A 54,092-nucleotide genomic window follows, 5' to 3' on the forward strand; every position below is an offset into this window, starting at 1 on the left:
CGCGTCTTCCCGCAGGAATTCGCGCACTTCGAAGCCTCGCCCGACATGCATCCTTTACCGGCCATTAACCCTAACAGGACGATAACGGCGTCGATCCTCCATCCGTGTAACGCGGCGAGTCGAAGGGTAACGACCGGTGACGAGAAGACGCTCCATTCTGCTTTCCAGCATCTTTCTTGCCGTGTCGGTGGCAAACGGATGCTCCAGCTATCGTCCCGCACCCGCAGCATTCCATGAGGTGCTCAACCAGCCGTACAGACTCGGCGCCGGCGACCGCATCCGCGTCACGGTCTTCGAGCAGGACGGCCTGACCAACACCTACAGCGTCGACCAGTCCGGCTACATCTCCTTCCCGCTGGTCGGAGCCATTCCGGCCCGCGGGCACACCGCGCAGCAACTCGAAAGCGAAATCGCCGCGAAGCTTCGGCAAGGCTATCTGCGGGACCCGGACGTATCGGTCGAGATCGACCGGTACCGACCCATCTTCGTCATGGGCGAAGTCGGCGCGGCCGGCCAGTATTCCTATGTGCCGGGCCTGACCGTGCAGAAGGCGATAGCGATCGCCGGCGGCTACTCGCCGCGCGCCAACCAGGAAAGCGTGGATATCACCCGCGACATCAACGGCAAGGTCATGACGGGGCGCGTGGTGACGTCCGACCCGCTGATGCCGGGCGACACCGTCTACGTTCGCGAACGCCTGTTCTGACCGCCACGTGGCCGGCAAGCTCCGAATCGTCCACTGTTTCCGGTCGCCCGTCGGCGGGATTTTCCGCCATGTGCGCGATCTGACCGACGCACAGGTGGCGGCCGGCCATTCGGTCGGCATCGTGTGCGACTCCACGACAGGCGGAGAATACGAGGAGCGACTGTTCGACCAGATGCAGGGCAAGCTCGCGCTCGGCGTGCAGCGTACGCCCATGCAGCGCCACATCGGCCCCGGCGACCTCGCCTCGGCCTGGCGCAGCTACAGGATCATCAAGGAATTGCAGCCGGACGTCATCCATGGCCACGGCGCCAAGGGAGGCGCCTATGCGCGCCTGTTCGGCTCACTGTTGCGGGTTTCAAGGTCTCGCGTGGCCCGCCTTTATTCGCCGCATGGCGGCAGCCTGCACTATGACGAGAACACGCTGACCGGAAAGCTGTTCTTCGCGCTGGAGCGCAACATGGCGCGCTTCACCGACTGCCTGCTGTTCGTGTCCGACTATGAGCGCAGGACGTATCGCAGGAAGGTGGGAGAGCCGCCGATCCCCAACGTCCTTGTCTATAACGGGCTGCGGGCAGCGGAATTCGAGCCGGTGCCTGAAGCAGCCGACGCAGCCGATCTCCTCTACATCGGCATGATGCGCGACCTGAAGGGACCGGATCTGTTCATCGACGCCTTCGCCAGGGCCGAGACGGCGCTCGGCCAGCGACTGAGCGCGGTCATGGTCGGAGCCGGCGAGGACCTGCCGCGCTACGAGGCCGAAGTGGAACGCCTCGGCCTTGCCGACAGAATCCGCTTCCTGCCGCCGATGCCAGCGCGCGCGGCCTTCGCCCTCGCCCGGCTGGTGGTGGTGCCCTCGCGCGCCGAGGCGATGCCCTATATCGTGCTGGAAACGCTCGCCGCCGGCAAACCGATGATCGCCACGGCCGTTGGTGGGATCCCCGAAATCTTCGGTTCCGGATCGCCTGCGCTCGTGAACGCCGACGCCGACGCGATCGCCGGCAAGATGCGGGAAGCCCTTTCCGACCTGGCAGCCTACAAAAACTTGATGCCCGACATGACCACCCTCAAGGCACGCTTCGGGGCGGACGTGATGGCGGCGGAAATCGAGCAGGCGTATTTCGCTGCCTGCCGAAAATAGCACCCTGCGCGGGTCAGGCCGTTCCAAAGCGACAAGCCTTTTCAAGTCTTTCTTAGCTCTCTTCTGATAGGCGTCGGCGGTATTCGCGGACAGGTCATGAACGAGATCGACCCAGCTCATCGCTTTTCCGCGGCTGTGCGCAAGCTGCAGCCGACGGAAGAGGACGCCAAGCCGAGCGGCATCAACGATGTCGCGCGTCAGGTCGCCGCGCAATACCGTCGCGACACCATGTCCCCGGTCATGGTCAGCGGCACGGTACGACTGCTGGAATTCGCGCTGCTGTTCCTGTCGGGCATCGCCGTCTATTGCTGGTTCCTCGGCTTCTTCGACATTCTGGCATGGGAGTACCCCGCCGCGATGGCAGGCGCTTCGCTGCTGGCGGTGATCCTGCTCGACATCTTCGACCAGTATCAGATCGCCGCCCTGATGCGCCCGATGCGGAATGTCGGCCGCATCCTTCTCATCTGGTCGGGCACCTTCGCGCTGATGGCGCTGACGGCCTTCTTCCTGAAGATGTCGGCGACCTATTCCCGCGTTCTGTTCGCGACGTGGTTCGTTGCCGGTTTCGTGTTGATCGTCGGCTTCCGGCTCATCCTGTCCACGCTTTTGCGTCGCTGGGCGCGCGACGGACGCATGGAACGGCGCGCGGTGATCGTGGGCGGCGGCAAGGCGGCCGAAGCGCTGATCCGCTCGGTCGAGAAACAACCCTACAACGACATCCGCATCTGCGGCATCTTCGACGACCGCGACGACAGCCGCTCCCCGCCGATCGTGGCGGGCTATCCCAAGCTTGGCACCGTGTCGGAACTGATCACGTTCGCACGCATCGCGCGCATCGACATGCTGATCGTGTCGCTGCCCATCACGGCGGAGCAGCGTGTGCTGCAACTCCTGAAGAAGCTGTGGGTGCTGCCGGTGGACATCCGTCTGTCGGCCCACTCCAACGCTTTGCAGTTTCGCCCCCGTTCCTATTCCTACATCGGCTCGGTGCCGATGCTCGACATCTTCGACAAGCCCATCAACGACTGGGATTCGGTCGCCAAGCGCGCCTTCGACATCGTCTTCTCGCTGGTCGGCATCATCTTGTTCTCGCCGGTGATGATCGCGACCGCCATCGCCATCAAGCTCGATTCGAAGGGACCGGTGCTGTTCAAGCAGAAGCGGCACGGCTTCAATAACGAGGAGATCGAGGTCTACAAGTTCCGCTCCATGTATACGGACCAGTCCGACCCTACGGCCAAACGGACCGTCACCAAGAACGATCCCCGTGTGACCCGCGTCGGCCGCATCATCCGCAAGACCTCGATCGACGAGCTTCCGCAGTTCTTCAACGCGCTGTTCGGCTCGCTCTCGCTCGTCGGCCCCCGTCCGCACGCGGTGGCGGCACAGTCGCACAACCTTCTCTACAACGAAGTGGTGGACGGCTATTTCGCGCGCCACAAGGTCAAGCCCGGCGTGACCGGCTGGGCGCAAATCAACGGCTGGCGCGGCGAGATGGACACCAACGAGAAGATCCGCATGCGCACCGAATACGACCTCTACTACATAGAGAACTGGTCGATGCTGTTCGATCTCAAGATCCTGCTGCTGACGCCCGTTCGCCTGCTCGATACGGAAAACGCCTATTGAGCGCCGTCACGCATGACCTGCCGCCGGCCGCCGTCAACGCCAAGCTGATCGGCCTGATCACCTCAGGCGCCGTCTTCCTCGGCATCTTCCTGTCGGGCTTCGTCATCGACGAGCCCGCGCCTTACGACCTCTACATGACCGGGCTTATCGCGGTCTGGGCGCTGTTCGGCCTCAGAATCTCGCGGGCAGTCTCGCCGCTTCTGGTGCTGCTGGTGCTGTTCAACATCGGCGGGCTGATCGCGATGACGCAGATGGAAGACCTGATGGACACGCCGCTCTATCTGTCCGTGTCCCTTTTCCTTGCCTTCACCGCCGTCTTCTTCGCCGCCGTGGTGGAAGCGAAGCCGGATATCTATCGCCTGATCTTCATGGCCTATGTGGCCTCGGCGGTGCTGACGTCGGTCGCCGGCATCGCCGGCTATTTCCATCTGTTTCCCGGCGCGGCGATCTTCACCAAATACGAGCGCGCCGCCGGCGTGTTCCAGGATCCGAACGTGTTCGGCCCGTTCCTGGCGCTGCCCGGCATCTACCTGCTCTACCTGCTGCTTACCGGCCCGGTGTCGCGTATGCCGCTGATCGCCATGCCGCTGCTCATCATCGTCGGCGGCATCTTCCTGTCCTTCTCGCGCGGCGCCTGGGGCCTGTTTGCCGTGGCCGCGATCCTGCTGACGGGCGCGCTTTTCCTGCAGAGCCGCAGCGGCATGTTCCGCCTGCGCATCGTCGTCATGACGATCGCCGCGCTCGTGCTGCTGATAGCGGCCATGCTGGTGATCCTGCAGATACCGGGCGTCGCCGATATGTTCACCAACCGCGCCAAGCTGGCGCAGGACTACGATTCGGCACGCCTCGGCCGCTTTGCCCGCTACGGCATAGGCTTCGCGCTGGCGCTGGAGAAGCCGCTCGGCATCGGGCCGCTGGTGTTCGGCCAGATCTACGGCGAAGACACGCATGACATCTGGCTGAAGGCGCTGATGGATTATGGCTGGCTCGGCTTCGTCAGCTACCTGACGCTGACCGTCTGGACGGTCGCGGCCGGCTTTCGCCTGCTGCTGCGCGACCGGCCGTGGCAACCCTATGTGCTGTGCGCCTATGTCGTCTATCTCGGCCATATCGGCCTAGGGACCGTGATCGACACCGACCATTGGCGCCATATGTACCTGCTGTTCGGCCTGATATGGAGCGGCATCGCGCTCGAATACCGCTACCAGCGCGGCCGCCTGCGATTGCCGGTTGCAGGCGCGACGGCGCGATAGCCTATTTCGCGCCGCCCGCCGATGCTCCGGCCGGACGCAGCATGCCCTCGAGCGCAGCCCTGAGAAGCACTTCGAGCTTCTCGTAAGAAATGCCGAGTGCCGGCAGGTCGTTGAGCGCCATGCCGTGGATGATCGCCATCAGTGCCGGCACGACGGTGTCGAGGTCGACGACGGGATCGATCTCGCCGCGCGCCTTGGCCTTGCCGAGATAGTTCCCGAACATCGCCTGCACTTGATCCATATTGGCGCGACACATCGATTCGACGGCGCAGTTGCGCATGGCCTCGGCGCAGATCTGCGCGAACAGCGGCGCGGCGTTCGTCTCGTGCACGAAACGGATATGCGTCATGGCGCCGGCCACCATGCCCTCGATCACGTCGGGATTGCTGAGCACCGCCTGGAAGACGCGCGCGTCCTCGCGCCTGTCGGCGGCGCAGATGGCCTCGATGATGGCTTCCTTGGAGGGAAAGTAGCGGTACAGGGCGCCGGGGCTCATGTCCGCCTGCGCGCAGATCTCCTGCATGGACGCGCCCTGGAAGCCGGAACGGACGAAACAGGCCTTCGCGGCCTCCAGAACGCGCTGGGTCTGCTGGTCCCTGCGCTCAGCGCGCGTCATCGCGGGACAGGCATCGGCCTCGGGATCGATGAGAGCGGAGATATTGCCAAACCGGCTTTGCATTGCTATCCAACTAATGAGAACGTTCATTCTCGAATTATGCGAGTGATCATTCGCGGTCAAGCCGGTGCGACGAAATGATTCGCCGGCCGAACTAAGGGATCGGCGTGTTGCCGGGGGCATGCACGCCGACGAGATGGCTATCCATGAACATGACTTCAATCTCCTCCGCAAACGCTGCCGACAAGTCCGCCAACGACTGCGAGGCGCCCTACGTCACCTTTCTCGAGGCGATGCGGCCGCTGACGGGCAAGTGGAAGATCGAGATCCTCTGGGTGCTGGCGCAACGCACACGCCGGTTCGGCGAGTTGCGCCGCTCTCTGCCCGGCATCACCCAGCACATGCTGTCGCTGCGGCTGCGCGAGCTGGAGGCGGACGGGCTGGTGACACGCACCGTCTATGCCGAGAACGTGCCGCGGGTCGAATACGAGATCAGCGAAGCCGTTCACGGGCTGAAGCCGGTGTTCCAGGCGGTGATCGGCTGGTCGGAGCAGTACGGACCGCTGGCGCGGCGGCGTGGTTCCCCGGACCAGGAAGCCGACGGCGAGACCGGAATCGCGGCCTGAAGGGTCGCTAGCGGCAACGGACCGGAAGTCAGCCGACAGTTCCGGCATCTTCACCATCGAGGCGGAACAAGCAGGCGGACCTGCGTCAGCGGCGCGGTCTCACCCGAACTTGCCTGTCTTCGGGAAACCCTTCGGCACCATCCGGCCGGCTGCGGCGCGCGCACCGATCCATTCGGCAAGCTCTGCCTGGCTGCGGTTAAAGGTCCTGTCGGCCGAATCCTGCCACGACAGGCCCTCGGCCATCGTGAACGTCTTCAGGTCCAGCACGCCACCGTCCTTGTATTTCTGGAGGCGAACGCCCTTGCCACGCGTCATCTCGGGGATTTCGGCGAGCGGGAAGACCAGCATCTTGCGGTTCTCGCCGACGATCGCCGCGTGATCGCCGCTCACCGGAATGCAGGTCTTGGCCTCGTCCGGCGCCTTCACGTTCATAACCTGCTTGCCCTTGCGGGTATTGGCCACGACCTCGCTTTCCGGCACCACGAAGCCGTTGCCCTGATGAGAGACGACGAGCAGCCTGCGGTCTGCGGCGTGCACGAAGGCGGTAACGATGTCCTGGTCGTTCTCCATGTCGACGATGATGCGGATCGGCTCGCCGTGGCCGCGCCCGCCGGGCAGCCTGTCGGCGCCGATTGTGTAGAACTTGCCGCCGGTGGTGAAGACGAGGATCTTGTCCGTGGTCTGCGCGGGAAAGGCCAGCTTGAGCGCGTCGCCCTCCTTGAAGGTCAGCGTCGAATAGTCGGACAGATGGCCTTTCATCGCCCTCAGCCAGCCTTTTTCCGACACGATCACCGTCACCGGCTCGCGCTCGATCATGGCATGGTGAATGTCGGTCAGGTCGTGTTCGGGCGCCTCGGCGAACCGGGTGCGGCGCTTGCCGACCTCGGTGTCCGGTCCGAATCTTTTGCGAAGCTCGGCGATCTCCCACTTGATGGTGGACCACTGCTTGGTCTCGGAACCAAGCAGCGCCTCGATCTGCTTCTTTTCCTCGGTGAGGGCGTCGAATTCCTTGCGGATTTCGAATTCCTCGAGCTTGCGCAGGTTGCGCAGGCGCATGTTCAGGATGGATTCGGCCTGCAGGTCGGTGAGGTCCCAGCGGGCCATCATCACCTGCTTGGGCTCGTCCTCTTCGCGGATGATACGGATCACCTCGTCAATGTTGAGGTAGGCGATCAGGTAGCCGCCGAGGATTTCCAGCCGGCGTTCGATCTCGGCCAGCCGGTGCTTCGAGCGGCGGACCAGCACGTCGCGGCGATGGTCGAGCCATTCCTTCAATACGTCCCGCAACGACAGCACGTTCGGCACCTTGCCGCGCGAGAGCACGTTCATGTTGAGCGGGAAACGGCTTTCGAGCTCGGTGAGCTTGAAGAGCGATTCCATCAGGATGCCGGGATCGACGGTGCGGCTCTTCGGCACCAGCACGACGCGGATGTCTTCGGCGCTCTCGTCGCGGATATCCTCTAGCAGCGGCAACCTGCGCGCCAGGAGTAGTTCGGCGGTCTTCTCGATCAGCCGCGATTTCTGCACGCCATAAGGGATTTCGGTGACGACGAGCACCCAGGTTCCCCTGCCCTGGTCCTCCTGATGCCACTTCGCGCGTACGCGAAAACCGCCGCGGCCGGTCTCGTAGGCGTCGAGGATGGACGCACGGCTATCGACGATGATGCCGCCGGTCGGGAAATCCGGACCCTGGACCAGCCCGTCCTCGTCGCTGCGGGACATCAGGTCGGCGGTCGCAGCCTGCGGACGATCGATCAGCAGCAGCGCGGCGGTCAGCAGTTCGGCGGCGTTGTGCGGCGGGATGGAGGTTGCCATGCCGACCGCGATGCCGGACGAGCCGTTGGCGAGCAGGTTCGGGAACGCGCCCGGCAGCACCGACGGCTCCTCGTCCTCCTCGTTGTAGGTCGGGCGGAAATCCACCGCGTCTTCGGTGATGCCGGCGAGCAGTTCCACCGCCACGTCGGTCATGCGCGCCTCGGTGTAGCGCATGGCGGCGGCGTTATCGCCGTCGATGTTGCCGAAATTGCCCTGCCCGTCGACCAGCGGGTAGCGCATCGAAAAGTCCTGCGCGAGGCGCACCAGTGCGTCGTAGATCGACTGGTCGCCGTGCGGGTGGAACTTGCCCATCACCTCGCCGACGATGCGCGCGCATTTGGCGAATCCCTGGTCGGGATTGAGGCGCAGCAGGCGCATGGCGTGCATGATGCGGCGATGCACGGGCTTCAGCCCGTCGCGCACGTCCGGCAGGGCGCGGTGCATGATGGTCGACAGCGCGTAGGCGAGATAGCGCTCTTCGAGCGCCTTCTTCAGATCGACCGGCTCGATGTTGTCGTCGCCGCCATTGTCAGGCGGCAAAAGGCTTTTTCCCATGGCTTGGCACTACCGAATCCGCTGATTCGCGGCAAGCGCCGAGCGTTCTTTTCACATGGAAGCGATGGCCGTGGCCGATCTCCTGCGCGCCGGCATGAAGCCGTTACAGGACAGCGCTAGAGGGGATTTCCGGAAGACTGAAAACGCGCCGGCGTTTCGAACGACACATGACCCGCTTTCCCGATCAGGCGAACATATTTGCCTTTTGGCGAAAATTTCGATCAATGTGCCCGCGGCACGCCTTTTTGCGGTCCGGTTTGTCGCGGACACGTGAACGGCACGGGGTATCACAGCAGTTTTTAAGCCTTATCAGGAGCATGCGATGACCACTCACCGCTCAACCTTCCACAAGCTTGCCGTTTCCGCGTTTCTCTTGACCGCATCGCTCGGCTCCGCCTGGGCGCAGGATACGAGCGCCGTCGCCAACCGGATGAAGGCCCTGCTCGCCAACCAGGGCATGGAGCTTGCCTGGACCGGCATCTCCGGCGACGCATCGAGCATGGTGCTCGAAGGCGTGTCGGTGAAGGCGGCCGGGGAGAAGGACGGGCTGCCGGTCGGCAACGTGACCCTGGAGGGCGTCGAGGAAGCCGATGGCGGCTACACGATCGATACCGTTTCGACCCAGCCCTTCTCGCACGCAGAGGACGGCGTAACCCTCGAAGCCAGCCCCTTCGTCATGCATGATCTGACGCTGCCGGCCGAAAACAGCAGCGATCCGATGGCGTCGCTGATGCTCTACAAGTCCGCCGAACTGGACAGCCTGACGGTCAAGGCAGGCGGCAAGGACGCCTTCACAATGAACGATTTCGCCGTCGAGATCACGCCGCCCGCCGATGGCAAGGCGATGGAATTCAGCGGCGGCGTGGACAAGTTCACCGGCGATCTCAGCCTCGTGGACGATCCCAAGTCGAAAGCCGTCATCGAAGCCCTGGGGTATCAGACCGTCTCCGGAAACATGGAGATAGCAGGGTCCTGGCAGCCCGCCGACGGCAAGATGGAGCTTTCGAAATACGACGTGACGGTCGACAATGCCGGTACCTTCGGCATGACCTTCGATATCAGCGGCTACACGCTCGATTTCGTGAAATCCGTGCAGGACCTGCAGAAGAAGATGACGGCTCAGCCGGAAGGCGCCGACAAATCGGCCCAAGGCATGGCCATGCTCGGCCTGATGCAGCAGTTGAGCTTCAATGGCGCCTCGATCCGCTTCGACGACGATTCCCTGACGAACAAGATCCTGGACTATGTCGCCAAGCAGCAGGGCATGTCGGCCAAGGACATTGCCAACCAGGCCAAGGCGATCGTGCCGTTCGGCATGGCGCAGCTCAACAACCCCGATCTGACCGCCCAGGCCAGCGCGGCGGTCAACACCTATCTCGACAATCCGAAGAGCATCGAAATTCGGGCTGAGCCGTCCTCGCCGGTTCCTTTCGCCACGATCATGGCCGGCGCCATGTCGAACCCGGCGAACCTGACCAAGACGCTCGGCGTATCGGTCAAGGCCAACGAAGACTGAGGATCGACCAGGATCGAGGCGCAGAAAAAAGCAGCCGCGCTTACCAGGAGCGCGGCTGCCTTTGCAGCGGAACTACGAGCGGATAACTTCAGGCCGTCATGGGCTGGTGGCGAACCATGTGGGTATCTATCAACTGGCGCGGAGGGAAGAGCTCGATGACGCCGACCGCCTCGCCGTCCTCAAATGTCAGCCGCGCCTCGTGCTTGCGCGCCAGTGCCTTCATCGCCCTGTTGTCGGGATGTGTGGTGACCAGAAGCCGCGCATAGCCGAACCCCTTCGCCTGCTCGACAAGACGGTCGAACAGCCTGCCGCCGATGCCGCGATGCTGCAGCGGCCGCTCGACGCTGAAGGCGATCTCGGCGCTCGGTTCCGTCTGGTCGGCGCGCTCATGAAGCTCGGCCGCGCCAAGCACCCGCTCGCCCTCGACATAGCCGATGACAGTGGCCCCTTGCGCGAACGAGCGCTCGACATAACCGGCGATGAAGATATCGTCGACATAGCCGTTGAAGCGGTCGCGCCTGCTCTCGGAGTCAAGCCGAAGCAGGTGGTCACGAAAGCGGGGCATGTCCGACGGCCTGAGCTGGCGGATCATGCCGAAACTGGAAATTTCAGGGCTCATGTCGCACTCCTCGCGGGGTCCTCCCCGAGTCTGCGCTCGACACGACGTATATTGTGCGATGCAGCATCGATTGCAACATGCGATTTCGGCATGAAAGCAATGCGAAATCGAAACGAATGCACGGTCCGCGCCGGAAAAGTTGAAGCGGGAATTCATATTTCAGGCAATCCAGTCTGGAATTGTTCCAGACTATGGGCCATATTCATGAGATTCAGAGAGAGGTGAGGCACTCATGCGGCTCACGCGTCAAACCAACTACGCCATGCGCATCCTCATGTATTGCGCGGCGAACCAGGACCGGCTGAGCCGCATCCCCGAGATCGCGGCCGCCTACTCGGTATCCGAACTGTTTCTGTTCAAGATTCTCCAGCCGCTGGTCGAAAACGGCCTGGTCGAGACCGTGCGTGGCCGCAATGGCGGCGTGAAACTCGGCAAGCCGGCGCAAGAGATCAGCCTGTTCGACGTGGTGCGCGTCACCGAGGAAAGCTTCGCCATGGCGGAGTGCTTCGAGAGCGATACCGAATGCCCGCTGGTCGATAGCTGCGCGCTCAATTCAGCCCTGCGCGAAGCGCTCAACGCCTTCTTCGAGGTACTCGGCCGCCACACCATCGCCGATCTGGTGGCCGAGCGCCCGGACATGCGCGGCCTGCTCGGCATCGATCAGTTGACCGCCCGCCAGCCCGCCGCCTGAAACGGCGGGCACAAGCTATTTCTCCGAATTCTTCTCAGGAAAGCGCCGACTGCGGCAGCACGAACGGCATCGGACCCAGCGGGACGGCGCCGACTTTCAGACGGCAGCCGAACACCTTTTCCAGCATCGAATCGTTGATGACGTCCTGCGGCAAGCCTGCGGCAGCCAGCCCACCGGCATGCAGCATATAGATCCGCTCAGCGTAGAGCGCCGCAAGGTTGAGGTCGTGCAGAATGGCCACCACCCCGCCGCCGCGCCTGGCGAAGTCGCGCGCAATGTCCATGATGCCGAGTTGATGCCTGATATCGAGGCTGGAGACGGGCTCGTCGAGGAGCAGGTAGCGTGGTCGCCCCTCCAGCACCGGCGCCCACACCTGGCACAATACTCGCGCGAGCTGAACGCGCTGCTGCTCGCCGCCTGACAGTTCCTGGTAGAAGCGCGCGCCGAATCCGTCGAGATCGACCTTCGACAGCGCCCGCTCCGGCAGGCGTCCCTCCTCGCCGGCCAACGCGCCCGAACGGCCTCCCAGGAGACCGAGCCTGACCACTTCGCGCACGGTGAAGGGAAAGCTCAATGTCGTCGCCTGCGGCAGCACTGCCCGCGCGGTCGCCGCTTCCACCGGCTTCATATCGGCGAGGGAGCGGCCGTTGAAGGCGATGCGGCCGGAAAAGCCGAGATCGCCCGACAGCGCCTTCAGCAAGGTGCTCTTGCCCGAACCGTTCGGCCCGACGATGGCCACGACCTCGCCCGGCCGCGCTTCGAAGTCGACTCCTGAGATGATCCGCTTTGCGCCGATGGAAACGGCAACGTCGCGCGCCTCGATCATGATCACCTCACAGATCGAGCACGCCGCGCCGGCGCAGCAGGATCCACAGGAAGAACGGACCGCCGACCGCCGCGGTCACGATTCCGATGGGCAGTTCGGCCGGAGCGACGATCGTGCGGCTGATCGCATCGGCGACGAGCAGCGCCGACGCGCCCAGCAATGCCGAGGCCGGCAACAGGTAGCGGTTGTCGGGGCCGATGAGCAGCCTGAGCAGATGCGGCACCACGATGCCGATGAAGCCGATGCCGCCGCTGACGGCCACGGACGCACCGACGGCGGCCGAGACAGCGACGATCGAGACGTATTTCAGGCGCTGGACCGGCACGCCGAGATGGCCGGCGGTCGGCTCGCCGAGCGCCAGCGCGTTCAGGCCCCGCGCAAGGAACGGCGTCGCGGCCAGCGCAACGACCATGATCGGCGCGGCCGCGCCGATCTTCTGCCAGGTCGCGCCGGCCAGCGAGCCCAGGCCCCAGAACGTCAGGTCGCGCAGTTGCCGATCGTCGGCTAGGTAGATCAGCACGCCGGAAAAAGCGCCCGTCATGGCCGCGAGCGCGATGCCGGCCAGCAGCATGGTGGCGATAGAGGTCTGGCCGCGCCGCGTGGCGACGCGATACAGGATAAAGGTCGTGACCAGCCCGCCGAAGAAGGCCGCCAGCGGCAGCGCGTAGATGCCCAGCGGCGCAAGCACAGGCCCGAGCACCGTTGCGCCGAGAACGATCACGACGATCGCGCCGAGCCCCGCGCCGGCGGAGACGCCGATCAGGCCCGGATCCGCGAGCGGGTTGCGGAACAACCCCTGCATGACGGCTCCCGAGACCGCCAGCGAGGCGCCGACCAGCGTGCCGAGCAGGATTCGCGGCAGGCGGATATCCTGGATGATGATGCGGTCGCGCGCACTCACCGCATCAGCGAAACCGCCCGTCAGCCAGTGGTAGATAAGGTCGAGCGCGGAGGCGTTCGAGGCGCCCGTCCCGAGTCCGGCCAGCATGGTCGCGGCAAGCAGCAGGCCAAGCAGCACGATGGCAAACCGCGCCCGCGCGGAGCGGTCGCCGGCGGCGGCATCGGAATCGGTCGGCGACATGGCGACGGGCTGTACGGCCATTTTCAAGGCTCGATTCAGTCGGCGGCCTTGTCGCCATAGAGCGCCTTCGACAGGTCGCTTATGGCGTCGGCGGTGCGCGGCCCGTAGCCAAGCAGATAACCGCCGTCCATGCGGATCACCCTGCGGGCCTGTCCGGCCGGCGTCTGGCTGATGGCGGCATTTCCGAACAGATCGTCGTCCGACACGCCGGGACCGGCATGGTCCATCATCAGGATGACATCGGGCGCGGCGGTGACGATCGCCTCGTCCGAAAGCTGCTTGTATCCGGAAAACCCTTCGATCGCGTTGGCCGCGCCGGCCAGCGTGACGATACCGTCGGCCCCGGTATGCGCGCCCGCCGCCATGATCTTGCCGCCCTGCATCGACAGTATGAACAGAACCCGTTTCTTCCTGTCGATGCCTGCCGTGCGCGCCTCGGCTGCCTTCAGCTTGGCTTGCGTCTCGGCGGCGAGCGCAGCGGCCTTGTCTTCGACGCCCAGCGCCTTGCCGACCACGCGTATCCTTTCGAGAATGCCCTCGTTGTCGTAGGTCTCCGGCACCTCGACATAGGGAACGCTCGCCTTTTTCAGCACGTCCACCGCTTCCTTCGGGCCGCTGCCCTGCAAGGCGATGATGCCGGTGGGATCGACCGACAGGACGCCCTCCGGCGAAAGCGCGCGCATATAGCCCACGTCCGGCAGCGCCTTGGCGGCTTCCGGATAGGTGCCGGTCGAATCGCGCGCGACCAAATGCTTTTGTTCACCCAACGCAAAGACAATCTCGGTCACGGCGCCGCCGATGGCGACGACCCGCGACGTGTCGGGAAGAACCGTCGCATCCTCCGCGACGGCGGGCCGCGCGACCGCGGCCAGCGCCAACCCGAACGCGGCCAGTCGCGCCGTTTTCAGCCATGCAGACATGTCTTACCTCTTCAGGCGGCCGTCGAGGCCGGAAGCCGCGGCATGTTTTCGGCCAGGAAGCGCCAGTCGGCGCGCTCCACCTCGCCTTCGTGGCGCTGACCGAAGAACTGGATGATGAGGTTTCCGTCCGCCCCGTAAGCTTCGAGCGACGTGACGTGACCGTCCCTGGTGGGCTTGCGCACCGCCCAGACCTCGCGGATGTGGTCCATCCTCAGATGCAGGTGGAAGGTCTCGTCGAGCACGTTGAGCCACGGCCCCATCGGCTTGATCGACTGCACCGGCCCCGAATGGATCTGCACGCAGCCGCGGCTGCCGACGAAGCACATGATCGGGAGGCCGTCACGGGCGACGTGGTTGAACATCGCGGCGACGGCGTCGGTGTCGAGCTGCCAGGCATAGTCCTGGCCGACCATCCGCATCGCCTGCTGGCGGTCCAACTTCAGCGTGCGCAACATGCCGAAGAACTGGTGGACGTCGGTCAGCTTGCTCCAGCGGTCGCGCAGATCGTCGGCGCTGACTGAAGGAGCCGCTTCCGGCGCCCCTGCCGCATCGTCTTCGGCGAGAGCGACGGACGGTTGCTGGTCGACGGCTTCCAGCGAGGCCACGAGCTTCTGGTAGGCGTAGAGATTGGACGTGGGGCGCAGATGCACCTTGTGCACGGCCTCGCCTCTCGCATCGAAGAATTGCAGGCTGCGGCGGATTTCGTCGCCATCGCGCTTTTCGACGGCGAAGCCGTGCGCCCATGCCTTCGGGAAGATGCGCAGGTCGATCTGCTCGCCTAGCACGAGCGCATTGTTGTCGCCGGTGACGACCTTGTCGTAGATGCCGATCTTCTCATGAACCGCGCTTTCGTTGCGGGTCAGCGCCATCACCTCGCCGACCGCCTCGAGCCCGGTCAGGAGATCGTTGACCCGCGGCTCCACGCGCCGGACGCCTTCGCCGCAATGCGCGGCCACCAGGTCCGCCTCGGTGATGCCGAGACTGGCGGCCAGGTCGCGCTCGCGCATCTTCGGATTGTCGATGCGCGCACGCCTGATTTCGTGCGGCGTGGGTTTCACCCGCTGGTCCATATGCCCTCTCCCGGACGCGATTACTTGTTGAGGATGAGCTTGCCCTGGCGGGTGATCTTGAGCCGGTAGAGCGCACCATGATGCTCGATGCCGATCTCATGCTCGCCCTGGAACAGGGAATTGGAGGAAAGCGTGCGCACCGAAAGCGGGATGCGCTCCACCCTGACGGGCGAAGAATCCACGCTGCGGGTACGGTAGCGGAAGCTGTCAGGGTTGTACGTGTTCATGAGGTTCACTCCTGCTCTTTCGCCGCTCAAATCGAGAGGCTGGTGAAGTCCCGATTCATTCTTGACTCGAAATATCATGTTTATTAGTCAGTGCAATACCGGACTAAATGAGTCAACATTTAAGATGCCGGATCGAGACAAAAATGCGAGCGAGCCCCGCGCCAGCCAGCATGCAACCTGATGCTGGAGTTGGACCATGGGCTTGGTGGGGCGAAATGTGGCTGTTCTCGTGAGTGGAGCGGCCCTGGCGGCACTTCTGGCGAGCGGAGCGGCCTACGCGCAGGAAACGCAAACGCAAGACACAAAAAAGCAGGATGAAACGCTTCTTCAGCGCATCCTCATAGGTATTGCCAAAGGAACGGCACCCGAAGACGTGCCTGCCGCCGTCAGCACGGTAAGTGGTCAGGAACTCGACACATTTGGGCGCGGCAAGATCGATGACGTCCTTCGCTCGACTCCTGGAACGTTCACCAGTACCAATCCTCAGCAGCCGGGCGTCGCCGTCAATATCCGTGGCTTCGAGGGATCGGGCCGCGTCAACTCGATGATCGACGGCGTACGGCAGAACTTCCGTTTCACTGGTCACGAGGCCGCCGGATTCACCTATGTCGACCCGAATTTTCTTGCGGGCATCGACATCGCGCGGGGCGCGGTTTCGACCACAGGCGGCGGTGGCCTGGCCGGATCAGTTAATTTCCGGACCATTGGGGTCGACGATGTCATCCGCGAAGGACAGAAATTCGGCCTTTTGGGCAGGATGACCGCCGGAACCAACGGATACGGCTTCGGCGGCATGGTCGCGGGCGGCATGAAGGAAGGCGCCGTAGGGGTCGTCGGCGGACTCGGCTGGCGCAATTCCAGCGACTACAAGAACGGCGATGGCGACGTTGTCACCGGCACAGGACAGGAGTTGCAATCAGGCTTGGCGAAGATCGACTTCGGCCTCGGCGAAGACCAGCAGCTTTCGCTCGGCGGCCTCATCTACCACAACGACTTCTTTGCGAACTCCTATTACCAGACCCTCGAGAACCGTACGTTCACAGCCAATTATCATTATGATCCGTCGAACAACGACCTCGTCGACCTCAAGATCAACGGCTACTACAACAACCTCGATATGGAATACGATACCAACGCTTCAGGCGGCGGATCGTCGGCGGGACGCACAATCAACGACACTGGCCTTGGCTTCGACGTGTCCAACACCTCGGTTTTCAACTGGGGCGATGTCGCCGTGCAGTCGGTCAACGGCGTCGAGTATTTTCATGATGACGTCACCTCCAGGAACAGCGGCGTCAATCCGGCGAAAGGGAAAAGCTTTACGGGCGGTGTATTCACCGAAAACACGTTCACCTACGGTCAATTCGATCTGATCGGCGCGTTGCGTTATGATTTTTATGGTCTCAATGGCCATGCTGATGCCGGCGACGACTCCATAGGCGAATACACCGTCGATCAGTCCAAGGGGTATCTCGATCCCAAGATCACGCTGGCCTACAACCCGGTTCAGTGGCTGCAGCCCTATGTCACCTACTCGCGCTCTATGCGCGCACCGACCATTCAAGAAACGATGGTCGGCGGCGATCATCCGGGAAGTACCTCGGTCTCGTTCGAGCCCAATCCTACACTGGCCCCCGAAAAGCAGCAGGGATGGGAAGTCGGCCTCAACGTCAAGCAGAAGGACGTCTTCACCGGTGGCGACTCCCTGAAGGCGAAGATCGATTATTACGACATGGCAGTCGAGGACTACATAGCCGCTCGCTACAACCTCGCAGTCGGATCATTCGGGCGCTTTCAGTTCATGAATTTGCCCGGAACCACCCATCAGAGAGGCGTGGAGCTCTCAGCCGACTACGACATGGGCTATGTTTTCGGCGGGGTGGCATATACGCATACCAATACCGACCTGCCGAGTGAGCAGCCCGGCTTGGGTGCGCTGAGCTATTTGCCGGACGATATCCTGACGGTCACGCTTGGAGCTAGGTTCCTCGAGGAAAAGCTGACGGTCGGCACGCGCATCAACTACGTGTCGAATGGCTGGACCAATGTCGGCAACGAGCCCGATTCGACATCGACGCCCATCAATGTCGAGACAGACGGCTACACGCTGGTGGACCTGTTTGCGAACTACAAGGTCAACGACAACATCGACATCGCCTTCCGCGTGACCAATCTCTTCGACAAGCAGTACACCCCCGCCCTTACCACATACGGGTCCGGGCAGGGCCGGACTTTCTATGCTTCGACCCAATTCCAGTTCTGAGAACGCAGCGGCAACGGAGAACGACGGCGAGCATATGAGGACGTCAATGAAGCAATCTCCATCCTTTATCGGACGAACTCGTCTCCTCGTCGTTGCGACAACCCTATCGCTCAGCCTGTACAGTGCCGCAGCACAGTCTCAAGAGGCTTCCGGGAGCGCACCGTCGCTCACCCTCGAACTGAACGGCACCCAGCCGTCCGAAAAAGGCTGCCGCCTGACCTTCGTGGTGGCCAACGATCTCGGCGCTGACCTCACAAGGGCGGCGTTCGAGATCGCCTTGTTCAACGACCAGGGCGTGGTCGAACGCCTGATGGTTCTGGATTTTCGGGACCTTCCCGAAGGCAAGACCAAGGTCAGCCGCTTCGACCTCGCCGGGGCCGACTGCGCGAAGACGAGCCGCGTCCTCGTCAACAGCGTCACGGAATGCAGCGGCAAGGGCGTGCAGCCCGACGCCTGCATGAAGGGGCTCAAAACGTCGAGCAAGGCCGCAATCACGTTCGGCCTTTGAGCAGATAGCCGATCGAACCCGTTCCAGCCGCGATGCCGGCAGGCGTCCTGCGCCCACCGCCGAAAACCACGATCCACAGCAAGCAACTCAAAGAGAGAAAGGGCAAGCAATGTATATAGCGATGAACCGTTTCAAGGTGCAGGACGGCTCGGAGGAGGCCTTCGAGGCCGTATGGAAGAACCGCAACTCCTCGCTTGCTGAGATGGCCGGCTTCCGCGAATTCCATCTCCTGCGCGGACCGAGGAACGAAACCGAAGGCTACACGCTGTTTGCCTCCCACACTGTCTGGGCCAGCGAGGCCGATTTCACCGCGTGGACCAGGTCGGAGAACTTCCGCAACGCCCACAAAGGCGCCGGCACCGGCAAGGTCCATTATCTCGGCCATCCGCAATTCGAAGGATTCAGCGTCGTCGAAGGGGCCTGATATCGATGCCGGCGGCGCGCCGGCACGGACTGATTCGCCGCAATTTCGCCTCGTATGGCGGCTGACCGACAATCCCGATCGCTATTTAAACCTCCGTATCATGCATGAGAAAATGCTTGACTGCCTGAAGAGGAGCAAGCCGCACAGGGTGATCGGAATTGACTCAATAGACTGAAATAGCAACGTTTTTCGACATGAAAGGGCCGCGGCGAGTGCTTCGCCGCGGCCCTTTTCTGTTGCCGTATGGCCACGGCCGCCTCGCTAGTCCGCCGCCTGATGAGAAAGGAATGGACAATGATCAATTGCTGTTACCAACTGTAACAAAACTAAAAAAGGTTTGGCGGGATAGTGATCGAGGCCGATCAGCCGAAACTTTCAATGCTGGGCAGATGGTATCGCGGCAAGATCGGGGATCGTTCTCTGACGCCGGTTTCCTCGATGCGGACCTTCTGGGGGCTGATGCGGGCCTATTGGGTGTCCGACCACTGGCGGGAGGCCTGGGCACTGACGCTGGTGATCGCCTTCCTTACCGCGCTGTCCAGCAAGGCGGGTGTCTGGTTCGCGGAAGCGTCCGGCGAACTGGTCAATTCGATTGCCTTCTTCCATGACGCGGCCAACACCAATCCCCTCGCCTCGCTGCTCACCCATGCCGGCATCCTGGTGGCGCTGGTGGTCGTCAAGGACGCCGGCATAACCGGCAGCCGCATGTTCGTCTCCGCCACGCTGCACCGCAAATGGCGCGCCTGGCTGGATAGCCGTTTCAACGCCGCCCTTCTGGATTCCAACCATACGCATTTCCACGCCCAGCATTCGGCCGAGGGCACGGCGCCCGATAATATCGACCAGCGCGTGCAGGAATCTATCAAGGACATGACTGGTGGCGCCATCGGCCTCGCCATGGGTGTGATGGCGGTAACCTCCTCGCTGTTCTTCGTCGGCCAGAAGCTGCTTTCGTCCTCCACCGAGGTCGCCGGCCTCGAATTCCTGGGTTCTTACGGCAGCGCTGTGCTCGCCTTCGTGGCGGTCGCGGTCTACGTGCCGTTCAACACCTGGATCGCGGTCAGGCTCGGCGGCCTGCTGGAACGGCTTTCGGTCATGATGCAGCGCGCCGAGGGCAGCTATCGCGGCGAACTGACCACGCTGTTGCGGCGCTCCTTCCACGTCGCAGCCTCGCGTGGCGAGACGGTGCAGAGATCCATGCACGAGCGCCTTTATGTCGACATCGACAGCACCTGGGCGCGCTACAATATCGTCCACACCAGCTATGCCGCGTTTGAGTTGGTCTACAACTTCATCGGCGCGCGCGTTGTCGCCTATGGTCCGGGCCTGATCCCCTACATTCACAGCAAGATCGACCTCAAGGGCTACATCACCGGCGCGGAACTGGTGAACTCGCTCATCAGCCAGTGCTCCTGGTTCATCCATGTGATGCCTGCCATCGCCACGCTGCGCGCCAACAGCCGCCGCGTGATGGACGTCGCGGCCGCCATCGAGAACGTCCAGCGGCCGGCGGAATTCTACCGCCAGAGCGGACGCTCCGATTTCCGCTACGTTCGCCAGAACCCGGTGTTCGGCCTGACCGTCAGCAATCTCGACCTGGCGCATCACGGCCACGACAGCGCCCCCTTCCTGTCGATCGACAGGCTGCAGTTCCGGCGCGGCGAGTGGACCTATCTGCGCGGCGAGTCCGGCTGCGGCAAAAGCTCCTTCATCAAGGCGCTCAACGGCTTGTGGCCTTATGGACAAGGCACCGTCGTGTTCCCCGAAGGCGTCAAGACCTTCTATGCCGCACAGGACGTGCGCCTGCCGCCCGTCTCGCTCAAAGAACTGGTCTGCCTGCCGGACCGGGGAGAAGAGCATTCGGACACCGTAGCGGCCGCGGCCCTCTACAAGGCCGGGCTCGGCGATTTCATCGGCCATCTCGGCGAGAACAGCCGCGAGGGCAAGGGCTGGGATCAGGAGCTTTCCGGCGGCCAGAAGCAGAAGCTCATCGTTGCGCGCATCCTGATCCAGCAGCCGGGCCTGCTGTTCCTCGACGAGGCGACGGCCGCGCTCGATCCCGAGGGCAAGACCGCCTTCCACCAGGCGATCAAGGACAATTGCGCGAACGTCACGGTCGTCAGCGTCATGCACGAGGCCGTGCCGCCGCGCTCGGCGAGCGGAGAGAATTTCTACGACAGCGTGCTGACTTTCGCCGACGGCGTCGCCACCAAGCAGCCGATCGCCCCGCTGCCGGCGGAACTCACGAAAATCCTCGCCGGTTCCCCGCCCATGGAAGAAGGCTGGCTGCGCCTCCCTCGCCGGCGTCTGAAGCAGAAATAGACTTCCGCTCTCGACTGTCTGCGACATGCTGCATCGGCGCGGAGTCTCTTCGGGCTTCGGATTCGATCACACTCCCGCGACGCCTGCGCCTTCCCTGGCCAAAGCGATTGACTTCACATCGCGCCATCCTATGTTGCGCCGGCTCGCCAACCATCCAACCGCGAGCGGAAAGGTCATCAGCGCCATGCCTGGCGACAGTCACAGTCGAACGCAAAAGCCGTCTGCCTGACGTGACCTGAAGGGCTCACGCAGGCCGACGGCCAAGGAGTGAGCCATGAACGAAACCACACCCGTCGCGGCCGGCGATGCCCTTGTCCGCGTCCTCGCAACCGATCACGTCGCAGACAGCGTCGAGGCCCTGAACAGGGAGCCCCGGCTGGTCGCCGTGGACCTGCTGGCCGAACTGCCGTTCCAGCGGACCGTCGATATCTTCGACCAGCCCGAACTGGAAGACGGCCCCGAGCTCATCGCGGCCATGCCCCGCGACAAGGCCGGGCGCATCCTTGCGGCCATGTCGGTCGACCGGGCTGCCGATCTCCTGCGCGACCTGACCGAGCCGGCGCGCTCCGAATTGCTGGGCCTGCTGACGCATGGCCTGCGAGCCATCCTGCTCGGCATCCTCGGCTATCCCGAAGACAGCGCCGTCGCGATCATGACCACGGAATTCGTGAGCGTCCCGGGCGATTGGACGGTCGGGCGCACGCTGGAGCATATCCGCAAGGTCGAGCGCTCCCGCGAGACGGTTTATGCGATCTACATCGTCGATCCGGACACGCGCGCGCTGCTGCGTTCGACCAGCCTTCGCCGCCTGATCGCAGGTGCGCCGGACGATCCCGTCATGACGGTCGCGCCGACCCACGCGCCGGTGACGGCCTCGCCGCTCGACAATCGCGAGCAGGTCGCCCGTCTCATCAGGAAATACGACCTGCTCGCCGTGCCTGTGGTTAAGGATGGAGCCGTGCTCGGCATCGTCACGGTGGACGACATCCTCGACACGATGATCGAGGAAACGACGGAAGACGTCCATCGCTTCGGCGGCCTTGAGGCGCTGGACGAGCCCTATATGAAGATCGGCTTCCTCGACATGGTGCGCAAGCGCGGCGGCTGGCTGTGCGTGCTTTTCCTGTCGGAGATGCTGACGGCGAACGCCATGCAGAGCTACGAGGCCGAATTGCAGAAGGCGATCGTGCTCACGCTGTTCATCCCGCTCATCATGAGCTCGGGCGGTAATTCCGGCTCGCAGGCGACGTCTCTGGTGATCCGCGCTCTGGCGCTCGACGAGATCGCGCTCCGCGACTGGTGGCGCGTCGCGCTGCGCGAACTGCCGATGGGCATCGTGCTCGGCGCAATCCTCGGGCTCGTCGGCATGGCGCGCATCGCGCTGTGGCAGCATATCGGCCTGTTCGACTACGGCCCGCACTGGCTGCTGCTTGCCACCACGGTCGGCCTCGCGCTCGTGGGCATCGTGACTTTCGGCTCGCTGGCGGGTTCGATGCTGCCCTTCGCGCTCAAGCGCGCCGGCTTCGACCCTGCAAGCGCTTCCGCACCGTTCGTGGCGACGCTGGTCGACGTCAGCGGTCTCGTCATCTACTTCTCGGTGGCGCTGCTGGTGCTGCGCGGCACGCTGCTTTGACCGCCGTTCAGGACGGCGCTCGCGTCAATCGATGCGAGCACCGTCCTTTACCTGGTAGGAGGGCTTGTACATGGTCACGAGCTCTTCCGAGGCGGTGGGATGCACGGCCATGGTGCGGTCGAAATCGTCCTTGGTCAGTCCGGCCTTGATCGGAATGCCGAGAAGCTGCGCCATCTCGCCTGCATCCGGCCCCAGAACATGTGCGCCGATCACCTTTCGGCTGGCGCCGTCCACGACCAGTTTCATCAGCATCTTCTCGTCGCGTCCCGAAAGCGTGTGGCGCATCGGCCTGAACAGGGCCCGGTAAACCTCCAACTCGGCGAAGCGTTTGGACGCTTCGTCTTCGGAAAGGCCGACCGTGCCGATCTCGGGTTGCGAGAACACGGCCGTGGGAATGGTGTCATGGTCCGGTTTGGTCGGGTTGTCCTTGAACGCGGTCTCGACGAAGCACATGGCCTCGTGGATGGCGACCGGCGTGAGTTGCACCCTGTTGGTGACGTCGCCGACCGCCCAGATGTTGTCGACATTGGTGCGCGAATAGTCGTCGACAACGACGGCCCCGATCTTGTCCAGATCCACGCCCGCCGCATCGAGCCCCAAGCCCTCGGTATTGGGCGTGCGTCCGATCGCCAGCATGACCTGGTCCGCCGTCAGGATTTCTCCACCGCTGACCAGCGCATCGAGCCCCCCTTCGGGGCGACGGCGCACCCATTCCAGAACCGAATGGCACAGGATGCGGATACCCTTCTTCTCCATCGTCTCATGCAGCGTCCGGCGCAGGTCCATGTCAAAGCGGCCAAGGATCTCGGAACCGCGATAGACCAGCGTCGTCTCGACGCCGAGCCCATGGAAGATGTTGGCGAACTCGACCGCAATGTAGCCTCCGCCTTCGATGACGATGGTCTTGGGCAGTTCGGCAAGGTGGAATGCCTCGTTCGACGTGATGCAATGCTCGTGACCAGGCAGCGCCGGGTGCGCCGCAGGCCGGCCTCCCGTCGCAACCAGGATCTGGTCGGCCGTGACGGTGCGGTCTTCGCTTTCGAGACGGATCGTGTGGCGATCGACCAAAGTGGCCCGGCTCTGGAAGGTTTCGCCGCCGGCGCCGTGGACATTCTTCTTGTAGATGGCTTCCAGCCGCGCGATCTCACGGTCCTTGTTGGCGATCAGCGTTTTCCAGTCGAATCTCGCGTCGGGAACGGTCCAGCCGTAACCGGCCGCGTCTTCGAAATGTTCGGGAAACTGCGAAGCGTAGACGAACAGTTTCTTGGGCACGCAACCGCGAATGACGCAGGTGCCGCCGAAGCGGTATTCCTCGGCTATGGCGACTTTCTTACCCAATGCGGCGGCCACGCGCGCCGCCCTCACACCGCCCGACCCGCCGCCGATGACGAAAAGATCGTAGTCATAGCCTGCCATATCGGGACTCCTGTCTTGCGGTAGCGCTTCCACAACTAGGCGGCGGAGGAGCAAAAGAAAAGCCCGGCTGTCCGGCCGGGCTTCCGTATCGCGCCTGGATTGTATCGCAACTTTTCAGATGCGTTCTGCGCGCCTCGCGCACCTGCTTTTCCGCATGTCCTTGTCCTGAAACCGGTGCCTGCTTTTCAGGAGATCTGCTTCAAGGCGCGAAAACGCTCACGCCCAAGTCAGTTCTTAGGCGCGCTGTCGGCCGGTGCCGCACCATCCGCCGGCGCTGCCGGAGCCGCGTCGTTCGCCGGCGCCTTTGCCCCGTTTGCGGCAGCCAGGGCCTCGCCGACCTGCTGTCCGAGATCGCGGGCAATGCCGTTCTGCCAGATCTCGGCCGCCTTCAGCACATCCCGCATCGCGATCGGGCCGGTGCTCAGCAACTTCTTGCCGGCTTCCGAGGAATAGAAGGCGGCGATATCGGTAAGCTCCTTTTCGGAGAACGACTTGGCGTAGGCCATCGCGGCTTCCTTCTCCAGGTCGGCACGCCGCGATGCGAGCGCAAGCGCCTTTTCCGACACGGTCTTGGAAATCAACTGTTCCTGGTCCGGGTTCTTCTGGATGAGCTGCTCCTGAAGGGCCGCCGCCGCGCGCGGCAGGATGCTGTCGAAGGAGTCCGTGGCATGCAGCGCCTCGACTGCCGTATGCGCAGCCTTGAGATGGGATTCGGAAACATCCTGCGAAAAGGCCGGGGAAGACAGCGCAACGAGCGCGGTTGCGGCAGCGACTGCGGAGAAACGGCGAAGCCTGGCGGACAACATCATGATCGATAGAACTCCCTGCTTATCGGGCGGGTTTGATTGTTTCGACACCATCGCCACCGGCGATGATGGCCATTGAAGCCAGGCCGATGAAAAGACCGTGCTCGACCACGCCCGGAATGGCGTGAAGAACATTGGATAGCGCTCTTGGATCGGGAATGCGGCCAAAAGATGCGTCGAGGATGAAATGCCCTCCATCGGTCACGAAAGGCACGCCAGCGGTCATTCGCAGGTCGAGCGGCCCCGAAAGCCCGATCTTGGCCGAGGCAGCGCGAATCGCGATCTCCGTCGCCCGTAGGCCGAAGCGGTTGACCTCGATGGGCAGCGGGAACCGGCCGAGCGCATCGACCAGCTTGGAGCGGTCGGCAATGACGATCATGCGGGCGGAGGCGGACGCGACGATCTTTTCCCGCAGCAGCGCGCCACCGCCGCCTTTTATCAGCGACAGTGCCGGGTCGATCTCGTCCGCGCCGTCGATCGTGAGGTCGAGTTCCGGGGTCTCGTCCAGCGTCGAAAGAGGCACGCCAAGCTCGGTGCAAAGAGCAGCGGTGCGCTCGGAGGTCGGCACGCCGGTCACCTTGAGGCCCGTCGCTACCTTCTGGGCGAGAAGGCGGACGAATTCCTCAGCCGTGCTGCCGGTGCCGATGCCCAGACGGTCGCCGTTGGCGACATGATCGAGGGCAACCCGCGCCGCCTCGATCTTCAGCTGCCTGGCATCCATGAAAAGAACCCGCCTGTCATCATATCCGGCCCGGTCCCTACCATTTTTGACAGCGCGGTCAAAGGGCTTGAACCGCAACGGCTTGCCGGAAAGCGGCGCACCGGCTATCGCCTGCGGACAAGCAAGGAAAGGACCGTCCATGAAGCGCCCCATTATCGTGTTCGATCTGGACGGTACGCTGATCGATACGGCGCCCGATCTGCTGGACAGCCTGAACCACTCCCTGGCCGCCGGCGCGCTGGCCGCGGTTGACGCGGTCGGCTTCCGGCGCTTCGTCGGCCAGGGCGCCCGGGTCATGATCGAGCGTGCCTACGCGGCCGCGCGGCGGGAACTGCCTGCCGAGGAGCATGACCGGCTGTTCGCGCTTTTCCTCGATCATTATGACGCCGGCATTCCCGGCAAATCCCGCCCCTACCCCGGCGTGCTCGAGGCAATTGCCCGGTTCGAGGACGCCGGCTTTGCCCTGGCGGTCTGCACGAACAAATATCAGGCGAGCTCGCTGGCACTGATCGAGGCGCTCGGGCTGACCAAGCACTTCACGGCCATAGCCGGCCAGGACGTCTTCCCCTTCCGCAAGCCCGACCCACGCCACCTTCTCAAGACGATCGAACTGGCCGGCGGCGATCCAGGGCGCGCTCTCATGGTGGGCGATTCGCAGACCGACATCGATACCGCCAAGGCGGCCGGCATTCCCGTCGTGGCCGTCGATTTCGGCTACACGGACCGGCATGTGCGCGAGTTCGAACCATCGGCGATCATCTCGCATTTCGATGAGCTGACGCTGGAACTTGCAAGACGGCTGATGGATGCGGCCGGATAGAATCGGAAGGCGGATGGTGGGCGATGTAGGGATTGAACCTACGACCCCACCCGTGTGAAGGGTGTGCTCTCCCGCTGAGCTAATCGCCCGCCTGCGGCCGAAAGGCCGTGCGCGCCGCGATATAAGGGAGCGGCGGCGCGCAAGTCAACCGGCTTGTCGCCGGTCTTTCGCCTCCCAGTCAAAACCAGTGCGGGATCGGTCCGGCGCCTGCCGGCAGAACCGCCTCAGCTTGCCGGCGTACGGACTTCCTCGGTTGCCGCGATGGCCTCTTTCAGGCGATCGTCGCGGCTGTAGATGTCGTTGAAGTAGTGAACCGTGCCGGACGTGTCCGGCCATGCCGTGAAATAGGCGACATAGACGGGGATATTGCCCGCCACCTTCTCGGTGGAATGACCGCCCTTGAGCTTTTGGGCGATATCGTCCACCGAAACGCCGAGCACGGCGGCCGCCATGCCGCGCGGGTCCTGCAAGCGCACGCAGCCATGGCTGAGCGCGCGGACATCGCGCTTGAAGAACGACTTCTGCGGCGTGTCGTGCATGTAGATGGCGAACTTGTTGGGGAACAGGATTTTCAGTTCGCCCAGCGCGTTGGCCTCGCCCGGCTGCTGGCGCACGTTGTAGGGTACCTTGCCGCCATAAGCGCCCCAGTTGATCGAGGAGGAAGGAATGCGCCGGCCCTTTGCGTCCGTCACCTCATAGCCGGCGCGATCGAGATAGCCCGGATCTGAGCGCAGCTTCGGCAGCATCTCGTTGACGATGATCGACTGCGGCACCCCCCAATAGGGATGGAAATCGACGGTCTCGATATGATCGTAGAAGAAGGCGGTCTGGTTCGTGGTCCTGCCGATGACCGCTCGGGTCTTCAACTTTTCCTGGCCGTCCTGGATGAAGCTGGCGGTGAAGGCGGGCTGGTTGATGAAGACGTGCGGATTGCCGAGATCGGACGGCAGCCAGCGCAGTTCCTCAAGCGCATATTCCACCTTGGCGATACGATCGGCCTTGGACGTGCCGGCGAGCGCGGCGACCGTGCGCGGACCGATCACGCCGTCGCCCTTTTCGCCGGCCTTCTTCTGCGCCGCTTCGATGACAGGAACCAGTTCGGGCACGTATGTTTCGCTGTTCACCAGCCTTGCGAGAATCTCGCCGTAGTCGGCGCCCATCTCGTCGTCGAGGCCACGGGCGATGATGGTCAGAAGCTTGGGCAGTTCCGGGCTTGTTTCACCCGGCTTGAGCAACAGCTTGGGATCGACGACGATTTCGTTCTCGGCGCTGGCCCTGAGCGCCTCGAGCTCGAGGCGCAGCGCCTTGTATTCCGGATTCTGCGGGTGGCGCGCTTCCAGATAGGCGCGTACGTCCTGTGCCTGTGCAAGCGCGCCCAGCGCCGCCTTCATATCGAGGGGTTTTGCCGGAAAATCGTAGTAGCCGGTCGAAATGCGGTTGGGATCGATCCGCCCGTCGTGGGCATCGTGGATGTAGCGCAGCACCCGTGCGGAAAGCGCCATCTCGAAACGGATAAGCTCCCTCGTCCTCGCATCCGGATCGACTGCAGCAGATGCCTGCGCCGGCAGATCGACCTGATAGTCCGCCGGATCGAGGCCATAGCTGGCCGCCTCGCCCAGAACGCGGATCGCCTGCCTGGCGCGATCATTGAGTTCGTCGGCGCTGATCCAGATGAATGAAGGGTTTTCGGAATAATAGGCGACCAGCGCCTTGCCGATATTGGATTCGGCGAGCAGCCGATAATCGTCCAGTCCCGCGATCGCCTGGCCGAATCCCGCCTGCGGCGCCGATATGTCATAGGAGGCGTTCTGCGCCGTCGCGCCTGTCGTGGACGGCACCGTCAGCGCCGAGAAATCCACGGGCACCAGCCGGTCGGCCTTGTAGGTATTGTAGGTCGGCGACGCGATCCTCTGAACGGGGACGACCTTCCTCTGCTTGGGCGGCGGCGGGAACTCGCCTTTCAACGGCGCCTGCCGCCGGGCATGGCCGCCGAACAGCATGTCGAAAAGGCCGTCCGCGCTTGCCTGCGGAACGGCAAGCCCGAGTGTCATCACCGCCGTCATTGCCAGCAGAGCATGTTTCGCCATGAGAGATTTCATCGATCACCCGCTCCGGCATGGCCGGAGTCCCGTTCCGCCACTGGCATACGATCCCGCCGCCCCGATGGCAGATGGACGACGCGACTATATCGATTCATACCGATTTGGTTAAGCTTCGATGAAGTTTGCAACCGGTCTGTGCCGCCGAGACTCACGACATCGTGACGCCCGAGCAACACGGCTCTCGCGACAGAACGGCAGATGCCTCCACGGCCAAGCCGCCGTCATAGGTGAGAAAAAGCAATAAAAAAAGGCGCCTCGCGGCGCCCTTTTTTCCAACTATCCGACAACCCTCAGGCTGCTTCGGCCTCGTCACCTTCAGCCTCGAGACGGGCACGGTCGGCGGCGCCCTTCGCGGAGGTGTCGCGATCGACGAACTCGATCACTGCGAGCGGCGCGTTGTCGCCGTGACGGAAACCCGCCTTCATGATGCGCAGGTAGCCGCCGTTGCGCTCGGCATAGCGCGGAGCGATCGTCTCGAAGAGACGCTTGACGACATTCTCGTTGCCGATCTGGGCGATCACCTGGCGGCGCGCATGCAGGTCGCCACGCTTGCCGAGCGTCACCAGCTTCTCGACGATCGGACGCAGGTCCTTCGCCTTCGGCAGCGTGGTGAGGATCTGCTCGTGCTCGATCAGAGACACGGCGAGGTTGGCGAACATCGACTTGCGATGGCTTGCACTGCGAGAGAAGCGGCGGCCTCTAAAACCGTGGCGCATGGCTCTTTTCCTTTTTCAGTTGTTCACGAGGCCACGGCCCCGGATGGTTTTCCGCATGACCGTCGGTCTGGACGGCTTGCGCCGCCAGACCTTGGAATTCATGCTCAATACTGGTCTTCGTAACGCTTCGCGAGGTCTTCGATGTTCTCCGGCGGCCAGTCCGGCACTTCCATGCCGAGATGCAGGCCCATGGCGGCGAGCACTTCCTTGATCTCGTTCAGCGACTTGCGGCCGAAGTTCGGGGTGCGCAGCATCTCCGCCTCGGTCTTCTGGATCAGGTCGCCGATATAGACGATGTTGTCGTTCTTCAGGCAGTTGGCCGAACGGACCGACAGTTCCAGTTCGTCGACCTTCTTGAGCAGCGCCGGGTTGAAGGCCAGTTCGGTGGCCTGCTCTTCGGCCTGGGCCTTCTGCGGCTCCTCGAAATTGACGAAGAGTCCGAGCTGGTCCTGCAGGATGCGAGCGGCGAAGGCCACCGCGTCCTCGCCCGTCACCGAGCCGTCCGTCTCGATGGTCATGGTCAGCTTGTCGTAGTCGAGAACCTGGCCCTCACGGGTGTTTTCGACCTTGTAGGACACCTTCTTGACCGGCGAGTAGAGCGAATCGACCGGGATCAGGCCGATCGGCGCGTCCTCGGCACGATTGCGCTCGGCCGGGACATAACCCTTGCCGGTGTCGACGGTGAACTCCATGCGGATCTCAGCACCTTCGTCCAGCGTGCAGATGACATGGTCGGGATTGAGGATCTCGACATCACCCACGGTCTGGATGTCGCCGGCGGTGACGGCGCCCGGACCCTGCTTGCGCACAACCATGCGCTTGGGGCCGTCGCCTTCCATCTTGATGGCGATTTCCTTGATGTTGAGGACGATGTCGGTGACGTCCTCACGCACGCCGGCGATCGAGGAGAACTCGTGCAGAACGCCGTCGATCTGCACCGCGGTGACGGCGGCGCCGCGCAGCGAAGACAGCAGGACGCGGCGCAGCGCGTTGCCGAGCGTGAGACCGAAGCCACGCTCCAGCGGCTCCGCGACCAGCGTGGTCAGCGTCTTGCCCTTCGACGAGAACTCGATCTTGTTCGGCTTGATCAGTTCCTGCCAGTTTTTCTGGATCATGCAAATCTTCCTTCCGTTTCCCCGCCACCATCCAATCGTGGCGGGCGACCTGGAAAACCACCGAAGCGCCTGCGATGTGCGGGCGCTTCGATGGGGTTCAGTAGTGCTTTAGACGCGGCGCTTCTTGCGCGGGCGGCAGCCATTGTGCGGGATCGGCGTCACGTCACGGATCGAGGTGATCATGAAGCCCGCCGCCTGCAGGGCGCGAAGCGCCGACTCGCGGCCGGAACCGGGGCCGCATACCTCGACCTCGAGGGTACGCATGCCGTGCTCCTGCGCCTTCTTGGCGGCGTCCTCGGCGGCCATCTGGGCGGCGAACGGGGTCGACTTGCGCGACCCCTTGAAGCCCTGGGCGCCGGCCGACGACCAGGCAATGGCGTTGCCCTGCGCGTCGGTGATGGTGATCATCGTGTTGTTGAAAGTCGAATTGACGTGGGCGGTGCCCGACGAGATATTCTTGCGTTCGCGGCGGCGAACACGTGTGGCTTCCTTGGCCATGTCTTTCCTTTCAGTCGATCTCTACGCCGCCGTAATTCCAGCGGCTACACCTTGGGGAGGCAGTCGGGAGTAGGCAGTCGGCAATCGGAAAACCCGACTGCCCATTGCCGATTGGCGACTGCCGCCAATTACTTCTTCTTGCCGGCGATCGCCTTGGCCGGCCCCTTGCGGGTGCGGGCGTTGGTGTGGGTGCGCTGGCCGCGAACCGGCAGCGAGCGGCGGTGACGCAGGCCGCGATAGCAGCCCAGATCCATCAGCCGCTTGATGTTCATCGAAACTTCGCGACGCAGGTCGCCTTCGACCTGATAGTCGCGGTCGATGGTTTCGCGGATCGCCAGAACCTCGGCGTCGGTGAGCTGGTTGACGCGACGGTCGACGGGGATGCCGACCTTGTCGACGATCTCCTGGGCAAACTTCTTGCCGATGCCGTGAATGTACTGGAGCGCGATGACAACGCGCTTATTGGTCGGAATATTGACGCCGGCTATACGAGCCATTTTCTCTCTTCTCCATATGGGCCGTCCAACCTTGCAAAACAAGGGAAGACCGGCGCTCTTCACTATCCCGCGTCCGGTGGAGGCCGGCCCTTGCGGGTGTTCCTTATTCAAAGCGACCTGCTCGTCCTCGCGGACAAGCAAGCACCATGCCTGATAGGGAGACGGGCCGCCATACGCCAAGGCGGCCGGTTCGTCAAGTGCGGGCGGCGACTTTTCGTTCGGAACCTGAAAGCAGGTCCTCGATCTGCCGGGTCACACCGTCGATGTCGTCCATGCCGTCGACGCCCTTGAGCATACCCTTGGCGTAATAGTAACCGATCAGCGGCGCGGTCTTTTTGTAATATTCGCGCAACCGCTCCTCGAACACGGTCGGGTTGTCGTCCTTGCGTACAGGCTGGCCGGCGGCCGCCGCTTCCTCGGCACGCTTGACGATACGCCCGACCAGCGCCCTGTCGTCCACCACCAGCTCGATCACCGCATCCAGCCCGAGGTCGCGTTCAGCAAGCATGGACTCGACCGCATCCGCCTGCGCCAGCGTGCGCGGATATCCGTCGAGGATGAAACCGCCCGCGCAGTCCGCCTGGTCGATGCGCTCGGCGACAATGGCGTTGACGATGGCGTCCGACACAAGTTCGCCGGCATCCATCACCGCCTTGGCCTTGAGGCCGACAGGCGTTTCCGCCTTGACCGCGGCGCGCAGCATGTCTCCCGTGGAGAGCTGCGGGATGCCATATTTCTCGACGAGGCGCTGCGCCTGCGTTCCTTTGCCCGCCCCCGGCGGACCAAGCAATATCAGTCTCATCTACCCCTCTTCCCCCCGCGCAGCTTCGACTTCTTGATCAGGCCTTCATATTGATGCGCGATCAAGTGGCCCTGGATCTGGGCGACGGTATCGAGGGTTACACTGACAACGATCAGAAGCGAAGTACCACCAAGGTAGAACGGTACGCCAGTGGCCGAGATCAGGAACTCCGGCAGCAGGCAGACGGCGACGAGATAGATGGCGCCGACCAGGGTGATACGCGTCAGGACATAGTCGATGTATTCGGCGGTCCGCTCGCCGGGTCGATAACCGGGAATGAAGCCGGAATGCTTCTTGAGCTGGTCGGCCGTCTCCTTCGGATTGAAGACGATGGCGGTGTAGAAGAACGTGAAGAACACGATCATCGCGCCATAGAAGATCATATAGAGCGGCTGGCCGTGCCCGAGCGACGCCAGGATGGCGCTTGCCCAGCCCGGCATGTTCGTCGTGTTGGAGAAGCCGGCCACGGTCGCCGGCAGGAGCAGAAGCGACGACGCGAAGATCGGCGGAATGACGCCGGAGGTGTTGAGCTTCAGCGGCAGGTGCGAGGTATCGCCCTGGAACATGCGGTTGCCGACCTGACGCTTGGGATACTGGATCAGCAGGCGGCGCTGCGCGCGCTCGAAGAACACGATCAACGCGATCACCACGATGGCGAGCACGATGATGGCGAGGATGATTCCCGTCGACAGCGCGCCGGTGCGACCCAGCTCAAGCGTGCCGGAAATGGCGCGCGGCAGGCCGGCGACGATGCCGGCGAAGATGATCAGCGAAATGCCGTTACCGATGCCGCGGGCGGTGATCTGCTCGCCCAGCCACATCAGGAACATGGTGCCGCCGACCAGCGACACGACCGTCGACAGTTGGAAGAAAATGCCGGGGTTGGTGACGATGCCGTTGCCGTTCTCCAGCCCGATCGAGATACCGTAGGCCTGCACCAGCGCCAGCAGCACCGTGCCGTAGCGGGTATACTGGTTGATGATCTTGCGGCCCTGTTCGCCCTCCTTCTTCAGCGATTCCAGCGAGGGGATCACCGACGTCATCAACTGCATGATGATGGAAGCGGAGATGTAGGGCATGATGCCCAGCGCGAAGATCGCCATGCGCTGGACAGCACCGCCGGCGAACATATTGAACATGCCCAGCACACCCCGCGACTGCGAGTTGAAGGCATGGGCAAACGCCTGCGGGTCGATGCCTGGCAGCGGGATATAGGTGCCCAGCCGGTAGACGAGCAAGGCGCCGACCGTGAACCAGATGCGCTTCTTGAGGTCTTCCGCCTTGGCGAAGGCCGCGAAATTGAGATTGGAGGCTAGTTGTTCAGCAGCCGAAGCCATGCCTGATTTCTCCGCAGGGTCGCGCTCGGGGAGCCTTCGGGACAGGCAACGCGCGAGACCGAAATAAGCTTGGAGTCCCAAATATGCAAGCGGCCGCAATGACGCGGCCGCTCAGTCACAGGAAGGTGTGAGCGCTAGCGCCCTGCCCTGTCTCTATTCAGCGGCGGCCTTCTCGGGCAGCTTCACCGAGCCGCCGGCCTTCTCGATCTTCTCGATCGCGGCCTTGGAGGCGCCGGCGACGTCGAAGGCGATCTTCGCCTTGAGGTCGCCGTCGGAGAGCACACGCACGCCGTCCTTGGCGCGGCGGATCACACCGGCCTTGAGAAGCGTCTCGGCGTTCACCGTTTCCTTGGCGTCGAGCTTCTTGGCGTCGATCGCAGCCTGAACGCGAGCCAGCGACACCGTCACGAACTCCTTCGCGAAGATGTTCTTGAAGCCGCGCTTCGGCAGGCGACGGTAGAGCGGCATCTGACCGCCCTCGAAGCCGTTGATGGCCACGCCCGACCGGGATTTCTGGCCCTTGACGCCGCGACCGCCGGTCTTGCCGGAACCCGAGCCGATACCGCGGCCGAGACGCTTGCGGGCCTTGGTGGCGCCGTCCTTGTCACTCAGTTCGTTGAGTTTCATCGATCTTCTCCTGCGCTCGCTCAGGCCTCGTCCACGACGCGGACGAGATGCTGGACGGTGGCGATCATGCCACGCACCGAAGGAGTATCCTCCAGCGTGCGCTTGCGGTGCATCTTGTTGAGCCCGAGGCCGATCAGCGTCGCGCGCTGTTCCTTCGGCCGGCGGATCGGCGAACCGATCTGCTCGACGGTGATGGTCTTGGCAGCTTTCTTGGCCATTGTCGTGGTCCCTTCTGCCCGCTTATTCCTCGGCCGTCACGGCCGAGCCGCGACGCGCCTGGAGGGTCGAATACTTGATGCCGCGCGCGGCAGCCACATCCTTCGGATGCATCTGGCGCTTCAGCGCGTCGAAGGTGGCGCGAACCATGTTGTAGGGGTTCGACGAGCCCATCGACTTGGCGACGACGTCGTGCATGCCGAGCGTCTCGAAGACGGCGCGCATCGGACCGCCGGCGATGATGCCGGTACCGGCCTTGGCGGTGCGCAGAAGCACGCGCCCGGCACCGTGACGGCCCTCGACGTCATGGTGCAGCGTACGGCCGGAGCGCAGCGGCACGAAGATCATGTCGCGCTTGGCGGACTCGGTCGCCTTGCGGATCGCCTCAGGCACTTCGCGCGCCTTGCCGTGGCCGAAGCCGACGCGGCCCTTCTGGTCGCCGACGACGACCAGCGCGGCGAAGCCGAAGCGACGGCCGCCCTTCACCACCTTGGCGACGCGGTTGATGTGTACGAGCTTGTCGACGATGCCGTCATCGCGCTCTTCGCGATCGCGGCCACGGCCGCCATCCCTACGTTCCTGTGCCATATCCTGTCCTTATTCTTTTCCGGAAGCACGGGTTGCTGAAATGCCGACGCCCCTTGTCGGGGTCGCCGGCGGCGAAATCGGGTCTCCTGTGAACGATCCAGGCAAAAAAGTCAGCAACTTTTTTGCCGCGGTTCGCCCATTGGCGACTTTAGAAGTTCAGGCCGCCCTCGCGCGCGGCATCGGCCAGCGCCTTGACGCGGCCATGATAGATATATGGGCCACGGTCGAACACGACGTCCTTGACACCGGCTTTGACGGCGCGCTCGGCAACCAGCTTGCCGACGGCAGCGGCGGCGGCAATGTCGGCGCCGGTCTTCTTGCCGGCCTTGAAATCCTTCTCCAGCGTCGAGGCCGCCGCGATCGTGTGACCCTTGGCGTCGTCGATCACCTGCACGTAGATATTCTTCGAGGTGCGGTGAACCGAAAGCCGCGGACGGCCGTTGGCGACGGCCTTGATCTGACGGCGAATGCGCGACGAACGGCGCTGAACGGCTTGCTTGTCTGCCATGGTCTTCTTCCTGCCTTCATAAACCGGGGATTGCCCTGTGCGGTAGCCTGGCTCCCGCGGCGATGCCCCGTGGCGTTGAGTTGTAGGGCAATATGTTGCCCAAACTTATTGCCTTAATGCCCTACTGCCTTATTGCCCTAAATTACTTCTTCTTGCCTTCCTTGCGCACGATACGCTCGCCGGCATAGCGCACGCCCTTGCCCTTGTAGGGCTCGGGGCCGCGGAATTCGCGGATCTCGGCGGCCACCTGGCCGACCTGCTGCTTGTCGATGCCGGAGACGCTGATCTCGGTCGGCTTCGCCACGGCAATGGTGATGCCGGCCGGGGCCTTGTAGACCACGTCGTGCGAGAAGCCGAGCGCGAGCTGCAGGTCCTTGCCCTGCATGGCAGCGCGATAGCCGACGCCGGTGATCTCGAGCTTCTTCTCGAAGCCGTCCTTCACGCCCGTCAGGATATTGACGATCTGGGTGCGCGACATGCCCCACTTGGAGCGGGCCGCCTTGGACTGATCGCGCGGCGCGACGGCGATTTCGCCATCGTCCAGCTTGACCAGAACCTCGTCGTTGACGACGAACTTCAGTTCGCCCTTCGGTCCCTTGGCGGTCACCGTCTGGCCATCGACCGTGGCGGTCACGCCCTGGGGCACCGGTACGGGTTTCTTTCCAATACGAGACATTGTCGTCTCCTCACTCTTTCAGTTCGGAAATCTGCCGGACCTTAGAAAATCTGGCAGAGGACTTCGCCACCCACGTTCTGCTCGCGCGCTTCGTGATCGGCCATCACGCCCTTCGGCGTCGAAAGGATGGCGATACCGAGGCCGTTGGCCACGTTGGGAATGGACTTCGCCGAAACATAGACGCGGCGGCCAGGCTTCGACACGCGGGAAATCTCGCGCACCACCGGGTTACCGTCGAAATACTTCAGCTCGATCGAAAGCTCGGACTTGCCGTTGTCGAAATCGGTCTGGCTGTAATCGCGGATATAGCCTTCCGACTTCAGAACTTCGAGCACGCGGGCACGCAGACGCGAGGCCGGGGTCGAAACGGTCGACTTCTTGCGGCCATAGGCGTTGCGGATGCGGGTCAGCATATCGCCGAGAGGATCGCTCAGTGACATCTCATGTCCTCCTTACCAGCTCGACTTGACCAGGCCGGGGATCTGGCCGGTGTTGCCCAGTTCACGCAGCGCGATACGCGACAGCCCGAGCTTGCGGTAGAACGCGCGCGGACGACCGGTGACCTCGCAACGGTTGCGGATGCGGTTCTTGGCCGAATTGCGCGGCAGAGCCGAAAGCTTGAGCTGAGCGCGGAAACGCTCGTCCATCGGCTTGGACTGGTCCATGACGATGGCTTTGAGCGCGGCGCGCTTGGCGGCGTACTGGTCGACGAGCTTGCGCCGCCGGTTGTTCTTCTCGACTGAGCTGGTCTTTGCCATATCAGGTTTTTCCTTTGTTCGCTGCCGTTACTGCCGGAAGGGGAAGTTGAAGGCCTTGAGCAGCGCTCTCGCCTCGTCATCCGTCTTGGCAGTCGTACAAACGACGATGTCCATGCCCCAGATCTGATCGACCTTGTCGTAGTTGATCTCCGGGAACACGATGTGTTCCTTGATGCCCATGGCATAGTTGCCACGGCCATCGAAGCTCTTCGGGTTCAGGCCGCGGAAGTCGCGAACGCGCGGCAGCGCGATGTTGACCAGGCGGTCGAGGAACTCGTACATGCGCTCCTGGCGCAGCGTCACCTTGGTGCCGATCGGCATGCCTTCGCGCACCTTGAAGGTGGCGATCGACTTGCGCGCGCGGGTGACGACGGCCTTCTGGCCGGCGATCAGCGCCAGATCCTCGGCGGCGACCGAAGGCTTCTTGGAATCGCCCGTGGCCTCGCCGACGCCCATGTTCAGCACGATCTTCTCGATGCGCGGAATCTGCATCTCGTTGTCGTACTTGAACTCTTCCTGCAGCGCCTTCTTGATGGTCTCGTTGTAGACCTTCTTCAGGCGCGGCGTGTTGTTGGCTTGTGCCTGTGCTGCCTTAGCCATTGATCGTTTCTCCCGAGCGCTTGGCAAAGCGCACCTTCTTGCCGTCCTTCTCGAACTTGAAGCCGACACGGGTCGGCTTGCCGTCCTTGGGGTCGGCCAGTGCGATGTTCGAAAGATGGATCGGCGCTTCCTTGCGGATCAGCCCGCCTTCCTGCGTCTGGGACTGGCGCTGATGGCGGACGATCATGTTGATGCCGCGCACGAGCGCGGTGTCTTCCTTCGGCTGCACGGACAGGACTTCGCCGGAGCGGCCCTTGTCCTTGCCGGAAAGCACGACGACCTTGTCGCCTTTACGGATCTTCTGCATTTTTCCGGTTCCTTACAGCACTTCGGGCGCAAGCGAGATGATCTTCATGTGGTTCTTGGCGCGAAGCTCGCGCGGAACCGGGCCGAAGATACGCGTGCCCACCGGCTCTTTCTTGTTGTCGACGAGAACGGCCGCGTTCTTGTCGAAACGGATCACGCTGCCGTCGGGGCGGCGGATATCCTTGGCGGTACGCACGACAACCGCCTTCATCACGTCGCCCTTCTTCACGCGGCCGCGCGGAATGGCTTCCTTGATCGACACCACGATGATGTCGCCGACGGAGGCGTATTTCCGCTTCGAGCCGCCCAGCACCTTGATGCACATGACACGGCGCGCGCCGGAATTATCGGCAACGTCCAGGTTAGTTTGCATCTGAATCATGACTGGCCGCCTTCTTCTTCTCTATCGGGAGAGGCCTCGCCCCTCCCCGGTCTGTCCAAAATCCGGTTCACGCCTTGGCTTCGATCTGCTCGGCCTGGGCGTCCGTCAGCACGACCCAGCGCTTGTCCCTGGAAATCGGAGCCGATTCCTGGATGAACACCGTGTCGCCGACCTTGTGGGCATTGTCTTCGTCGTGAGCCTTGTACTTCTTCGACATGCGCACGGTCTTCTTCATCACCGGATGGGTGAAGCGACGCTCGACCTTGACGACAACCGTCTTCTCGTTCTTGTCGCTGACGACGGTGCCCTGCAGAATGCGCTTTGGCATGATCTTCGTCCTTATGCCTTCTTGCCGGCCGATTTTTCGGCGGCGATGGTCTTGATGCGCGCGATGTCGCGGCGAACCTGCTTGACGCGCGCCGTCTTCTCGAGCTGGCCCGTGGCCTTCTGGAAGCGCAGGTTGAACTGTTCCTTCTTCAGCGCGGCGAGGTCGTCGGCGAGCTGATCCTGCGTCTTCGTACGGAGTTCTTCGGATTTCATGGTCAGCTTCCTTATTCCGCGATGCGCTGCACGAAGCGGGTCCGCACCGAGAGCTTGGCGGCGCCCAGGCGCAGCGCCTCGCGGGCAATCTCCTCGGAGACGCCGTCGATCTCGAACATGATGCGGCCGGGCTTGACGCGGCAGGCCCAGTAGTCGATCGCGCCCTTGCCCTTGCCCATGCGGACTTCGGTCGGCTTTGCGGTCACCGGAACGTCCGGGAACACGCGGATCCAAACGCGACCGGCGCGCTTCATCTCGCGGGTGATCGCGCGGCGGGCCGCCTCGATCTCACGCGCCGTGACGCGGTTCGGCTCCAGCGCCTTCAGCCCGTAGCCACCGAAATCCAGGTTGGTGCCGCCCTTGGCGACGCCGTGGATACGGCCCTTGAACTGCTTGCGGAACTTTGTGCGCTTTGGCTGCAGCATCTTACTTGCTCCAAATTCTCATATGTCTCAGGCGTTCTCGCGACGGCGGGCGCCAGAGCGCTCGCCGCCATGCGAGTGATCGCCCTCGGTGGCGCGACGTTCCGAAGCCATCGGATCGTGCTCGAGGATTTCACCCTTGAAGACCCAGACCTTGACGCCGCAGATGCCATAGGCGGTCTGCGCCTCGGCCGTTCCGTAGTCGACGTCGGCGCGCAGCGTGTGCAGCGGCACCCGGCCCTCTCGGTACCACTCCATGCGCGCGATTTCGGCACCGCCGAGACGGCCGGAGCAGTTGATGCGGATGCCCTCGGCGCCGAGACGCATGGCCGACTGCACGGCGCGCTTCATGGCACGACGGAAGGCGATGCGGCGCTCGAGCTGCTGGGCGATCGACTGTGCGACCAGCGTCGCATCGATCTCCGGCTTCCGCACCTCGACGATGTTCAGGTGCGTCTCCGACTTCGTCATCTCGGTCAGCTTCCTGCGAAGCTTCTCGATGTCGGCGCCCTTCTTTCCGATGATGAGGCCCGGACGCGCCGCGTGGATGGTGACGCGGCACTTCTTGTGAGGACGCTCGATCACGATCTTGGAGATGGCGGCCTGCTTCAGCTCCTTCTCAAGATACTCGCGGATCTTCAGGTCCTCGTGCAGCAGCTTGCCGTACTCGCCGGTGTTCGCGTACCAGCGCGAATCCCAGGTGCGGTTGATGCCGAGACGGAACCCGATCGGATTGATCTTCTGGCCCATTATGCGGCCTCCCCTTTTTCCTCGACCTCACGAACGACGATCGTGAGGTGCGAAAACGGCTTCTCGATGCGGCTGGCGCGACCACGGCCACGAGCGTGGAAACGCTTCATGACGATGGACTTGCCGACATAGGCCTCGGCCACGATCAGCGAGTCGACATCGAGGTCGTGGTTGTTCTCGGCATTGGCGATCGCCGATTCCAGCGTCTTCTTGACGGTCTCGGAGATGCGCTTGCGCGAGAACTCCAGATCGTTGAGCGCAGCCGCCACCTTCTTGCCGCGGATCAGCGCGGCAACCAGGTTCAGCTTCTGCGGGCTGACGCGGATCGTACGGAGGACCGCACGCGCCTCGTTGTCAGCAAGCCTGCGCGGAGCTTTGGCCTTGCCCATCGTTACTTCCTCTTCGCCTTCTTGTCCGCGCCGTGGCCGTAATAGGTACGGGTCGGAGCGAACTCACCGAACTTGTGGCCGACCATGTCCTCGTTCACGGAGACCGGGACGTGCTTCTGGCCGTTATAGACACCGAAGGTGAGGCCGACGAACTGCGGCAGGATGGTGGAGCGGCGGCTCCACATCTTGATCACCTCGTTGCGACCACCTTCCCGGACCTTGTCTGCCTTCTTGAGCAGATAGCCGTCGATGAAGGGGCCTTTCCAAACTGAACGGGTCACTTTCAGCTACCTCTTCTTAGCTCTTGCGCGCGTGGCGCGAGCGCACGATGAATTTGTCGGTCGACTTGTTGGAGCGCGTGCGCTTGCCCTTCGTCGGCTTGCCCCACGGGGTCACCGGATGGCGACCGCCGGAGGTACGGCCCTCGCCGCCGCCGTGCGGGTGATCGACCGGGTTCATCACGACGCCGCGATTGTGCGGACGCTTGCCGCGCCAGACGGTGCGGCCGGCCTTGCCGTCGTTGATGTTGCCGTGGTCGGGGTTCGACACGGCGCCGACGGTCGCGAAGCACGAACCATGCACGATGCGCTGCTCACCGGAGTTGAGGCGCAGGATCGCCATGCCCTGATCGCGACCGACAAGCTGCGCGTAAGCGCCCGCGGAACGCGCGACCTGGCCGCCCTTGCCGGGCTTCAGTTCGATATTGTGCACGATCGTTCCGACCGGCATCGCCGACAGCGGCATCGCATTGCCGGGCTTCACGTCGACCGAGGCGCCGGCCACCACCTTGTCGCCCGCCTGCAAACGCTGCGGCGCGATGATGTAGTTCAGCTCACCGTCCTCGTACTTGATCAGGGCGATGAAGGCCGTCCGGTTCGGATCGTATTCGAGACGCTCGACCGTGCCGACCACGTCGAACTTGCGACGCTTGAAGTCGATGATGCGGTACGAACGCTTGTGACCGCCGCCGATGAAGCGCGCGGTGATGCGACCGTAGTTGTTGCGACCACCGGACTTGGTCAGGCCCTCGGTCAGGCCCTTGACGGGCTTGCCCTTGTAGAGGCCCGAGCGGTCGACGATGACCAGCTGGCGGGTGCTCGGCGTTACGGGATTGAATTTCTTCAGTGCCATTGTTCTATCCTCGCGACCCTTAGAGACCCGTCGCGACGTCGATCGAATGGCCGTCGGCCAAAGTCACGACTGCCTTCTTGACGTCGCCCTGACGGCCGACCGTGCCGCGGAACCGCTTCACCTTGCCCTTGCGGACCAGCGTGTTGACGGCCGTGACCTTTACGTTGAACAGCGACTCGACAGCAGCCTTGATCTCCGGCTTCGACGCCTTCTTGGCGACGTTGAAGACCACCTGGTTCTGCTCGGACGCCATGGTCGACTTTTCGGTGATCGCCGGCGAGACGATCACGTCGTAATGACGAAGGTCGGTCATTTGAAGCGCTCCTCGAGGGCCTCGATCGCCGCCTTGGAAAGGACCAGCGTGCCGCGGCGCAGGATGTCGTAGACGTTGATGCCCTGGATCGGCAGGACATCGATGTTCGGGATGTTGGCCGCCGCCTTCTTGAAGCCCTGGTCGAGCTCGGCGCCGCCAATCACCAGCGCGTTGGTCAGGCCGAGCGCGGCGAGATTGGCGACCAGCGCCTTGGTCTTCGCCTCGGCCAGCTTCAACTCGTCGATCACGATGATCGACGACGCCTTAGCCTTGGCCGACAGCGCGTGCTTGAGGCCGAGTGCGCGGACCTTCTTCGGCAGATCGTGCTCATGGCTGCGGACGACCGGGCCATGCGCCTTGCCACCACCGCGGAACTGCGGGGCGCGAGCCGAATGGTGACGGGCGCGACCGGTGCCCTTCTGCTTGTACATCTTGGCGCCGGTGCGCGCGATGTCGGCGCGGCCCTTGGCCTGATGCGTGCCCTGCTGCTTCTTGGCAAGCTGCCAGCGCACGACGCGCTGCAGGATGTCCTCGCGCGGATCAAGGCCGAAGATCTCGTCGGAGAGCTTCACCTTGCCGGCGTCCTTGCCCGCGAGGGTGGTGATCTTGAGGTCCATTATTCAGCTCCCCCGTTGACCTGGGCTTCTGCGGCCGGGGCCTCGTTCTTGTCGGCAGCCTTGACACGGATCGCGGCAGGCTTCGGCGCATCGGCCGGAAGCGCGCTCTTGACTGCGTCGCGCACCAGGATCCAGGCACCCTTGGTGCCGGGAACGGCGCCGCGGATCAGAATCAGGCCGCGGTCGGCATCGGTGGAGACGACCTCGACGTTCTGCGTGGTGACGCGCTCGGCGCCCATGTGGCCGGCCATCTTCTTGCCCTTGAACACCTTGCCGGGGTCCTGGCGCTGGCCGGTCGAACCGGCGATGCGGTGCGACAGCGAGTTACCGTGGGTGGCGCGACCGCCGCCGAAATTGTGGCGCTTCATGACGCCCTGGAAGCCCTTGCCGGTGGAAGTGCCGGTGACGTCGACCTTCTGGCCGGGCACGAAGTGCTCGACGGTGATCTCGGCGCCGACCTCGAGCAGGTTCTCTTCCGACACGCGGAACTCGGCCAGCTTCGCCTTCGGCTCGACCGAGGCGGTGGCGAAATGGCCGCGCATGGCCTTCGACGTGTTCTTCACCTTGGCCAGGCCAACGCCGAGCTGAACGGCCGTGTAGCCATTCTTCTCCTGCGTGCGCTGAGCCACGACCTGGCAGTTCTCCATGCGGAGAACGGTGACGGGGACATGCTCGCCGGCATCGTTGTAGATGCGGGTCATGCCCACCTTCTGTGCAATCACTCCTGAACGCATCGGTTCATCTTCCTTCAGAGGAGCCACCGGGACGGACCCTCGGGCTCATGTCTTTTCCAGGTTTCCCTGTTCCAGGGCTTTCCGGGGCCACGCCCCTTCTGTTGTTTTGCCCTAGAGCTTGATCTCGACGTCCACGCCGGCGGCCAGGTCGAGCTTCATCAGCGCATCGACCGTCTGCGGGGTCGGGTCCACAATGTCGAGGAGACGCTTGTGGGTGCGCATCTCGAACTGCTCGCGGCTCTTCTTGTCGATGTGCGGCGAGCGGTTGACCGTGAACTTCTCGATCCGGGTCGGCAGCGGAATCGGGCCACGGACGTTCGCGCCGGTGCGCTTGGCCGTGGAGACGATCTCCCGCGTGGAAGCGTCGAGCACGCGGTGATCGAACGCTTTAAGTCGGATGCGGATATTCTGACCGTTCATCTCGTCATGTCCTTGTTCTGGCGCGGCGCGGGCGAAATCCCGCCCGCGACAGATCGATCTCTTCTTGCTCTTGCTTACTCGATGATGGAAGCGACGACGCCGGCGCCGACGGTGCGGCCGCCTTCACGGATGGCGAAGCGCAGCTTCTCTTCCATGGCAACCGGCACGATCAGTTCCACGTCGACCGTCACGTTGTCGCCGGGCATCACCATCTCCGTGCCCGCCGGCAGCGTCACGATGCCCGTCACGTCCGTCGTGCGGAAGTAGAACTGCGGACGGTAGTTGGTGAAGAACGGCGTGTGGCGACCGCCCTCGTCCTTGGTCAGGATGTAGGCCTCGGCCTTGAACTTCTTGTGCGGCTTCACCGAGCCCGGCTTGGCCAGGACCTGGCCGCGCTCGACACCTTCACGATCAACGCCGCGCAGCAGCGCGCCGATGTTGTCGCCCGCCTGGCCCTGGTCCAGCAGCTTGCGGAACATCTCGACGCCCGTGCACGTCGTCTTCGTCGTCGGGCGGATGCCGACGATCTCGAGTTCCTCACCCACCTTGACCACGCCGCGCTCGACGCGACCCGTCACCACCGTGCCGCGGCCCGAGATCGAGAACACGTCCTCGATCGGCATCAGGAACGGCATGTCGATCGGACGCTCCGGCGTCGGGATGTAGGCGTCGACCTCTTCCATCAGCTTGCGGATCGCGTTCTCGCCGATCTCCTTGTTCGAATCCTCGAGAGCGGCAAGCGCCGAGCCCTTGACGATCGGAATGTCGTCGCCGGGGAACTCGTACTTCGACAGAAGCTCGCGAACCTCGAGCTCGACCAGTTCCAGAAGCTCCGGATCGTCGACCTGGTCGACCTTGTTCAAAAACACCACGATCGCCGGGACGCCGACCTGGCGAGCCAACAGGATGTGCTCGCGCGTCTGCGGCATCGGGCCGTCGGCCGCCGACACCACCAGGATCGCGCCGTCCATCTGCGCAGCACCGGTGATCATGTTCTTCACATAGTCGGCGTGGCCGGGGCAGTCGACGTGCGCATAGTGACGCGAAGGCGTCTCGTATTCCACATGCGCCGTCGAGATGGTGATGCCGCGCGCCTTCTCCTCAGGAGCCGCGTCGATCTGGTCGTACGCCTTGAACTCCCCGAAGTACTTCGTGATCGCAGCCGTCAGCGACGTCTTGCCGTGGTCAACGTGACCAATCGTGCCAATGTTCACATGAGGCTTATTACGCTCGAATTTACCTTTTGCCATGTGAGGTCTCCATTTCCTGCTGCCCGTTCGGGCGTTGATTCAGTTTACCGGCGTACCATCCACCCTGTCGGGAGAATTACGCGTATTTCTTCTGGACTTCCTGGGCGACCGCGGTCGGCACCGGCTCGTAGTGGTCGAACTGCATCGTGTACTGGGCGCGGCCCTGCGACATCGAACGCAGATTGTCGACGTACTTGAACATGTTGGCGAGCGGCACCATCGCGTTGACGACGACGGCGACGCCGCGCGTCTCCTGGCCCTGGATCTGGCCACGGCGGCTGTTCAGGTCGCCGATGACGTTGCCGACATATTCTTCCGGCGTCACGACCTCGACCTTCATGATCGGCTCGAGAAGCTGGACACCGAGCTTCGGCGCCGCTTCCTTGAAGCACGCGCGGGACGCGATTTCGAACGCCAGGACCGAAGAGTCGACATCGTGGAACGCGCCGTCGATCAGCGTCGCCTTGACGCCGATCATCGGGAAGCCGGCGAACGGACCGGACCCCATGACGCTGTCGATGCCCTTCTCGACGCCCGGAATGTATTCCTTCGGCACCGCGCCGCCGACGATCTTGGATTCGAACACGAACTCTTCGCTCTCGGTGTTCGGCTCGAAGATGATCTTGACGCGGGCGAACTGGCCCGTGCCGCCGGTCTGCTTCTTGTGGGTGTAGTCCTGCTCGTGCGTGCGGGTGATCGTCTCGCGATAGGCCACCTGCGGCGCGCCGATATTGGCCTCGACCTTGAATTCGCGCTTCATGCGGTCGACGATGATGTCGAGGTGAAGCTCACCCATGCCGGCGATGATCGTCTGGCCGGACTCCTCGTCGGTCTTGACGCGGAAGGACGGATCCTCGGCGGCGAGGCGATGCAGCGCGAGGCCCATCTTCTCCTGGTCGCCCTTGGTCTTCGGCTCGATCGCGATCTGGATGACCGGGTCGGGGAACTCCATGCGCTCCAGGATCACCGGATGCACCGGATCGCAAAGCGTGTCGCCGGTGGTCGTGTCCTTGAGACCGGCCAGCGCGACGATATCGCCGGCAAAGGCTTCCTCGATGTCTTCGCGGGAGTTGGAATGCATCTGCAGCATACGGCCGATGCGCTCCTTCTTGCCCTTCACGGTGTTGTCCAGGGACGAACCCTTGGTGAGCTTGCCCGAGTAGATGCGCGCGAAGGTGAGCGAGCCGACGAAGGGGTCGTTCATGATCTTGAACGCCAGCATCGACAGCGGCTCGTTGTCGTCGGCATGACGCTCGATTTCCTTGTCGGTCTTGGCGTCCACGCCCTTGATGGCAGGAACGTCGACCGGCGACGGCAGGAAGTCGACGACGGCGTCGAGCAGCGGCTGCACGCCCTTGTTCTTGAAGGCCGAGCCACAGAACATCGGGAAGAATTTCACCGCGATCGTGCCCTTGCGGATCAGGGCGCGGATCGTATCGTTGTCGGGCAGATTGCCTTCGAGGTAATTGTTCATCGCGTCGTCGTCCATCTCGACGGCGGCCTCGATGAGCTTCTCGCGATATTCCTCGGCCCTTGCCTTGAGATCGGCAGGGATCTCGACGACGTCCCAGGCGGCGCCCAGCGACTCGTCACGCCATACCAGCGCATTCATCTCGATCAGGTCGACGACGCCGGCGAACTCGCTTTCGGCGCCGATCGGCAGCTGCATGACGACGGCCTGCGCGCCGAGGCGCGAGCCGATCATCTCGACCGAGCGGTAGAAGTCGGCGCCGATCTTGTCCATCTTGTTGCAGAAGATCATGCGCGGCACGTGGTACTTGTCCGCCTGGCGCCAGACCGTCTCGGTCTGCGGCTCGACACCGGCGTTGGCGTCGAGCAGCGCGATGGCGCCGTCGAGCACGCGCAGCGAGCGCTCCACCTCGATGGTGAAGTCGACGTGGCCGGGGGTGTCGATGATGTTGAAGCGGCGCATCTTGCCGTCACGACCCTTCCAGAAGGTCGTGGTGGCGGCGGACGTGATGGTGATGCCGCGCTCCTGCTCCTGCTCCATCCAGTCCATGGTGGCGGCACCGTCGTGGACTTCGCCGATCTTGTGCGACTTGCCCGTATAATAGAGCACGCGCTCGGTCGTCGTCGTCTTGCCGGCGTCGATATGCGCCATGATGCCGAAGTTGCGGTAGTCTTCGATTTTATATTCGCGGGCCATGGTGGATGCCTCTCTCGTCTCGCCTGCGCTTTACCAGCGGTAATGCGCAAAAGCGCGGTTGGCCTCTGCCATCTTGTGGGTGTCTTCACGCTTCTTGACGGCGGTGCCGCGGTTGTTGGCCGCGTCCATCAGCTCGCCCGAGAGGCGGTCGACCATGGTGGTCTCGTTGCGGTTGCGCGCGGCCGAGATCAGCCAGCGGATCGCGAGGGCCTGGCGGCGCTCCGGACGCACATCGACCGGCACCTGATAGGTGGCGCCACCGACGCGGCGCGAACGGACTTCAACGTGCGGCGCGACATTGTCGAGCGCCTGATGGAAGACCGCGACCGGCTCCTGCTTGGTCTTGGACTGCACCTGGTCGAGCGCGCCATAGACGATGGTCTCGGCGACCGACTTCTTGCCGTCGTACATGACGGCGTTCATGAACTTGGTGATAACCAGATCGCCGAACTTCGGATCCGGGTTGATCTCACGCTTTTCTGCACTGTGGCGACGGGACATGTCGTTGTCTCTCTTGTCTCTCTGGCCCGACGCTTCAAAACAAAAAGCGCCGAAGCCGGGGAACCCTTACTTCGGACGCTTGGCACCGTATTTGGAGCGGCGCTGCTTGCGGTTCTTGACGCCCTGGGTGTCGAGAACGCCGCGGATGATGTGGTAGCGCACACCCGGAAGGTCCTTGACGCGACCGCCACGGATCATCACCACCGAGTGCTCCTGGAGGTTATGCCCCTCGCCCGGAATGTAGCCGATCACCTCGAAGCCATTGGTCAGACGAATCTTCGCGACCTTGCGCAGCGCCGAGTTCGGCTTCTTCGGCGTCGTGGTGTAGACGCGCGTGCAGACGCCCCGCTTCTGCGGGTTCTGCTGCATGGCCGGAACCTTGTTGCGCGTCGCCGGCGCCTTACGCGGCTTGCGGATCAGCTGGTTAACGGTAGGCATTAAACCTTCCTTCTCAATCTCAATCTCGTGTCGGGAGCCGTTTCCAGCCCGTTTTGAACGCCATTGCCATGCGCGAAGTCGGGCAAAAAACCGCCTTCTTGCGGTTCCGCCCGAACAAAAGCAGAGGAAGCGTCAGGCGCTTCATGCATGCCGGCAATGTCAATCGCTCGTAAAACGAACCCTGTTTGAGGCAAACTCCGGAACGCGTCGTTCCGGACCGAAAGCCTCACATCGGCTCAGACGAGGCGGCTTCTACCCGCAACCCCGTAATGCGTCAAGCCCGCCGCGCCAAATATTGCTACGAAACCGGCGGCCGGCTGCCATGCGCGCGACGCATGTAATATTCTTTCGCCGCCTCGCAAGGACGCAGAAGAAAGTAACCCGCTTTTTCCTGTCGCCGTCCGGTCAATCGTGCGAAAAGGCCCGATGACCACGCCTCGATGGGGAATCGGAGGAATCAGCCGGTGAACGATAACTCGCAGGACGACGCGGAACACCCGGTGACCATCATCACGGGCCGGGTCTGGAAGCGCAAGGGCGGCACGCCCGAGGGGGTGCACGTCATGCTGGTCGCGCCCGACGACGATTCGGCGGTCCGCAAGGCGCTGGACGCCCTGGCGACCGAGGGCTACGCCGAAGCCGAACTCGATCAGATCGGCGAGATGGAGGGCGAGCCGGAAGACGAGCCGCACCTGTCGGCCTATCAGGGCGCGCTGGAGGGCGAAGTCTCGATCGTCACGTTCGACGAGCCTTTCTGAGCACGCCCTCTTCTGGGCGCACACGAGACCGCGACGCCGCCGCGGCGGAATTTACGCCAGCGCCCGACCATCGAATCGATAGCGCCAGATTTTCCTTGAAGGGAACTTCGCTCTGACGGTCAGGACGCAAGCGACCTGAACCGATCATCGGCGGCGATCGAATTCAACAGGCGGCACATGAGCAGCGCCTTCTCGCGAGGAAGACCGGTCAGATGGTTCTGCAAATATTGCGCCGGCTGCCCGTTCGCCGAATCCCAGACCATCCAGGTATTGCTGGGCTCCATCAGGCATTCGAACCGTTCCTGCCGCTTCGACAATTTCCCGTCTCCTCGTCTGGGCGAGGTCCTTAAGGCGGCACTCCTTAACGAGTTCCTAGCCGGTATAAAAAGGACGGAATTGGGCTGATATCGGAATTGAGCGCGAAAGCGCTTGGCAAGCGGTTACGCCGCCCGCGCCTGTGGAAATGCGAAAGCCCGCAAATTGACAGGTTTGTTGCGACATCCTACTTTTGTGCAGGGTGATCGACAAATGTTCTCGATGGACAGTCGCGAGCCCATCGGGAGGGAAATCATGGACACATTTCTGAGCGGCCTGAAGGCTGCCGTCGACACTTTGGGCGCAACGGTGCTGCTGCCCATCGTTATCTTCATCATAGCTGTCATTCTCGGCGCCAAGGCCGGCAAGGCGTTCCGCGCCGCCGTCACCATCGGCGTCGCATTCATCGGCATCAACCTTGTGCTGGGCCTGATGCTGGGCTCCATCGGCGACGTGGCGCAGGCCATCGTCACCAATACGGGCATCCATCGCGATATCGTCGATGTCGGCTGGCCGTCGGCCGCGGCGATCGCCTTCGGTTCGTCGGTGGGCCTCTGGGTCATCCCGATCGCCATCGCCGTCAACGTCGTGCTGCTGCTCACCAAAATGACCCGCACGCTCAATGTCGACGTCTGGAACTTCTGGCATTTCGCTTTCGTCGGCTCGCTCGCGACCGCAGCCACCGGCAGCCTGGGTTACGGACTGGTGGTCGCGGCGCTGATGGCCGCGCTCGGCCTGCTCTTCGCCGACTGGTCGGCGCGCGCGGTCCAGAAGTTCTACGGCGTGCCCGGTGTTTCCGTCCCGCATCTTGCGTCGGCGCAGATCCTGCCGGTCGCCATCATCATCAACTGGATCATCGAGCGCATCCCCGGCATCAACAGGATCGACATCTCCACGGAGACCATCGAAAAGCGCTTCGGCGTATTCGGGGAGCCGGTCGTTCTCGGCCTCATCATCGGCCTGGTGCTGGGCGCAATCGGCTACTACAACGCCGGCGATTTCGGAACCGTCGTCTCCAAGGTGTTGCAGACGGGCATGACGCTGGCTGCCGCCATGATGCTCTTGCCGCGCATGGTCAAGATCCTGATGGAAGGCCTGCTGCCGGTATCCGAAGCCGCGCATGAATTCGTCCGGAAGCGGGCCGGCGACCGCGAACTGCTCGTGGGCCTCGATTCGGCCATCCTGATCGGTCACCCGGCGGCGATCTCGTCCTCGCTGATCCTGGTGCCGATCGCCATCGTCCTGTCGATCATCCTGCCGGGCAACCGCGTCATCCTCTTCGCGGACCTTGCCGTCATCCCGTTCATCGTGGCGCTGACGGCGCCGCTGCTGCGCGGCAACGTGTTCCGCATGGTCATCGTCGGCACGGTGACGCTGGCCGCCGGCTTCTACGTCGCCAACGCCCTGGCTCCCCTCTTCACCAGCGCGGCGGTCTCGTCGGGCTTCAAGATGCCGGAGAACGCGGTCCAGATCACCTCGGTCGTGGACGGGTTCCTCTGGATTTCCTATGTGGTGATCGAGTTCGTCCAGACCCTCGGCGTGATCGGCCTCGTCCTGATGGCGCTCATCATCGCCGCCTGCTTCTGGCTCTACCACCGCAACACCGCGGCCTGGGAACGCGCGGCCGGCGCGGAGGACGAACCCGAAGCAACACCTGCGGAGTAGCATCAGGGACATGAGCGACACCCTTGCCAGCACCATCAACCCGGAGGCGATCGCCCTCGGCGTAACTGCCTCGACCGGCGAGGAGGTAATCCGCCTCCTCGCCGGCAGGCTGGAGAAGCTGGGTTATGTGCGGCCGACCTACGCGGATGCGGTGGTGGCGAGGGAAGCGAAAATGCCGACCGGCCTGCCGGTCGGCCGTGACGCGAATGTCGCGGTTCCGCATACGGACCCGCAGCATGTCATCAGGCCGGGCGTCGCCGTCGCCACGCTTGCCCGGCCGGTCGCCTTCGCCAGCATGGAAGACCCGGATGAAGACGTGCCCGTCGGGCTCGTCTTCATGCTCGCCATCAACGACAAGGATCGCCAGATCGACATGCTGCAGCAGATCATGGAGATCGTCCAATCGCCCGAGAAGATCGACGCGCTCATGCGGACCGCAGAGAGCCGCGACGTATTCGAAATCCTGGGCCAATAAGAGAATCGGGGGGAAAAATGAGCATCAAGAAGACTGTTCTGTTCGCCTGCGGGACCGGTATCGCCACCTCTACCGTCGTCTCCAACGCCGTGGTCGAAGCCATGAAGGACCGCGGCATCGCTATCGACGCGCGCCAGTGCAAGACGACCGAAGTGCGCTCTTCGCTGGGCGGGGTCGACATGATCGTGTCCACCACGCAGCTTCCTGCCGATCTTGGCGTTCCGGCCATCACCACCCTCGCCTTCCTGACGGGACTGGGCAAAGCCGAAGCGCTCGACAAGATCGAGGCGGTGCTGCGGAAATAAGACGCCGCGCTCGCAGGCTTCAAGGATTTCCGTTCGATTCCTCCGCGAGCTTCTTCACAGTGCGGACGGCTTGGCGTAAGGGTGTCGCCCTGCCCGGCACGATGGCCGAGGCGTCACAATCGAGGAATCCATGCCTGAAAGTTCGGCCCCCATCGCGCTCGGCATCGTCGGCGTCGGCAAGATCGTGCGCGACCAGCACCTGCCGGCGCTCGCGAAGGACGGCAACTATCGGCTGATCGCCGCCGCCAGCCGCCACGGTAAGGTGGACGGCATCGCAAATTTCCCCTCGATCGAGGCGATGCTGGAGGCCACGCCGGAACTCGACGCCGTTTCGCTGTGCATGCCGCCGCAGTTCCGCCATGACGCCGCGCGGACCGCGATCGACGCCGGCAAGCATGTCTTCCTGGAGAAGCCGCCCGGCGCGACCGTCAGCGAGGTCGAACACCTGAAGGCGCTGGCGGCGGCAAAAGGCGTGTCTCTGTTCGCAAGCTGGCACTCGCGCTACGCGCCGGCGGTCGAGGCCGCGCGCGCCTTCCTCGCCTCCACGCGGCTGCGCTCGGCCGCCATCAACTGGAAGGAAGACGTGCGCCGCTGGCACCCGAACCAGGAATGGATATGGCAGGCAGGCGGCTTCGGCGTCTTCGATCCCGGCATCAACGCGCTCTCGATCGCCACGCATATCCTGCCGGCGATGTTCATTGCCGAGGCCGTGCTGGATTTCCCCGAGAACCGGGACGCGCCGGTCGCCGCTCATATCGTCTTCCGCACGGCGGACGGAATGAGCGTGCCGATGGAACTCGATTGGCTCCAGACCGGCCCGCAAAGCTGGGACATCCTTGCCGAGACGGATGACGGCTCGATGGTTCTGTCCAGCGGAGGCGCGAAACTGGCCCTCGACGGCAGGATCGTCCACGAGGAGCCGGAAGCCGAATATCCGATGCTCTATCGCCACTTTGCCGAGATCGTGCGCGCGGGCACCTCGGATGTCGACCTTGCGCCGTTGCAGCATGTTGCGGACGCGTTCATGCTGGGCCGGCGCAACGTGGTGGAAGCATTCTACGACTGAGAGGCGTGCCGCTGTTCGTGATCGAGCAGCCAGCGCTTTCGCCACAGGCCGCCGCCATAATCGATGAGCGCGCCGTCCGCGCCGACCAGCCGGTGGCAAGGAACGACGATGGCCAGAGGATTAGCACCATTGGCATGGCCGACCGCCCTCGCCGCCTGGGGTCTGCCCAGCGATGCGGCGAAAGCACCGTAGGCGAGCGGCTTGCCGGGCGGAACCGTTCGCAACGCCGTCCATAATCCGGTTTGAAAGGGCGTGCCGGACAATTCCGCGTCGATCGCCTCCAGAGCCCTCAATTCGCCGTCGAAATAGCGATTGAAAGCGCGCTCGACGCCAGACGGCAGCACCCCGTCGCTCAACGCCTGCCGATTCCCTCCAGTCCGTTTGCGCAGCCACTGCTGAATGCGGCCATCGCAGTCGGCGAACTCCGCCATGCACAAACGGCCATCCCGCGCGACGAGCATCAGGCCGCCGAGCGGCGTCTCGATCGTCTGGCGGACAAAAGGGCTGGGTTGGCCGGGATTCGTCATTGGATGCCATCTTAACGAGACGGCTTCCAGCCGCCACCCGAAACCACGCATGACGGACTCACGAAGATTTCTCGCACCGCTGAAAATAAAGCCGCGGCAGGCGGCAACCCGGACAGAGCTGGCGCGTTGTCAGGCGGGCATTCAAATCCGGAGAAATTTCATGACCGCCAGGCCGTTTTCTCGACCCGTGCCGATCTTCGTCGGTTTGGGCTTCCCATATGACGTCGAAAATGCCTGGCAGGCCTGCCAATTCCTGATCGAATGGAGTGGCTCGCGTGGCCCTGCCCATGCCGCGGCGCTCGCACGCTGCCGCAGCACCAGCGCCGGCGAAGGGGAAACGGCGCAGTTGGCATTCGAGGCTTTCGCGCGCAAGGCCGGCATTCTCGCGCCGGAGGCGATCGAGACGGCTATCGCCGATGCGGCCAAGGATTGGCTGCCGGTCTGACATAGTCGCCTCCCGCACGCCTCCCAAGGCAAAAAAAGAAGGGGCCCCACGAGGCCCCTTCTTCTTCTCTATTCACAGACCGCTCACTCGGCGGCGTTGGTCATGTCCGCCAGCATCGGATCCGCCGTCTCGGCACCGCTCGTCTTGCGGCGCTCGTCGAGGATGAGCTCGTCGCGATGCGTCGCGATGCGACGGATCTGGCTCATCTGGCCACCGGTGCCGGCCGGGATCAGACGGCCGACGATGACGTTCTCCTTGAGGCCCTGCAGCGTGTCGGTCTTGCCGGCGACCGCCGCCTCGGTGAGAACGCGCGTGGTCTCCTGGAACGACGCGGCCGAGATGAACGACGGCGTCTGCAGCGAGGCCTTGGTGATGCCGAGCAGAACCGGCTGGCCGGCCGCGGGCTTCTTGCCTTCCTCGATCAGGCGGTCGTTGACTTCGTCCAGTTCGATCACGTCGACATGATCGCCCGGGATGTAGGTCGAGTCGCCCTGCTCGGTGATCTCCACCTTCTGCAGCATCTGGCGCACGATCACCTCGATGTGCTTGTCGTTGATCGACACGCCCTGCAACCGGTAGACCTCCTGGATCTCGTTGACGAGATAGGAGGCAAGCGCCTCCACGCCCTTGATCGCCAGGATGTCGTGCGGGGCCGGATTGCCGTCGAGGATGTAGTCGCCCTTCTCGATGACGTCGCCGTCCTGGAGATGGAACGGCTTGCCCTTCGGGATCAGGTACTCCACCGGCTCCAGCGTCGAGTCATGCGGCTCGATGATGATGCGGCGCTTGTTCTTGTAATCGCGGCCGAAGCGGATCGTGCCATCGATCTCGGCGATGATGGCATGGTCCTTCGGACGGCGAGCCTCGAACAATTCCGCGACGCGCGGCAGACCACCGGTGATGTCCTTGGTCTTGGCGCTTTCCATCGGGATACG

65 protein-coding genes and 1 tRNA gene (1 of these 66 only partly in view) are annotated in these 54,092 nt (G+C 63.4%); 19 read left to right on the top strand and 47 right to left on the bottom strand.

The genetic code is table 11. From position 1 onward, the window contains the following. Nucleotides 1-136 precede the first annotated feature (136 nt). The 4 genes from ABMA46_RS11700 (at nt 137) to ABMA46_RS11715 (ending at nt 4,726) form a co-directional block, all read left to right on the top strand. Complete coding sequence (locus ABMA46_RS11700; protein ID WP_348999528.1) at nt 137-706, top strand: polysaccharide biosynthesis/export family protein; 570 nt, start codon at nt 137-139, stop codon at nt 704-706. Between the two features lie 7 nt (nt 707-713). Then, nucleotides 714-1,844, top strand: a complete 1,131-nt coding sequence (locus ABMA46_RS11705; RefSeq protein ID WP_348999529.1) for a glycosyltransferase family 4 protein — start codon at nt 714-716, stop codon at nt 1,842-1,844. Nucleotides 1,845-1,940: 96 nt separating this feature from the next. Further along, nucleotides 1,941-3,473: an undecaprenyl-phosphate glucose phosphotransferase gene (locus tag ABMA46_RS11710; protein ID WP_348999530.1), complete on the top strand. Its 1,533-nt coding sequence runs from the start codon at nt 1,941-1,943 to the stop codon at nt 3,471-3,473. Next, complete coding sequence (locus tag ABMA46_RS11715; protein ID WP_348999531.1) at nt 3,470-4,726, top strand: O-antigen ligase family protein; 1,257 nt, start codon at nt 3,470-3,472, stop codon at nt 4,724-4,726. The genes ABMA46_RS11710 and ABMA46_RS11715 overlap by 4 nt, the downstream gene beginning before the upstream one ends. A 1-nt stretch (nt 4,727) precedes the next feature. Here the strand turns inward: ABMA46_RS11715 and ABMA46_RS11720 are convergent, their stop codons facing one another. Continuing rightward, nucleotides 4,728-5,405 (bottom strand): TetR/AcrR family transcriptional regulator, encoded by a 678-nt coding sequence (locus ABMA46_RS11720; protein ID WP_348999532.1) that lies wholly within the window; start codon nt 5,403-5,405, stop codon nt 4,728-4,730. A gap of 230 nt (nt 5,406-5,635) precedes the next feature. Between ABMA46_RS11720 and ABMA46_RS11725 the strand changes: the two genes are divergently transcribed. Further along, nucleotides 5,636-5,968 (top strand): winged helix-turn-helix transcriptional regulator, encoded by a 333-nt coding sequence (locus ABMA46_RS11725; RefSeq protein WP_348999638.1) that lies wholly within the window; start codon nt 5,636-5,638, stop codon nt 5,966-5,968. A 99-nt stretch (nt 5,969-6,067) separates the two neighbouring features. On the opposite strand, the gene parC is transcribed toward ABMA46_RS11725, so the two are convergent. Continuing rightward, nucleotides 6,068-8,338 (bottom strand): DNA topoisomerase IV subunit A, encoded by a 2,271-nt coding sequence (gene parC / locus ABMA46_RS11730; RefSeq protein WP_348999533.1) that lies wholly within the window; start codon nt 8,336-8,338, stop codon nt 6,068-6,070. Nucleotides 8,339-8,660: 322 nt separating this feature from the next. Between parC and ABMA46_RS11735 the strand changes: the two genes are divergently transcribed. Then, entirely contained in the window at nt 8,661-9,854 is a 1,194-nt protein-coding gene (locus ABMA46_RS11735; RefSeq protein WP_348999534.1) for a hypothetical protein, read from the top strand. Nucleotides 9,855-9,942: 88 nt separating this feature from the next. Here ABMA46_RS11735 and ABMA46_RS11740 read toward each other — a convergent pair whose 3' ends face one another. Next, nucleotides 9,943-10,473, bottom strand: a complete 531-nt coding sequence (locus ABMA46_RS11740; RefSeq protein ID WP_348999535.1) for a GNAT family N-acetyltransferase — start codon at nt 10,471-10,473, stop codon at nt 9,943-9,945. A gap of 232 nt (nt 10,474-10,705) precedes the next feature. On the opposite strand from ABMA46_RS11740, the gene rirA reads away from it, so the two are divergent. Beyond that, complete coding sequence (rirA, locus tag ABMA46_RS11745; RefSeq protein ID WP_348999537.1) at nt 10,706-11,164, top strand: iron-responsive transcriptional regulator RirA; 459 nt, start codon at nt 10,706-10,708, stop codon at nt 11,162-11,164. 34 nt (nt 11,165-11,198) lie between these two features. On the opposite strand, the gene ABMA46_RS11750 is transcribed toward rirA, so the two are convergent. Genes ABMA46_RS11750 through hemP form a run of 5 tightly spaced genes read right to left on the bottom strand, consistent with a single transcriptional unit; the run spans nt 11,199 to nt 15,288 of the window. Beyond that, nucleotides 11,199-11,990 carry a heme ABC transporter ATP-binding protein gene (locus ABMA46_RS11750; protein WP_348999538.1) on the bottom strand — a complete coding sequence of 264 codons (792 nt, stop codon included), beginning with the start codon at nt 11,988-11,990 and terminating at the stop codon, nt 11,199-11,201. A 7-nt stretch (nt 11,991-11,997) separates the two neighbouring features. Beyond that, entirely contained in the window at nt 11,998-13,092 is a 1,095-nt protein-coding gene (locus ABMA46_RS11755) for a FecCD family ABC transporter permease (RefSeq protein ID WP_348999539.1), read from the bottom strand. Between the two features lie 14 nt (nt 13,093-13,106). Further along, complete coding sequence (locus ABMA46_RS11760; RefSeq protein WP_348999540.1) at nt 13,107-13,991, bottom strand: heme/hemin ABC transporter substrate-binding protein; 885 nt, start codon at nt 13,989-13,991, stop codon at nt 13,107-13,109. 11 nt (nt 13,992-14,002) lie between these two features. Then, nucleotides 14,003-15,061, bottom strand: coding sequence for a hemin-degrading factor (locus ABMA46_RS11765; RefSeq protein ID WP_348999541.1), 1,059 nt, complete (start codon nt 15,059-15,061; stop codon nt 14,003-14,005). 20 nt (nt 15,062-15,081) lie between these two features. Next, a complete protein-coding gene (gene hemP, locus ABMA46_RS11770) occupies nt 15,082-15,288 on the bottom strand; it encodes a hemin uptake protein HemP (RefSeq protein WP_348999542.1) in 207 nt (68 codons plus the stop codon). 196 nt (nt 15,289-15,484) lie between these two features. Here hemP and ABMA46_RS11775 point away from each other — a divergent pair, with 196 nt between their 5' ends. The 5 genes from ABMA46_RS11775 to mgtE all read left to right on the top strand — a co-directional run bounded on the left by ABMA46_RS11775 (nt 15,485) and on the right by mgtE (nt 22,438). Then, nucleotides 15,485-17,551 carry a TonB-dependent receptor domain-containing protein gene (locus tag ABMA46_RS11775; RefSeq protein ID WP_348999543.1) on the top strand — a complete coding sequence of 689 codons (2,067 nt, stop codon included), beginning with the start codon at nt 15,485-15,487 and terminating at the stop codon, nt 17,549-17,551. Nucleotides 17,552-17,597: 46 nt separating this feature from the next. Next, complete coding sequence (locus ABMA46_RS11780) at nt 17,598-18,059, top strand: hypothetical protein (RefSeq protein ID WP_348999640.1); 462 nt, start codon at nt 17,598-17,600, stop codon at nt 18,057-18,059. Nucleotides 18,060-18,168: 109 nt separating this feature from the next. Next, nucleotides 18,169-18,483, top strand: a complete 315-nt coding sequence (gene hmuQ / locus ABMA46_RS11785) for a heme-degrading protein HmuQ (RefSeq protein ID WP_348999544.1) — start codon at nt 18,169-18,171, stop codon at nt 18,481-18,483. A 438-nt stretch (nt 18,484-18,921) separates the two neighbouring features. Next, a complete protein-coding gene (locus ABMA46_RS11790) occupies nt 18,922-20,805 on the top strand; it encodes an ABC transporter ATP-binding protein/permease (protein WP_348999642.1) in 1,884 nt (627 codons plus the stop codon). 274 nt (nt 20,806-21,079) lie between these two features. Beyond that, nucleotides 21,080-22,438, top strand: coding sequence for a magnesium transporter (gene mgtE, locus ABMA46_RS11795; RefSeq protein WP_348999546.1), 1,359 nt, complete (start codon nt 21,080-21,082; stop codon nt 22,436-22,438). 24 nt (nt 22,439-22,462) lie between these two features. Here the strand turns inward: mgtE and gor are convergent, their stop codons facing one another. From gor to rpiA, 3 genes are all read right to left on the bottom strand, one after another. Next, the gene (gene gor, locus ABMA46_RS11800) at nt 22,463-23,854 is read right to left on the bottom strand and encodes a glutathione-disulfide reductase (RefSeq protein WP_348999547.1); all 1,392 of its coding nucleotides are present in this window, start codon (nt 23,852-23,854) and stop codon (nt 22,463-22,465) included. A gap of 227 nt (nt 23,855-24,081) precedes the next feature. Further along, nucleotides 24,082-24,663, bottom strand: coding sequence for a DUF2059 domain-containing protein (locus ABMA46_RS11805; RefSeq protein WP_348999643.1), 582 nt, complete (start codon nt 24,661-24,663; stop codon nt 24,082-24,084). A gap of 19 nt (nt 24,664-24,682) precedes the next feature. Continuing rightward, nucleotides 24,683-25,381: a ribose-5-phosphate isomerase RpiA gene (gene rpiA / locus ABMA46_RS11810; RefSeq protein ID WP_348999645.1), complete on the bottom strand. Its 699-nt coding sequence runs from the start codon at nt 25,379-25,381 to the stop codon at nt 24,683-24,685. 139 nt (nt 25,382-25,520) lie between these two features. On the opposite strand from rpiA, the gene ABMA46_RS11815 reads away from it, so the two are divergent. Next, nucleotides 25,521-26,201, top strand: a complete 681-nt coding sequence (locus ABMA46_RS11815) for a phosphoglycolate phosphatase (RefSeq protein WP_348999549.1) — start codon at nt 25,521-25,523, stop codon at nt 26,199-26,201. 14 nt (nt 26,202-26,215) lie between these two features. On the opposite strand, the gene ABMA46_RS11820 is transcribed toward ABMA46_RS11815, so the two are convergent. From ABMA46_RS11820 to rpsL, 33 genes are all read right to left on the bottom strand, one after another. Then, nucleotides 26,216-26,290: transfer RNA gene (locus tag ABMA46_RS11820), tRNA-Val, on the bottom strand. A 135-nt stretch (nt 26,291-26,425) separates the two neighbouring features. Next, on the bottom strand, nt 26,426-28,300 hold the full coding sequence (locus ABMA46_RS11825; RefSeq protein WP_348999551.1) for a L,D-transpeptidase family protein: 1,875 nt from the start codon (nt 28,298-28,300) through the stop codon (nt 26,426-26,428). A gap of 293 nt (nt 28,301-28,593) precedes the next feature. Then, on the bottom strand, nt 28,594-29,019 hold the full coding sequence (rplQ, locus tag ABMA46_RS11830; protein ID WP_348999553.1) for a 50S ribosomal protein L17: 426 nt from the start codon (nt 29,017-29,019) through the stop codon (nt 28,594-28,596). Nucleotides 29,020-29,123: 104 nt separating this feature from the next. Beyond that, a complete protein-coding gene (locus ABMA46_RS11835; RefSeq protein ID WP_348999554.1) occupies nt 29,124-30,134 on the bottom strand; it encodes a DNA-directed RNA polymerase subunit alpha in 1,011 nt (336 codons plus the stop codon). A gap of 108 nt (nt 30,135-30,242) precedes the next feature. Continuing rightward, a complete protein-coding gene (gene rpsK, locus ABMA46_RS11840; protein WP_348999555.1) occupies nt 30,243-30,632 on the bottom strand; it encodes a 30S ribosomal protein S11 in 390 nt (129 codons plus the stop codon). 128 nt (nt 30,633-30,760) lie between these two features. Continuing rightward, nucleotides 30,761-31,129 carry a 30S ribosomal protein S13 gene (rpsM, locus tag ABMA46_RS11845; protein ID WP_348999557.1) on the bottom strand — a complete coding sequence of 123 codons (369 nt, stop codon included), beginning with the start codon at nt 31,127-31,129 and terminating at the stop codon, nt 30,761-30,763. Between the two features lie 193 nt (nt 31,130-31,322). Next, nucleotides 31,323-31,931, bottom strand: coding sequence for an adenylate kinase (locus ABMA46_RS11850; protein WP_348999559.1), 609 nt, complete (start codon nt 31,929-31,931; stop codon nt 31,323-31,325). Beyond that, the gene (gene secY / locus ABMA46_RS11855) at nt 31,928-33,268 is read right to left on the bottom strand and encodes a preprotein translocase subunit SecY (protein ID WP_348999561.1); all 1,341 of its coding nucleotides are present in this window, start codon (nt 33,266-33,268) and stop codon (nt 31,928-31,930) included. The genes ABMA46_RS11850 and secY overlap by 4 nt, the downstream gene beginning before the upstream one ends. Nucleotides 33,269-33,421: 153 nt before the next feature. Further along, entirely contained in the window at nt 33,422-33,895 is a 474-nt protein-coding gene (gene rplO / locus ABMA46_RS11860; protein WP_348999562.1) for a 50S ribosomal protein L15, read from the bottom strand. 20 nt (nt 33,896-33,915) lie between these two features. Beyond that, nucleotides 33,916-34,113, bottom strand: coding sequence for a 50S ribosomal protein L30 (gene rpmD / locus ABMA46_RS11865; RefSeq protein WP_348999564.1), 198 nt, complete (start codon nt 34,111-34,113; stop codon nt 33,916-33,918). 22 nt (nt 34,114-34,135) lie between these two features. Further along, complete coding sequence (rpsE, locus tag ABMA46_RS11870) at nt 34,136-34,699, bottom strand: 30S ribosomal protein S5 (RefSeq protein ID WP_348999565.1); 564 nt, start codon at nt 34,697-34,699, stop codon at nt 34,136-34,138. Between the two features lie 148 nt (nt 34,700-34,847). After that, on the bottom strand, nt 34,848-35,207 hold the full coding sequence (gene rplR, locus ABMA46_RS11875; RefSeq protein ID WP_348999566.1) for a 50S ribosomal protein L18: 360 nt from the start codon (nt 35,205-35,207) through the stop codon (nt 34,848-34,850). 142 nt (nt 35,208-35,349) lie between these two features. Continuing rightward, entirely contained in the window at nt 35,350-35,883 is a 534-nt protein-coding gene (gene rplF, locus ABMA46_RS11880) for a 50S ribosomal protein L6 (protein ID WP_348999567.1), read from the bottom strand. Nucleotides 35,884-35,924: 41 nt separating this feature from the next. Continuing rightward, nucleotides 35,925-36,323 (bottom strand): 30S ribosomal protein S8, encoded by a 399-nt coding sequence (gene rpsH, locus ABMA46_RS11885; RefSeq protein ID WP_348999568.1) that lies wholly within the window; start codon nt 36,321-36,323, stop codon nt 35,925-35,927. A gap of 12 nt (nt 36,324-36,335) precedes the next feature. Then, on the bottom strand, nt 36,336-36,641 hold the full coding sequence (rpsN, locus tag ABMA46_RS11890) for a 30S ribosomal protein S14 (RefSeq protein WP_348999569.1): 306 nt from the start codon (nt 36,639-36,641) through the stop codon (nt 36,336-36,338). A 27-nt stretch (nt 36,642-36,668) separates the two neighbouring features. Next, complete coding sequence (gene rplE, locus ABMA46_RS11895) at nt 36,669-37,241, bottom strand: 50S ribosomal protein L5 (RefSeq protein WP_348999570.1); 573 nt, start codon at nt 37,239-37,241, stop codon at nt 36,669-36,671. Further along, on the bottom strand, nt 37,234-37,548 hold the full coding sequence (gene rplX / locus ABMA46_RS11900) for a 50S ribosomal protein L24 (RefSeq protein WP_348999571.1): 315 nt from the start codon (nt 37,546-37,548) through the stop codon (nt 37,234-37,236). The genes rplE and rplX overlap by 8 nt, the downstream gene beginning before the upstream one ends. Before the next feature lie 12 nt (nt 37,549-37,560). After that, the gene (gene rplN, locus ABMA46_RS11905) at nt 37,561-37,929 is read right to left on the bottom strand and encodes a 50S ribosomal protein L14 (protein ID WP_024924768.1); all 369 of its coding nucleotides are present in this window, start codon (nt 37,927-37,929) and stop codon (nt 37,561-37,563) included. A gap of 67 nt (nt 37,930-37,996) precedes the next feature. Next, nucleotides 37,997-38,257 (bottom strand): 30S ribosomal protein S17, encoded by a 261-nt coding sequence (gene rpsQ, locus ABMA46_RS11910; protein WP_348999573.1) that lies wholly within the window; start codon nt 38,255-38,257, stop codon nt 37,997-37,999. Between the two features lie 11 nt (nt 38,258-38,268). Next, nucleotides 38,269-38,469 (bottom strand): 50S ribosomal protein L29, encoded by a 201-nt coding sequence (gene rpmC / locus ABMA46_RS11915; protein ID WP_348999574.1) that lies wholly within the window; start codon nt 38,467-38,469, stop codon nt 38,269-38,271. An 11-nt stretch (nt 38,470-38,480) separates the two neighbouring features. Further along, nucleotides 38,481-38,894, bottom strand: coding sequence for a 50S ribosomal protein L16 (gene rplP / locus ABMA46_RS11920; protein WP_348999575.1), 414 nt, complete (start codon nt 38,892-38,894; stop codon nt 38,481-38,483). Nucleotides 38,895-38,921: 27 nt separating this feature from the next. Continuing rightward, nucleotides 38,922-39,641: a 30S ribosomal protein S3 gene (gene rpsC, locus ABMA46_RS11925; protein WP_348999577.1), complete on the bottom strand. Its 720-nt coding sequence runs from the start codon at nt 39,639-39,641 to the stop codon at nt 38,922-38,924. Further along, nucleotides 39,641-40,030, bottom strand: a complete 390-nt coding sequence (rplV, locus tag ABMA46_RS11930) for a 50S ribosomal protein L22 (protein WP_348999579.1) — start codon at nt 40,028-40,030, stop codon at nt 39,641-39,643. Before rplV ends, rpsC begins: the two co-directional genes overlap by 1 nt. A gap of 2 nt (nt 40,031-40,032) precedes the next feature. Next, a complete protein-coding gene (gene rpsS / locus ABMA46_RS11935) occupies nt 40,033-40,311 on the bottom strand; it encodes a 30S ribosomal protein S19 (protein ID WP_035032279.1) in 279 nt (92 codons plus the stop codon). A 16-nt stretch (nt 40,312-40,327) separates the two neighbouring features. Next, nucleotides 40,328-41,161, bottom strand: a complete 834-nt coding sequence (gene rplB, locus ABMA46_RS11940; RefSeq protein WP_348999580.1) for a 50S ribosomal protein L2 — start codon at nt 41,159-41,161, stop codon at nt 40,328-40,330. A 19-nt stretch (nt 41,162-41,180) separates the two neighbouring features. After that, nucleotides 41,181-41,474, bottom strand: coding sequence for a 50S ribosomal protein L23 (locus tag ABMA46_RS11945; protein ID WP_348999582.1), 294 nt, complete (start codon nt 41,472-41,474; stop codon nt 41,181-41,183). Next, nucleotides 41,471-42,091 (bottom strand): 50S ribosomal protein L4, encoded by a 621-nt coding sequence (gene rplD / locus ABMA46_RS11950; RefSeq protein WP_348999584.1) that lies wholly within the window; start codon nt 42,089-42,091, stop codon nt 41,471-41,473. The genes ABMA46_RS11945 and rplD overlap by 4 nt, the downstream gene beginning before the upstream one ends. Continuing rightward, nucleotides 42,091-42,825, bottom strand: a complete 735-nt coding sequence (rplC, locus tag ABMA46_RS11955; RefSeq protein WP_348999586.1) for a 50S ribosomal protein L3 — start codon at nt 42,823-42,825, stop codon at nt 42,091-42,093. Before rplC ends, rplD begins: the two co-directional genes overlap by 1 nt. 111 nt (nt 42,826-42,936) lie before the next feature. After that, entirely contained in the window at nt 42,937-43,245 is a 309-nt protein-coding gene (gene rpsJ / locus ABMA46_RS11960; RefSeq protein WP_007066362.1) for a 30S ribosomal protein S10, read from the bottom strand. A 74-nt stretch (nt 43,246-43,319) separates the two neighbouring features. Beyond that, nucleotides 43,320-44,495: an elongation factor Tu gene (gene tuf, locus ABMA46_RS11965; protein ID WP_348999588.1), complete on the bottom strand. Its 1,176-nt coding sequence runs from the start codon at nt 44,493-44,495 to the stop codon at nt 43,320-43,322. A gap of 76 nt (nt 44,496-44,571) precedes the next feature. Beyond that, nucleotides 44,572-46,662 (bottom strand): elongation factor G, encoded by a 2,091-nt coding sequence (fusA, locus tag ABMA46_RS11970; protein ID WP_348999589.1) that lies wholly within the window; start codon nt 46,660-46,662, stop codon nt 44,572-44,574. 30 nt (nt 46,663-46,692) lie between these two features. Next, the gene (gene rpsG, locus ABMA46_RS11975) at nt 46,693-47,163 is read right to left on the bottom strand and encodes a 30S ribosomal protein S7 (protein WP_348999591.1); all 471 of its coding nucleotides are present in this window, start codon (nt 47,161-47,163) and stop codon (nt 46,693-46,695) included. 66 nt (nt 47,164-47,229) lie between these two features. Further along, nucleotides 47,230-47,601 carry a 30S ribosomal protein S12 gene (rpsL, locus tag ABMA46_RS11980; protein ID WP_348999593.1) on the bottom strand — a complete coding sequence of 124 codons (372 nt, stop codon included), beginning with the start codon at nt 47,599-47,601 and terminating at the stop codon, nt 47,230-47,232. Nucleotides 47,602-48,065: 464 nt separating this feature from the next. Here rpsL and ABMA46_RS11985 point away from each other — a divergent pair, with 464 nt between their 5' ends. Continuing rightward, nucleotides 48,066-48,359, top strand: a complete 294-nt coding sequence (locus ABMA46_RS11985) for a transcriptional regulator (protein WP_348999594.1) — start codon at nt 48,066-48,068, stop codon at nt 48,357-48,359. A 119-nt stretch (nt 48,360-48,478) separates the two neighbouring features. On the opposite strand, the gene ABMA46_RS11990 is transcribed toward ABMA46_RS11985, so the two are convergent. Then, a complete protein-coding gene (locus ABMA46_RS11990; protein ID WP_348999596.1) occupies nt 48,479-48,676 on the bottom strand; it encodes a hypothetical protein in 198 nt (65 codons plus the stop codon). 253 nt (nt 48,677-48,929) lie between these two features. Here ABMA46_RS11990 and ABMA46_RS11995 point away from each other — a divergent pair, with 253 nt between their 5' ends. The 4 genes from ABMA46_RS11995 (at nt 48,930) to ABMA46_RS12010 (ending at nt 52,185) form a co-directional block, all read left to right on the top strand. Then, nucleotides 48,930-50,339: a PTS galactitol transporter subunit IIC gene (locus ABMA46_RS11995; RefSeq protein WP_348999598.1), complete on the top strand. Its 1,410-nt coding sequence runs from the start codon at nt 48,930-48,932 to the stop codon at nt 50,337-50,339. Between the two features lie 10 nt (nt 50,340-50,349). Then, nucleotides 50,350-50,814, top strand: a complete 465-nt coding sequence (locus ABMA46_RS12000) for a PTS sugar transporter subunit IIA (protein ID WP_348999599.1) — start codon at nt 50,350-50,352, stop codon at nt 50,812-50,814. Nucleotides 50,815-50,831: 17 nt separating this feature from the next. Further along, on the top strand, nt 50,832-51,119 hold the full coding sequence (locus ABMA46_RS12005) for a PTS sugar transporter subunit IIB (protein ID WP_348999601.1): 288 nt from the start codon (nt 50,832-50,834) through the stop codon (nt 51,117-51,119). Between the two features lie 130 nt (nt 51,120-51,249). Beyond that, the gene (locus ABMA46_RS12010) at nt 51,250-52,185 is read left to right on the top strand and encodes a Gfo/Idh/MocA family protein (RefSeq protein ID WP_348999603.1); all 936 of its coding nucleotides are present in this window, start codon (nt 51,250-51,252) and stop codon (nt 52,183-52,185) included. Here the strand turns inward: ABMA46_RS12010 and ABMA46_RS12015 are convergent. Next, nucleotides 52,176-52,712: a methylated-DNA--[protein]-cysteine S-methyltransferase gene (locus ABMA46_RS12015; protein ID WP_348999604.1), complete on the bottom strand. Its 537-nt coding sequence runs from the start codon at nt 52,710-52,712 to the stop codon at nt 52,176-52,178. The genes ABMA46_RS12010 and ABMA46_RS12015 overlap by 10 nt on opposite strands. A gap of 49 nt (nt 52,713-52,761) precedes the next feature. Between ABMA46_RS12015 and ABMA46_RS12020 the strand changes: the two genes are divergently transcribed. Continuing rightward, nucleotides 52,762-53,157 (top strand): DUF982 domain-containing protein, encoded by a 396-nt coding sequence (locus ABMA46_RS12020; protein WP_348999606.1) that lies wholly within the window; start codon nt 52,762-52,764, stop codon nt 53,155-53,157. An 83-nt stretch (nt 53,158-53,240) separates the two neighbouring features. On the opposite strand, the gene rpoC is transcribed toward ABMA46_RS12020, so the two are convergent. Then, nucleotides 53,241-54,092, bottom strand: partial view of a DNA-directed RNA polymerase subunit beta' gene (gene rpoC, locus ABMA46_RS12025; RefSeq protein WP_348999607.1) — the final stretch only. The gene runs 3,345 nt beyond the window's last position; 852 of the gene's 4,197 nt are visible here — the last part of the coding sequence; the start codon falls outside the window, past its right edge; its stop codon occupies nt 53,241-53,243.

The sequence above is a fragment of the Mesorhizobium hunchu genome, from assembly GCF_040081975.1.
Taxonomy (GTDB): domain Bacteria; phylum Pseudomonadota; class Alphaproteobacteria; order Rhizobiales; family Rhizobiaceae; genus Mesorhizobium; species Mesorhizobium hunchu.

Bases quoted from the DNA above. Each gene is read 5' to 3' on its own strand.
- ABMA46_RS11710 (WP_348999530.1), top strand. From the start codon at position 1,941: ATGAACGAGATCGACCCAGCTCATCGCTTTTCCGCGGCTGTGCGCAAG.
- ABMA46_RS11720 (WP_348999532.1), bottom strand. From the start codon at position 5,405: ATGCAAAGCCGGTTTGGCAATATCTCCGCTCTCATCGATCCCGAGGCC.
- ABMA46_RS11725 (WP_348999638.1), top strand. From the start codon at position 5,636: ATGCGGCCGCTGACGGGCAAGTGGAAGATCGAGATCCTCTGGGTGCTG.
- parC (WP_348999533.1), bottom strand. From the start codon at position 8,338: ATGGGAAAAAGCCTTTTGCCGCCTGACAATGGCGGCGACGACAACATC.
- ABMA46_RS11735 (WP_348999534.1), top strand. From the start codon at position 8,661: ATGACCACTCACCGCTCAACCTTCCACAAGCTTGCCGTTTCCGCGTTT.
- ABMA46_RS11740 (WP_348999535.1), bottom strand. From the start codon at position 10,473: ATGAGCCCTGAAATTTCCAGTTTCGGCATGATCCGCCAGCTCAGGCCG.
- rirA (WP_348999537.1), top strand. From the start codon at position 10,706: ATGCGGCTCACGCGTCAAACCAACTACGCCATGCGCATCCTCATGTAT.
- ABMA46_RS11750 (WP_348999538.1), bottom strand. From the start codon at position 11,990: ATGATCGAGGCGCGCGACGTTGCCGTTTCCATCGGCGCAAAGCGGATC.
- ABMA46_RS11755 (WP_348999539.1), bottom strand. From the start codon at position 13,092: ATGGCCGTACAGCCCGTCGCCATGTCGCCGACCGATTCCGATGCCGCC.
- ABMA46_RS11760 (WP_348999540.1), bottom strand. From the start codon at position 13,991: ATGTCTGCATGGCTGAAAACGGCGCGACTGGCCGCGTTCGGGTTGGCG.
- ABMA46_RS11765 (WP_348999541.1), bottom strand. From the start codon at position 15,061: ATGGACCAGCGGGTGAAACCCACGCCGCACGAAATCAGGCGTGCGCGC.
- hemP (WP_348999542.1), bottom strand. From the start codon at position 15,288: ATGAACACGTACAACCCTGACAGCTTCCGCTACCGTACCCGCAGCGTG.
- ABMA46_RS11775 (WP_348999543.1), top strand. From the start codon at position 15,485: ATGGGCTTGGTGGGGCGAAATGTGGCTGTTCTCGTGAGTGGAGCGGCC.
- ABMA46_RS11780 (WP_348999640.1), top strand. From the start codon at position 17,598: ATGAAGCAATCTCCATCCTTTATCGGACGAACTCGTCTCCTCGTCGTT.
- hmuQ (WP_348999544.1), top strand. From the start codon at position 18,169: ATGTATATAGCGATGAACCGTTTCAAGGTGCAGGACGGCTCGGAGGAG.
- ABMA46_RS11790 (WP_348999642.1), top strand. From the start codon at position 18,922: ATGCGGACCTTCTGGGGGCTGATGCGGGCCTATTGGGTGTCCGACCAC.
- mgtE (WP_348999546.1), top strand. From the start codon at position 21,080: ATGAACGAAACCACACCCGTCGCGGCCGGCGATGCCCTTGTCCGCGTC.
- gor (WP_348999547.1), bottom strand. From the start codon at position 23,854: ATGGCAGGCTATGACTACGATCTTTTCGTCATCGGCGGCGGGTCGGGC.
- ABMA46_RS11805 (WP_348999643.1), bottom strand. From the start codon at position 24,663: ATGATGTTGTCCGCCAGGCTTCGCCGTTTCTCCGCAGTCGCTGCCGCA.
- rpiA (WP_348999645.1), bottom strand. From the start codon at position 25,381: ATGGATGCCAGGCAGCTGAAGATCGAGGCGGCGCGGGTTGCCCTCGAT.
- ABMA46_RS11815 (WP_348999549.1), top strand. From the start codon at position 25,521: ATGAAGCGCCCCATTATCGTGTTCGATCTGGACGGTACGCTGATCGAT.
- ABMA46_RS11825 (WP_348999551.1), bottom strand. From the start codon at position 28,300: ATGAAATCTCTCATGGCGAAACATGCTCTGCTGGCAATGACGGCGGTG.
- rplQ (WP_348999553.1), bottom strand. From the start codon at position 29,019: ATGCGCCACGGTTTTAGAGGCCGCCGCTTCTCTCGCAGTGCAAGCCAT.
- ABMA46_RS11835 (WP_348999554.1), bottom strand. From the start codon at position 30,134: ATGATCCAGAAAAACTGGCAGGAACTGATCAAGCCGAACAAGATCGAG.
- rpsK (WP_348999555.1), bottom strand. From the start codon at position 30,632: ATGGCCAAGGAAGCCACACGTGTTCGCCGCCGCGAACGCAAGAATATC.
- rpsM (WP_348999557.1), bottom strand. From the start codon at position 31,129: ATGGCTCGTATAGCCGGCGTCAATATTCCGACCAATAAGCGCGTTGTC.
- ABMA46_RS11850 (WP_348999559.1), bottom strand. From the start codon at position 31,931: ATGAGACTGATATTGCTTGGTCCGCCGGGGGCGGGCAAAGGAACGCAG.
- secY (WP_348999561.1), bottom strand. From the start codon at position 33,268: ATGGCTTCGGCTGCTGAACAACTAGCCTCCAATCTCAATTTCGCGGCC.
- rplO (WP_348999562.1), bottom strand. From the start codon at position 33,895: ATGAAACTCAACGAACTGAGTGACAAGGACGGCGCCACCAAGGCCCGC.
- rpmD (WP_348999564.1), bottom strand. From the start codon at position 34,113: ATGGCCAAGAAAGCTGCCAAGACCATCACCGTCGAGCAGATCGGTTCG.
- rpsE (WP_348999565.1), bottom strand. From the start codon at position 34,699: ATGGCACAGGAACGTAGGGATGGCGGCCGTGGCCGCGATCGCGAAGAG.
- rplR (WP_348999566.1), bottom strand. From the start codon at position 35,207: ATGGCAGACAAGCAAGCCGTTCAGCGCCGTTCGTCGCGCATTCGCCGT.
- rplF (WP_348999567.1), bottom strand. From the start codon at position 35,883: ATGTCTCGTATTGGAAAGAAACCCGTACCGGTGCCCCAGGGCGTGACC.
- rpsH (WP_348999568.1), bottom strand. From the start codon at position 36,323: ATGTCACTGAGCGATCCTCTCGGCGATATGCTGACCCGCATCCGCAAC.
- rpsN (WP_348999569.1), bottom strand. From the start codon at position 36,641: ATGGCAAAGACCAGCTCAGTCGAGAAGAACAACCGGCGGCGCAAGCTC.
- rplE (WP_348999570.1), bottom strand. From the start codon at position 37,241: ATGGCTAAGGCAGCACAGGCACAAGCCAACAACACGCCGCGCCTGAAG.
- rplX (WP_348999571.1), bottom strand. From the start codon at position 37,548: ATGCAGAAGATCCGTAAAGGCGACAAGGTCGTCGTGCTTTCCGGCAAG.
- rplN (WP_024924768.1), bottom strand. From the start codon at position 37,929: ATGATTCAGATGCAAACTAACCTGGACGTTGCCGATAATTCCGGCGCG.
- rpsQ (WP_348999573.1), bottom strand. From the start codon at position 38,257: ATGCCAAAGCGCATTCTGCAGGGCACCGTCGTCAGCGACAAGAACGAG.
- rpmC (WP_348999574.1), bottom strand. From the start codon at position 38,469: ATGAAATCCGAAGAACTCCGTACGAAGACGCAGGATCAGCTCGCCGAC.
- rplP (WP_348999575.1), bottom strand. From the start codon at position 38,894: ATGCTGCAGCCAAAGCGCACAAAGTTCCGCAAGCAGTTCAAGGGCCGT.
- rpsC (WP_348999577.1), bottom strand. From the start codon at position 39,641: ATGGGCCAGAAGATCAATCCGATCGGGTTCCGTCTCGGCATCAACCGC.
- rplV (WP_348999579.1), bottom strand. From the start codon at position 40,030: ATGGGCAAGGCCAAAGCTCCGCGCAGGCTTGCTGACAACGAGGCGCGT.
- rplB (WP_348999580.1), bottom strand. From the start codon at position 41,161: ATGGCACTGAAGAAATTCAATCCCGTAACGCCGAGCACCCGCCAGCTG.
- ABMA46_RS11945 (WP_348999582.1), bottom strand. From the start codon at position 41,474: ATGACCGACCTTCGTCATTACGACGTGATCGTCTCGCCGGCGATCACC.
- rplD (WP_348999584.1), bottom strand. From the start codon at position 42,091: ATGGACCTCAAGATCACCACCCTCGCGGGCAAGGACGCCGGCAAGGTG.
- rplC (WP_348999586.1), bottom strand. From the start codon at position 42,825: ATGCGTTCAGGAGTGATTGCACAGAAGGTGGGCATGACCCGCATCTAC.
- rpsJ (WP_007066362.1), bottom strand. From the start codon at position 43,245: ATGAACGGTCAGAATATCCGCATCCGACTTAAAGCGTTCGATCACCGC.
- tuf (WP_348999588.1), bottom strand. From the start codon at position 44,495: ATGGCAAAAGGTAAATTCGAGCGTAATAAGCCTCATGTGAACATTGGC.
- fusA (WP_348999589.1), bottom strand. From the start codon at position 46,662: ATGGCCCGCGAATATAAAATCGAAGACTACCGCAACTTCGGCATCATG.
- rpsG (WP_348999591.1), bottom strand. From the start codon at position 47,163: ATGTCCCGTCGCCACAGTGCAGAAAAGCGTGAGATCAACCCGGATCCG.
- rpsL (WP_348999593.1), bottom strand. From the start codon at position 47,601: ATGCCTACCGTTAACCAGCTGATCCGCAAGCCGCGTAAGGCGCCGGCG.
- ABMA46_RS11995 (WP_348999598.1), top strand. From the start codon at position 48,930: ATGGACACATTTCTGAGCGGCCTGAAGGCTGCCGTCGACACTTTGGGC.
- ABMA46_RS12000 (WP_348999599.1), top strand. From the start codon at position 50,350: ATGAGCGACACCCTTGCCAGCACCATCAACCCGGAGGCGATCGCCCTC.
- ABMA46_RS12005 (WP_348999601.1), top strand. From the start codon at position 50,832: ATGAGCATCAAGAAGACTGTTCTGTTCGCCTGCGGGACCGGTATCGCC.
- ABMA46_RS12010 (WP_348999603.1), top strand. From the start codon at position 51,250: ATGCCTGAAAGTTCGGCCCCCATCGCGCTCGGCATCGTCGGCGTCGGC.
- ABMA46_RS12015 (WP_348999604.1), bottom strand. From the start codon at position 52,712: ATGACGAATCCCGGCCAACCCAGCCCTTTTGTCCGCCAGACGATCGAG.
- ABMA46_RS12020 (WP_348999606.1), top strand. From the start codon at position 52,762: ATGACGGACTCACGAAGATTTCTCGCACCGCTGAAAATAAAGCCGCGG.